Here is a 57,671-nt window from a genome sequence, read left to right on the forward strand (position 1 = left end):
CCGGTCGCCCCATGACTACCGGCCCAGGTCCAGACCCAGCTGGCGCTCGGCGGCGTCCACGGTCTGGGCGAGCAGGACGGCGATGGTCATCGGGCCGACGCCGCCCGGGACGGGAGTGATGAGGGAGGCGCGCTCGGCGGCGCTGTCGAAGTCGACGTCGCCGACGTTGCCCGGGTTGTAGCCGGCGTCGATGACGACGGCGCCGGGCTTGATGTCCTCGCCCTTGATGAACCGCGGCTTGCCGACGGCGGCGACGAGGATGTCGGCCTCGCGGACGGCGGCGGACAGGTCGGTGGTGCGGGAGTGGCAGTAGGTGACGGTGGCGTCGCGGCCCAGGAGGAGCAGGCCGGCCGGCTTGCCGAGGATGGCGCTGCGGCCGACGACCACGGCCCGCTTGCCGCTCGTTTCGACGTCGTAGGCGTCGAGCAGGCGCATGATGCCGCCGGGCGTGCAGGAGACGAAGCCGGGAAGGCCGAAGCCCATGGCGGCGAAGGACGCCATGGTGACGCCGTCGACGTCCTTCTCCGGGGCGATGGCCTCGAAGGCGGCGCGCTCGTCGATGTGCGGTCCGACCGGGTGCTGGAGCAGGATGCCGTGGACCTCGGGGTCCTCGGAGAGCGCGGTGATCGCCGCGACCAGCTCCTCGGTGGTCGTCTCGGCGGGCAGCTCGACGTGCCGGGACCGGATTCCGGCCTTCGCGCAGCGGTTCTGCTTCATCTTCACGTACGTGACGGAGGCCGGGTCGGCGCCGACGAGGACGGTCGCGAGACAGGGAGTGGTGCCGGTGCGGCGGGTGATGTCGGCGGCGCGGGCCGCGGTCTCCTCGACCGTGCGGCGGGCGAGCGCGGTGCCGTCCATGAGGCGTGCGGTGCTGGTGGACATGGGCCACTCCTGGGCGTCGAGGAGGAACGGTGGATCGCCCAGGCGCACGGCTGCGACACGGTCGCGCGCGGTACGCGCGTCCGCCGGGCCGCTCCCCGGTGGTGATCCACCTCAAGCGCCAGTCACGGCCCGGGCTCCACTCTACGTGACGGGTGCGGGCCGGACGCGGGGCGGGTACCGGCCAGGACGGGCGGGCGGGCGCGTCCGTGCGCTTGTCGGCGGGATCGGGGGCGCACCACGATGACGTCCTCGGGACGGACGACCTCGACGGGGAGGCCGAGTTGAGCGATGCCAGCCGTGCGCCGGGCACCGACACGGGCACCGGACCCAGGAGCGGGACCGGGCGTGGGACCGGCTCCGGGGCCGGGGCCGGGCGGCGCGGGGCCCGGCCGGACGGCCCGGCCGCGGTCCGTCCTCTGGTCGCCGACTCCTGGCGGCGTTCCGTACGGGCGCGGGTGAGTCCGGAGGGCGCGGCGCCGGTCGAGCTGGACGAGGAGGAGCTGGCCGGGCACCGGGAGGAGCACCCGCTGGCGGCGGCGATGCCGGTGATCCGGGAGCTGATGGGCGCCGACGCGCGGGACGGCGAGCATCTGCTCGCGGTCTGCGACGCCGCGGGCCGGATGCTGTGGGTGGAGGGGCATCCCGGGACGCTGCGGAAGGCCCGCGGGATGAACTTCGTGGCCGGCGCGCGCTGGTCGGAGGCGGCGGCCGGGACGAACGCGCCCGGCACGGCCCTCGCCGTCGACCGCCCGGTGCAGGTGTGCGCGGCGGAGCACTTCCGGCTGCCGGTGCGGTCCTGGACCTGTGCCGCGGCGCCCGTGCACGACCCGCACAGCGGGCGGCTGCTCGGGGCGGTGGACATCACCGGCGGGGACGGGCTCGCACATCCGCACAGCCTGGCGTTCGTGCAGGCGGTGGCGCGGGCCGCCGAGTCGCAGCTCGCCCTGGTGGCGCCCGCGCCGGCCGCCGGCCGGCCGCGGCTGACGGCGCTCGGCCGGGACGAGGCGTTGCTGCATCTGGGCGCGGGGCGGCGGCTGCGGCTGAGCCGCCGGCACAGCGAGATCCTGGTGATCCTCGCGCAGCGGCCGGACGGCGTCGGCGGCGACGAGCTGCTGACCCTGCTGTACGAGGACGAGTCGGTCACTCCGGTCACGCTGCGGGCGGAGCTGTCCCGGCTGCGGAGCCTGCTCGGGCCGACGCCGCTCGGACCGGACCTGCTCGCCTCCCGCCCGTACCGGCTGACCCTGGCCGTGGAGGCGGACTTCGCGAGGGTGGACCGGCGGGTCGGTTCGGGGGCGCTGGCGACGGCGCTCGGGGAGTACGCGGGTCCGCTGCTGCCCGGTTCGTGCGCGCCCGCGGTCGTACGGCTGCGGGAGCGGCTCGCCGGGCGGCTGCGGGCGGCGCTGGTGGAGCGGGGCGATCCGGGGCTGCTCGCCGACTGGGCGTACAGCGTGTGGGGCGAGGACGACGTGGTGGTGTGGCGGGCGCTGGCCTCGGCTGTTCCGGCGGCCGAGGCCCCGGCCGTACGGGCCCGGCTCGCCGCGCTCGACGCCGAACTGTCCGGCGGCGCAACGGGGTTGCAACGTCCTGGCGCGCACCATCGGCGGTGAGCGCGGGCCAGGGACGGCCGGCGCGGCCCGAGGGAGGACATGCCCATGACCCGTTACGCCGCACCCGGGACCGAGGGTTCGCTGATGTCGTACGCGGCCCGCTACGACCACTGGATCGGTGGTGAGTACGTCGCCCCGGCGCGCGGGCGGTACTTCGAGAACCCGAGCCCGGTCGACGGGCGGCCGTTCACGGAGGTGGCCCGCGGGACCGTCGAGGACGTGGAGCGCGCGCTGGACGCGGCGCACGCGGCGGCGCCCGCCTGGGGCCGCACGTCGCCGGCCGAGCGGTCGCAGGTCCTGCTGCGGATCGCGGACCGGATGGAGCAGCATCTGGAGGCGCTGGCGGTCGCCGAGAGCTGGGAGAACGGTAAGCCGGTCCGCGAGACGCTGGCGGCCGACATCCCGCTCGCGATCGACCACTTCCGCTACTTCGCGGGCGCGCTGCGGGCCCAGGAGGGCGCGCTCAGCCAGATCGACGACGACACCGTCGCGTACCACTTCCACGAGCCGCTGGGTGTGGTCGCCCAGATCATCCCGTGGAACTTCCCGATCCTGATGGCGGTCTGGAAGCTGGCGCCGGCGCTCGCCGCGGGCAACGCGGTCGTCCTCAAGCCGGCCGAGCAGACGCCGGTGTCCGTCCACTACTGGCTGAGCCTGGTCGCCGACCTGCTGCCGCCCGGTGTGGTCAACATCGTCAACGGCTTCGGCGAGGAGGCCGGCAAACCGCTCGCCTCCTCCCCGCGGATCGCGAAGATCGCGTTCACGGGCGAGACGTCGACGGGCCGGCTGATCATGGGTTACGCGGCGGAGAACCTCAAGCCGGTGACACTGGAACTGGGCGGCAAGTCCCCGAACATCTTCTTCGACGACGTGTCGGCGGCGGACGACGACTTCCTCGACAAGGCGCTGGAGGGCTTCACCATGTTCGCCCTCAACCAGGGCGAGGTCTGCACCTGCCCGTCCCGCGCCCTGGTCCAGCGCGGCCACTACCACGCGTTCCTGGAGGCGGCGATCGCTCGTACGGAACGCATCGTTCCCGGCCACCCGCTGGACACCGGCACGATGATCGGCGCCCAGGCCTCGGCGGAGCAGCTGAAGAAGATCGTGTCCTACCTGGAGATCGGCCAGCAGGAGGGCGCCAAGATCCTGACGGGCGGTCAGCGCATCGAGTACGACGGTGAGCTGGCGGGCGGTTACTACGTCCAGCCGACCGTCTTCGAGGGCGACAACCGCATGCGGGTCTTCCAGGAGGAGATCTTCGGCCCCGTCGTGGCCGTCACCTCCTTCGCCGGCTTCGACGACGCGATGCGCACGGCCAACGACACCCTCTACGGCCTGGGCGCGGGCGTCTGGACCCGCGACACCACCACCGCCTACCGCGCCGGCCGCGCCCTCCAGGCCGGCCGCGTCTGGACCAACTGCTACCACGCCTACCCGGCCCACGCGGCCTTCGGCGGCTACAAGCAGTCGGGCGTGGGCCGTGAGACCCACAAGATGATGCTGGACCACTACCAGCAGACGAAGAACCTTCTGGTCAGCTACTCGCCGAAGAAGCTCGGGTTCTTCTAGAGCAGTGAAGTCCATCGTCTGAGCTGGCCGTTACCAGCCGACGGTAGCCTTATCCATAGGCGCGCACAGTAGTGGCCGGGCCACCAAGAGCGATGCCCGGTGCATTCGGGCGCCTGATTGCGGACCGGTCACGGACCAGGACCGTGCTCTCGCCGGCCGGGCCTTGGCGGACCGCCCCACAGCCCGGCCGGCGCTCAGAGCAGGGCCTCCAGCCTGACGGGGAGGTCGGTCAGGCCCTCCTTCGTACTGTTCGTAGCGCGAGGTCTCCGTGCGCACGTCGTAGACGAGGCTTTCGATGCGTCCCTTCGCGCCGGCCCCGAGCGCGAGGCGCCGGCGGCTGGCGTCGCCCTGCTCGACGAGGGCTTCGACGACACGATCGGCGACTGCCCCCGCTTCGTGCGCGAGCACCCGTACGCCTCCCTCACCGACATGCCACTGCTCGAACAGGGGCTGCGCGGGCTTGAGGAGACGCCCCGCGCCAACGGCAACCTGGTCCCCCGCCACCTCGGCATCCCGACCGTGACCGTCCCCGTGGGCACCATGACGGACACCGGCATGCCCGTCGGCCTGACCTTCGCGGGCCGCTCCTACGACGACAACGCCCTGCTGTCGCTCGCCGCGGCCTTCGAGAAGACCGGCAGCCGGCGCACGGAGCCGCCGCGCACCCCGCGCCTGCCGGCCGAGTGACCTGACTGCGACGTCCCGCCCCGAAGCAGCCCGCAGCCCCGGGTCCGGGCTTGGAGGAAGCCCGTGAGGTGCGCATACGTCAGCCGCGGTCCTTGGGGCCGCCGTGGTGGCGGGTGTCCTTGCCTCGTTCAGGAGCCGGGCTGGGCGAGGGAAGTTCGGTGGGGTGGCCGTCGTCGCTGTGCGCACGGAGCGCTGCGACGGGCTGTCCGGTCCAGCGCTGGACAGCGCGGCGCAGCCCGCCGGGGTCTGCGTAGCCGGCGTGTCTGGCGACGGAGCCGAGGGTCATGTCGGTGGAGGTGAGCAGACGGAGGGCGCGTTCGCTGCGCATGGCCTGGAGTTCGTCCGACCACGTGGTGTGGTGTTCTCCCAGGCGGCGCTGGAGGGTGCGGGTGCTGAGGGACATGCGTTGGGCGGTGGCGCGCAGGGTGGGGATCTCCGTGTCCGGTGTGGCCCGGAGTGCGGTGCGGAAGATGTCGAGCCAGGTGTGAAGGGGGATGGCGTCGCTGAGGGTCTGATCGGCGTGTCTTCGCAGGAGTGCGGACAGGCCGGGGGCATGGGGCTGGGGTGTGGTGAGGTCGGCGGCTTTGAACGTGAGGGAGTTGACGGGGCTGGTGAAGTCGATGGCGCGGGTGCCGTACAGCTCTACCAGGGCTTGATGAGTCCGGGGAACTCGTGAGGCGAGGGTGACCCGGGTGGGGGTGATCGCGCGGCGAGCGGTCTCGCGGACCCGCTGCAGGAACAGGCCCAGAGCGTAGGCACGTATCGCGGAAGCGACTTCGTCGCTTAAGTCGGCCGCGTTGACGTGGCTGATGGTGACGTGCCGTTCGGTCTCCTCTATATGGAGGGTCTCGGTGCCGGAGTCTCCTAGAGCGGCAAGGTAGCGGGCGGCGTCGCGGAGTCCTTCCAGTGGTGTTGCCGCCTGGGTGGCGAGGTAGTCCCACAGCCCGAAACTGCCCAGGGCGCTCTCCTGGGCCATGCGCAGCGCGGCTTCATGCCACGGGGCCTGCAAGATCATGAGTTCCCAGAGGCGGATGTTGGTGGACGCCGGAGTGCGGTAGCGGTCACCCGCCAGAAGCGCGGGGGCCGTGCCGAGCAGGTCCGCGTACTTGGCGGGAGTGACTCCGATCCGTCGGGCTGCCGCGATGTTCACGCGGGTGAAGGCTGCCGGGGTGGTGCCGTGGTGCTGTGGGACGCCCCCGACGCGGAGGCTCGCCTGCTCTCGGGGGCGGGCCGGTGAGCTGTGGCGCGTCAGGCTCTGTTGGTGACGCGTGAGGCCCTTCGTGAGCTGAGGGATGCGATCTAACGTCATGTCCGTCCTCGTGGGCTTGGGCTGCGGTGCCGTTGCGCTGTGGTCCTCCGCATGAGGCGTTGCGGGGGCTTGGTGATTGCTGGTCCTCGGTACAGCACTTGTTAAGTCGATCCGTATCGACTGCACATGTTAACTAGGTTCACAGCGTTCCCGAGGGGACGTCTGGGTAGGCAAAGGACATGAATTGCGCCTGATGAGAAGAATCGCCACGCTGGGCGGGGTCGCGGCACTGGGGGCGGCGGCCCTCGTATCCGCCTTGTCCAATCCGGCCGCCGGGGCGCCGAACGCCCTTGCCGCGGAAGAGATTCCGGGGTTCGCGGTGGAGGATTTCCGCTACCCGAACGCGGACAGCGTCCTGCGGGACAAGGGAATTGTGCTGAAGCGGGGGGACGGGCACATCACCCTCGCCGACTGCGGGAGCGAGTCGGGACTCCTCCAGATCATGCGGCGCCCCGAGGACGCCGTGCCGGTCTGCTTCAAGGTGACCGGCGACTCCGGCTTCCTGACGATGGAGATTCCCTCCGTTTACGGGGTCAAGGGCAACGCCTACGACGCCACGGTCGACATGACCGTGGGCACCGAGAAGAAGTCGTTCGCCGTCACTCCGAACCAGTGGACGGCCGTGGGAGAGACGACGGATCCGGAGGCGCGCGAGTACATGCTCGTCGAGATCCGGACGCAGAAGTAGCACCTACCGCTCAGCGTGGGGCCGGACGGCCCGCTCGGCATCGCCTCGCCGGCTCGGTCGGCCCGGTGCGCCCCATCGGGCGGTTCCCTCGGCCCGGTTCGCCCTCGACGGGCAGCCGGCGGTAGCGAGGCCCTCGCCCTTCGGTGCGCGGCCTTCGCGCGCCCAGCCCCTCCGGCATCCCGACCATTCGACCGAACGAAGGTGCTTTCGTGCAGACAACCTTCTGGAGTCGTCGGCGTTTCGTCACCGTCGTGACAGCCACAGCGGCCGCCGCTTCCACTCCAGCCTTTCTCAGTTCAGCGGCTCATGCGGCCGCCGTTGCCGGCGACACCGGTGGCTTACTCGACCTCCCCGGCACTGCGCGCGCACGGGCCGTGCGGGCCTACATGCTCGGCGGCAAGGCCACCCGGGCCGCTGCGGGCCAGGCTCTGAGCGGCACGGACGACGACGTCGCCGTCTTCCTCGCCGAGACGCTTCCCAAGACGACGGCGGAGGACAATCGCGTTGCCGTGTTCTCCTACCTGGCCCGAGGTGGAAAGGCTGTCCGGCGCGATGCCTCGGCCGCACTCGACGGGGGCGACGGGACCATTGCCGCGTTCGTGCAGGCCGGCTACCGCTCCGCGATCACCGAAGACCTCCGTGTCGCGGCGCTCGCGGTGGTCGGCAACGGCGGAAAGGCTGTCAAGCGCGACGGCTCGGCCGCCCTCGACACCGGCACACAGAGCGCGCTGGAGACGTTCCTGGCGACCGGTCAGTACACCGCGCGTCTCGAGGACATGCGCATCGAGGTCACGGCGAGCCTCGTCAACGCGGGACCGGAAGTGACCAAGTACGCGAACCGCGCCCTCAGCGGCAGCGCGGACGACATCCAGTGGTACCTCGACACAGGCCAGCACATCGCCCGTGCCCGGGACCAGGAGGCCGCCTCCATCGAGCAGCTCGTCGCCGTCGTGCTGCGGGAGGCACAGCGCGCCCAGGCCAAGACCGATCTCGCCGTCGAGGCGTCGGAGCGGGCCGTCACAGCAGCGGCCAAGGCGAAGGCCGCGGCGGACACGGCTGCCGCCGAGGCCGCGCTCGCGAAGGACAACGTCACCAAGTCCGCCGCCGCGGCGACGAAGGCGGCCACGGCCGCCCAAGGTGCGGCCTCGGCCGCCAAGACGGCGATCCGCTCCTCGAACGCGGCGGTCGAGGCCTCGCGCCGTGCCTCCTCGGCGGCCACCGCAGCCTCCCAGGCGGCGGCCACCGCCGGAGCGGCCGCCTCCCGGGCCTACAACGCCGCCATCGCCGCCTCGAAGGACGCCTCCAAGAGCGGCGAAGCCAAGAACGCCGCGGTGGCGGCCCGCAACGCGGCCGCCCAGGCGCGCAACTCCGCCGCGGCCGCGGACCAGGCCGCCGTCGCCTCCCAGCAGTCGGCCAGCGCGGGTGCGGCGGCCGCCGCGGCCGCTCGCAACGCGGCCGCCGCCGCCTCCGCCTCCGCCCAGGCCGCCGCGGCGGCCGGCGCGGCTCAGGGGCAGGCAGCGGAGGCGAAGCAGCAGGCGCAGCTGGCCGGCACCGCCGCTCAGCAGGCGACCGACGCCGCAGTCGCGGCCCAGAGCCTGGCCACCACCGCCGCCGCGTCGGCGCGCGCCTCACGTGACGCCGCGAACGCGGCGGCCGATCACGCGGAGAACGCAGCAGCAGCAGCCGAGGACGCGGTCAGGTACGCGGGACAGGCCATCGACTTCGCCAACAAGTCCACCGCCTTCGCCGCTGAGGCGGTGAAGGCGGCGGACGCGGCCACCAAGGCCGTCATGGACGCCGAGAAGGTGGAGCAGAAGGCCCGCGAGGCCGAGTTCGCGAACCTGGAGGCGGACAAGAAGCAGGCCGTCGAGGAGGCTGCCGCGCTGGCCAGGGCGGACGCCGTTGACCGGGCTGCCGCCGCGGGCAGGCGAGCCCAGCAGCAGCAGATGGAGGCGGCCACCAGGGATCTGATCAGCCAGGCGGAGCAGGCACTGAACGGCAGCGACATGAGCCTCGCCGCCACGCTCGGCCGCAAGGCCGCCATCGCCCTGCTCGACTCGAAGGGCACCTGGACCCGTGAGGCGGCGCAGTTCGCGCTCTCGGGCAGCGACTGGGACGTCTGCTCCTGGATCGACCTCGACCGCTCGCTCGCCGAGGCACAGGACGACCGTGAGACCGCCCTGTACATCGCCCAGGTCTCCGACCCCACGGTCGCCGCCGCGGCCGCCGCGGCGCTGGCCAACGGCAGTGCGCAGGCGGTCGGCGACTTCAACACGTCCGGCGTGCTGAGGGCCCGGGCGACCGAGAACCGAATCAACATCTTCCGGATCCTGAACGCCAAGCCGGGAAAGGCCGTAGCCCGCGCAGGCAACGACGCCCTCAACTCCAACACCCCGCAGTCACTGCAGAAGTTCTTCGACACCGAGCTGGAAACTGCGGTGCGAGAGGACGACGCCGTCACTGCCACCAACCTGCTCACCACCGGCGGCCCCTACACCCGGTCCTACTCCGAGGTCGCACTGGAGGGGCCCGGCTGGATGAAGCGCGTGTTGGTCGACGTCCTTCAGCACAAGGCCGCTCAGCTCGACCACGACTCCCTGAGCCACCAGTCGGCCATGAAGGGCGCCATAGCCGCCGCCTACAAGGTCGCGCTTGAGGCCCAGCGGGACGCGGCCCTCGCCTCCGAGGTCGCCGCGGATGCCCGCAAGGCCGGGCAGGAGGCCCAGACATGGGCGGCGAAGGCCGTCACCGCGAGCCAGGATGCCTCCGCCTACGCCGGCCAGGCCAAGGCCAACGCCGACGCCGCGGACAAGTCGGCCGCCGACGCGCAGGCGTCCGCGGCCAAGGCCAAGACCGCCGCCACCACCGCACGAGGCGCCTCCCGCGCGGCGAACTACTCCGCCAACCGAGCCATCGACGCCGCGCGCAGCGCGGTGGCGTCGTCCGCGCAGGCCCGCGGTTCGGCGGCCGGCGCGCACAACGCTGCCGTGACGGCGGGCCAGAACGCCAACGAAGCCGCCAACGCGGCGAGTCAGGCCCGGCAGATCGCGCTGAACATGCGCGCCCAGGAGGTCGCGGAAGCGGCGGCGCGGGCCGCCGAACAGGCGAAGAGGGACCGGGACACCCAGACCAACCCGTCCGACGCTCCTCAGAACGACCAGGTCAATCCGAACGGATCGCAGACCGAGGAGGAGCAGTGGTGGGAGGACGCGAAGTGGTGGGCTGACACCGCCGGAAAGGTCGGCACGGCCACCGGGCTCCTCGCGGCCGGCTTCGGCGTCGCCTCCCTCTTCCTCCCGGCCGCGCCGATCACCCTCACCATCGGCGCCGTCCTCGCCGGCGTCTCCCTCGTGGCCGGCGGCATCAGCGTCGTCGCCACCGGCATCGAGTACGGCTTCACCAGCAGCGAGTTCCTGAACTCCGCCGGAGGATTCGCGCTCAACCTCCTCACCCGCGGAGGTGGCGGAGTCGTCGCCCCGGCGGTGAAGTCCGTCGCGAAGAAGGCCGGGGAGGTCTTCGAAGACGTCGTGTCCCCGGTCCTCACCGAGTTCGTCCGCCGATGACTCCGCGCGCCGGCCACTGAGCTCGCGCTCCCGGCTCCGCCTCGGTCGGGCCCCCCCGACCCTTGCTCGCGCCTGAACGCGGGCCTGGCTCAACCCTCCCAGCATCCTTTCGGAGAGAAAACATGTCACAGTTCACGAGACGCGCCCAGGTCTCCGCCGCCGTCGCCTTCGGCGCCATCGGCCTGAGCCTCATCGCGTCCCCTTCCCAGGCCTTGCAGGGTCCCGACGCCACGGCGGCCTACAACTTCACCACCCGCATCCTCGTAGGCGACTCCGAGCGCGCCTGCACCGGGACGCTCGTCTCCCAGCGCTGGGTCCTGACCGCGGCCTCCTGCTTCGCCGCCGACGGCAAGCCCGCAGCCGGCAAGCCGGCCGTCGCCACCACGGTCACCGTCGGACGCACCAACCTGGCCCAGACCACGACCGGCGCCGTGCGCAGCGCCGTGGAGCTCGTCCCGCACCCTGACCGCGACCTCGTCCTGGTCAAGCTGAACGCCGGCGTGGCAGGCGTGAAGCCCCTCGCCCTGGCCGCCGCCCCGGTCACGTCCGGCCAGGCCGTCACGGCGGCCGGCTTCGGCCAGACGAAGACCACCTGGGTCCCCGACACCCTGCACACCGGAGCGTTCACCGCCACTGGTGACAGCTCCGCGAACATCGCCCTTACGTCGGACGGCGACGCCGCGATCTGCAAGGGCGACGCCGGTGGCCCGATCGTGCGCACCAACGGCCAGACCCAGGAGCTCGTCGCGGTCGCCAGCAGGTCCTGGCAGGGCGGCTGCCTGGGCACCCCCGCCACCGAGACCCGTACCGGCGCCGTCGCCACGCGCGTCGACGACATACGCACCTGGATCACCCGCAACGTCACCCCCGTCGCCGGTGACATGAACGGCGACAACAAGCCCGATCTCGTCGCGGTCGAGGACACCGGGAAGCTCTTCCTCTACCCGGGCACCGGCACCGGCGCGCTGGGCGCCCGGATCCAGATCGGCTCCGGAGGGTGGGGCGGAGCCTCGGTGACCCACCGCGGCGACTGGACCGGTGACGGCATGGAGGACATCGTTGCCGTCGTCGGCGGCGAGCTGCGCGTCTACCCCAACCGTGGCGACGGCACGCTCGCGGCACCGATCAAGATCGGCTCGCTGCCCACCACCGCCCGCATCGTCGCCATCGGCGACACCACCCTCGACGGCCAGCCGGACCTCTTGGCCACCTACGACGACAAGCTGTACCGATACGCCGGCACCAGCGCGCCCACCCCGTCCGTGAGCGCACCGCTGCTCATCGGCACCGGCGGCTGGAACGTCATGACGCTGACCGCTCCCGGTGACGCCGACAAGGACGGCCGCGTCGATCTCCTCGCCCGTGACACCCGCGACGGCATCTTCTACAGCTACCTCGGTCAGGCCAACGGCACGTTCAGCGACCGCACCGAGTTCGGCCGCGGCTACACCGTCACCAACCGGCCGCTGGTCGCCGGAGCCGCCGACGCGGACCGCAACGGCGTCGCTGACCTGTGGGCGACCGCCGGCGACGGCACCCTGAAGTTCTACAAGGGCGGGGCCGACATCCACGGCCCGATCGACGGCCCCAGCATCGAGGTCGGCAGCGGCGGCTGGGGCACCATCCAGTCCATCAGCTAGCCCGTTCCCGCTCGGATCCGGATGACGTCTCGCGTCGTGCCGGACGACGACAGCTGAGGGAATTCCCCCGTACCAAAAGGCTGTTCAGCGCCACCTGATCGCGCGGCCGATCAGGTGGCGCTGGAGTGATCTCCCACCGAGAGAAGAAATGATGCCCTCGCGCATGAGACGAATATCTTTCAGCCTCCTCCTCGTTCTGAGTCTCACTGCCACAGCGACCGGGACCGCTGCTGCCGGCAGCGGCCACACCTTTCAGCCCCATTCCTCGACCTCCCCGGCCCGGAACAGTGCCGGCAAGGCGCCCTTGGACCAGCCAAAGGACTTACCCCTCCGCAAGACCGGCAGAATCGCCTCGAGCGATCGGCCTCCCCTTCCCGCTCCGGCCAAGACCCGCCCTGTCAAGGCGAGCTCCAAGGAGAACTGCGAGCCCACGCCGGCGGGATCCCGTGAGCGCAAGGCGGGCGCTGTACAGGCCTGCGTCACCACGAGCACCGCATCGGCGCCCCTGAGCGGGCCCCGGGCCTTCGCCGTGCAACCGTCCGCCGCCGACTCCGGCTCGTGCACGATCACGGACCCGGGCACGTGGTGGTACGGCCGCTTCGGATACTGCGTGTACGGCCTGACCGTGCTGTACACGCTGAAGGACAGCAACGGAAAGCCGATCGGCACCGGAACGCTCAACGTGTCGAGCAGCGCCGTCCTGTCGGCCACGGACACCAAGTGGAACGAACTGGTCACGGTCACGATGACGGAGGCGACCGGGGCGGTGACCACCTTGAACGTGAAGTTCAGGGCCCTGTGCACGGCCGGCTGCACGGTGACCAGAACCGCTCCGTGGGTCGGGGCGACCGGGACCCTGATCAAGGGCAAGGTCGCCAGCGGCAACGTGTCCTACGCCTCCAGCCCGGCCGCCGGAACGAAGGTCGACTTCACCACGTCGTACGAGATGTACGTGACCGCTCCCGGTACCCAGGTCACGGACCCGAACGCCTCGTGGAGCAACCCGGAGAAGATCCGCTGCGACGACGCCGTCCGGGACACCACCAGCCCCACGAGCACGCCCGCCGCCGGCTGTGTCGTGCCCGGCGTCATGCCGGTCGTCAGGATGAGCGATTCACCGAGCGCGCCGGGTGCGGGCGCCGCGGCGGCCGGCTACCTGTGGGCACAGAACGAGCTCGCCGACGGCTGGGGACGCGCCAAGCCGCTGACCCGGGCGAAGAACGACGCGGATGCCCGAGCCGCGCGAACCTGCGGGTCCTTCCAAGCCCGCACGGACATCGTCGCGACCGACACCTGTGACACCTTCCCTTTCGCGGCCACCCATGAGGGCGGAGCAGACGGCGCTCTCTGCGCCGAGATCATCCCCAACTACAGCACGGGCGGGTGGGATGTCTACCAGCTCAAGGGAGATGCGAACGCGCCTTGCATGCGTGCCCACGTCCCGGCCGCGGACAAGCAGGCTGCTGCGAGCCGGCTCGCCGAGGGTTACGCAAACCAGCGCGTGCTGGAAGCGGAGCAGTTCAAAGTCGACATCACGGGTTCGACTGCCGAGCCGCAGGCCGCCTGTCTGAACAATGCCCCGGCCGGAGCGCTGCCGTCGGGCAACGGATGGATCACAAACACGACACATTCGGTCCCGCAGGTCAACAAGACCACCACCCCGCCCGGTCCTCCCGGCACTCGGGCGGCCATGGCACAGGCCTGCCTGGGTGTGGTGACCGGCGACGGCTCTCCCGCAGCGGGGGACATCACCGGCTGGCAGGACGCACAGGAGTTCGCCCGGATCAACTCCCCGGGGACGCAGCTGGCTCGGTGCCACCTCATCGCCAACATTCTCGGCGGAAAGGGTGGAACCGGCGATGGCGGTCCGGACAATCTCGTCCCCTGCTGGCAATCGGGGATGAACACCGGAACACCCAGTATGCGAACGTACGAAGCCGTCACGCAAAAGGCCGTGAAGGAGCCGAAGGACGGCGGAATCCTCGGGCCGAACGACGCCGTCTTCTACCAGGTGACGCCCGACTATCGGGACAGCACAAGCACCATTCCCCAGGGGGTCACCATGACCGCCCGTGTCGAGCGCGCGGACGGATCCTCGCAGCCGCTGTTCCCTGACATCTACATCACCAACACCAAGGGCAACACCGGTCTGCTGGACCTCGGAAACTAGCCGGCCCCGCATCACCGCCATCGGGAGCACGAATGAGCCGTACCACCCCGCCGCGCACGGTCGACGTCGCCGCGGTCTTCCCCTCACTGGTCCCGCTGGCACGCACGGCGACCCGTCTGCACCCCCGCCCCGGGTCTCCGACACCGCACGACAGCTCGATCGGCGGGCCACTGCTGTGGCCCGCCGACGAACCGTGGCCGTACTGCCGCGAGGGGCACGAGTGGCACGACGGCCGGGTTGACGACTGGTTCGAAGGGTGGCACGAGGGACCGAACGCCATGCTGCCCCTGGTTCAGCTGTATGTGCGCGACGTGCCCCTGCTGCGACCGCCGGGGCAGGCCGATCTGCTCCAGGTGCTGTGGTGCCCCTGCGAGCACCCGCCGGAACACAAGCCGCCGACCGCGCTGTTCTGGCGCTCCTCCACCGAAGTCACCGACGCCCTCGTCACACCACCGAAGACATGCGCGGTGGAGTACGACGAGTACGTTCCAGAGCCGTGCGAGCTCGCTCCCGAACAGATCACCGAGTACCCCAACCTGCTGGAGCTGACCGAGGGTGTGCGGCAGCAGCTGGGGGACTGGAGCAGGTGGCAGGCAGCCGGAAGCGACGTGGACAGCACCTACGCCCCCTACCCCGAAGCCTTCTACACGCGCGAGTTGTCCGTGGCCCCCGGCTGGAAGGTCGGCGGCTGGCCCCCCTGGGGCCTGACCGATCCCGTCGCCCAGCTCTGCGCCGTGTGTGGCACGAAGATGGACCCGTTGCTCACCGTCGCCTCGAACGAATGGGACAGCAGCAATCGCGGTTGGATCCCGTACGAGGACCAGGCCCTTGCCGGCATTCCCCGGGCCGGCGTGGAGAACTCGCCCAGGGTCCAGGTTTCCAGGGGCAACCATCTGCAACTCTACGTCTGCCCGACCTCTCCGGCTCATCCGCACGCCGACCTGATCCAGTAACCCTCGACGTCAGGCCGTCGGACCCGCTGCCGGATGCGACGGAGGCGCGGTGACGTCCTCTTCGGTCATGTCGGCAATCTTCCGCGCCTGTGAGGGCGGCCGGGCTCTCGCGCCCGGCCGCAGCCGTCAGTGATCGTCAGCGCACACGCCAGGTCAGCGAGTTGCCCGTCGCCGCGCGGACCTGGGGGTCGCGGACGGCCTCCGTGGTGTCGGTGACCGTGGCGGTGACCCGCTGGCCGCTGCGGACCGCGCCGAGTTCGGCAGGGGTCACCGACAGGTCGCCGGTGGCCCAGGTGACCTGCTTCCCATCGACGTACCAGGTCAGGAGCGGACTCGCCAGGCCGGACACCGAGGCGAGCTGGACGCTGAGGGCCTGGGACGCGCGGACCCGAGTCCCGGTCGGAACGGTCGAGGTCAAGGCGTCCGCGTAGGTGTAGAAGCCCTTGATCATCGCCTCGCGTCCGACGTGGTTGAACTGCGCGGAGGCCAGGGTCCGCATGAGAGAGGTGCTGGTCGGGCGGTAGACGCCCGTCTCGTAGTAGTCGCCGCCCTCGTAGGTGCCGATCACGGAGCCGGTCGGGTCCTGCTCGCCCAGCCAGCGGTACCACTTGCTCGTGCCGAGGTTGGCGGTGACGGAGATGTTGGCACTGTCGGACGAGGGGTACGGGTAGGCGCCGTAGCCGGCGTACTGATACTCGTCTGCCAGCAGGCCTATCGAGTGGCCGAGTTCGTGGGCGCCTATGAGGTACGACTGCGGGTTGTCGGAGGACATGGTCGCGATGCCGTGGTACGACGCCCCGGCCGGCGGGGTGGAGAAGCTGTAGCCCGCGCCGCCGTACTTGGTCGAGTTGGCGATGACGAAGACGATGTCGGAGGCGGGCGCCTGGTCGGCGTAGGCGGTGACCTTCGACGTGTCGAGGCAGAGGAGCCGCTCCGTGTCCTCGCAGAAGAAGTAGGAGCTGAGGGCCGTGTTCTTCACGACCCCTGCGGTCGGGTCGCCGGAGACGCCGGTCTCGGCGGAGGCGGCGTCCACCAGCCAGATGTTGAACAGGCCACGGTAACTGGCGTACGGCTCGATGGCGAAGACCGCGTCGACCGTGGCCTGCGCGTCCGCGTGGAAGTCGGCCTGCTGCCCGGCGGTGTAGCCGTCGCCCATGACGACCAGGTCGAGCCGCCCGGAGACCGGTCCGGTCTCCTGAACGGGCGTGACCGCGGCAGCGGTCGGGGCGGGCGCGGTCGCCGACCGGTGACCGGTGATCCTCGCCGGGGCCTGGGCCGGAACCCTCTTGTGTCGGGGTTCGGCTCCGGGGCCGTCGAAGTACTCGACCTCGTGCGTCGCCACCGGGCCGGAGCCGGCGACGGAGACGGGCTCCGCGGCGGACGCGCTCGCGCCGGCCAGCAGGGCGGCGGCTGTGACAGCGGCGCCGACGGAGACGATCCAGCGGGTGCGGGTAGATCCGTGTCTGGGCACGACGACCTCTCTCAAGCCACGATGTAAATCCACTTAACTGGCCGCTTAAGCTAGGGGGTTGAGAGTCGGGGACACAAGGCCCCGGGCGGAACGAGCAAGGTGGGTGAGCGGCGTGGAACCGTCACGGCAGCGCTCTCACCGGCGATGACAGGGGGAGGCACTGGCATGATGGAGCACATGGCGAAGCGGGACGACCCCGAGATCATCGGCCGCAGAGTGCAACGGCTGAGGCGCGAACGGGGGCTGACACAGCGACAGCTGGCCGAGCCCTCCTACACGCCCGCCTACGTCTCCACCCTGGAGGCCGGCCGGGTACGCCCCTCCGACGAGGCGCTGCACCATCTTGCCGACCGGCTCGGCGTCGCCTTCGAGGAACTCGCCACCGGACGGTCCGCCCACCTCGCCACCGACCTGCGACTCCGGCTCACCGAGGCGCAACGCGTCCTCGCCGACGGCGAGGCCGAACAGGCCGCCCTCCAGTACGCCGAACTGCTCGCGGAGGCCGTGGCGCACGGACTCGTCGACGAACAGGCCACCGCGCTGCTCGGACTCGGCGAATGCCGTCTCGACACCGGCGACCTCACGGCCGCCCGCGAACACTTCGAGCACGCCGAACACGCCCTGGCCGAGGCCTCGCTGCCCGCCCGCGTCCCGGCCCGACGCGGCCGCGCCGTCACCCACTACCTGGCCGGCGAACTCCGCTATGCCGTCTACCTCCTGGAGTCCACGCTCGACGAGATCAACCTCGCCGGACTGCATGACCCCGACGCCCTGCTCCTGCTGCACACCGCCCTGATCAGCCCCTACATGGACATGGGCGCGCAGGCCCGCGCCGCCCAGGCCGCGGAACTGGCCCTCGCCCTCGCCCCCCAGGCCGGCGACCCGGCGCTGATCGCCCGGATGCACCGCTCGGTGGCCCGCACCCTGCTCGCCGAGGGCAGGATCGCCGAGGCAGACGCCTCACTCGCCAAGGCCGCCGAGATGTACCACCAGCTGAAGATCCGTACGGAGCTCGCCAACTGCCGCTGGATGCGCGGGTACGTGTACGCACAGAACGGCGAACTCGCGCGCGCCGAGGAGGAGTTGCGCGCCGCCCTGGCCATGCTCGACTCCCACCGCGCCACCCTCTACAGCAGTCAGGTCGCCGTCGAACTCGCCGACGTGCTGCACCGGCGCGGCGAGTCCGAGAAGGCGTCGGACCTCCTCCGAGGGGTGCTCGGGAGCCTCTCCCCGGAACGCGGCGCGGTCCACTCGGCCGCCGCCCACCGGCTGCTGGGCATCATCGCCGAGGACGCCCACGACACCGAGGCGGCCGAGCAGCACTACGTCCGCGCACTGGGCCTCCTGGAGCGGGCGGGCGCCGCGGGCGACCTCGCCGACCTGTGCCGGCTCCTCGGCGACTTGCTGCGCCGCACCGGCCGGGTGGAGGCGGCCCTCGACGCGTACCGCACGGGCCTCGGTCACCGCACCGCCGGCACCACCACCCTCGGCCCGGCACCCGCCCAGCCACTCCTGTAGAGCGGCACCGGGCGCATCCAGGTCACGGCTGATCGGGGTCTTGGGCCGGCCCGACGTCGGTCGGCGCGCGGGGCGGTGGCCGGCAACCCGGCCACCGCCCCTCACCCACCCGCGTTCAGCGCCGTACGGGTCAGGCCTTGACGTTCACCCCCGCCCAGGCGGCGTCCACGGCCCGGACCTCGGCGCTGCCCGCGCCGTAGAGGTCGGCGGCCGCCTTCAGGGTGCCCTCACGGGCACCGTGGTAGTCGGTGGTGGAGGTGAAGTACGCGGTCAGCGCCTTGTACCAGATCTGCACCGCCTTGTCGCGGCCGATGCCGGTGACCGTGGAGCCGTCCACGGTCGGGCTGTCGTAGTGCACGCCGTTGATGTCCTTGGCGCCGCTGCCCTCGGACAGCAGGTAGAAGAAGTGGTTGGCGACACCGGAGGAGTAGTGCACGTTGAGGTTGCCGACGCCGGCACTCCAGTAGTCGGCCGAGCCGCGGCCGTCCTTGCTGGGCTGGTCCTGGTAGCGCAGCGGCTTGCCGTTGCCGAAGATGTCGATCTTCTCGCCGAGCAGGTAGTCGCCCGGGTCCTGGGCGTTGTTCGCGTTCCACTCCACCGCGGTGCCGAAGATGTCCGAGGTGGCCTCGTTCAGGCCTCCGGACTCGCCGGAGTAGGTCAGGTTCGCGGTGGCGGAGGTGACGCCGTGGCTGAACTCGTGGCCGGCGACGTCGAGCTGCGTCAGCGGGTGCTGGTTGTTCGCGCCGTCGCCGTAGGTGATGGTGAAGGACTGGTCGTTCCAGAAGGCGTTCTGGTAGGCGTTGCCGTAGTGGACCCGGGAGACCGGGGCGCGGCCGTCGTTCTTGATGCCGTTGCGGTGCAGGACGTCCTTGTAGAAGTCCCAGGTCTTGGCGGCGCCGTAGGCGGCGTCGACGGCGGCGGTCTGGTTGTTGCCGGGGGTGCCGTCGCCCCACGCGTTGTCCGCGTCGGTGAACAGGACGCCCTTGCCGCCCGTACGGTGCTGGAGGTCGACGACACTGGCGCCGCCGCGCACGGTGTCGACGAGGTCGAAGCCCTTCGACGACGTGGTGGAGTTGAGCGCGACGGTGCCGCTGTACTGGCTGACTCCGGTGCCGGCCGCGCCGACCTGGGGGCTGCCCGGCTTGGCGGTCGCGGAGCCGGCCTTGGCGGTGATGCCGCCGGCTATGTCGTCGATCAGCTGCTGCTCGTACAGCTTCTTGCCGGTGTTCGCGTCGGTGACGACGCGCAGCAGGCTCGGCGTGACGCCGTCCTCCTGGATACCGCTGACGACGGTCTCGTAGGCGAGGACGGGCTTGCCGTCAGCGGCCCAGATGACCTTGCGGGGGGCGTCGTCGGTGGCGGCGTCCGTGGCTCGTGCGGCCTTGGCGGCCTTGACCGCGGCGGACTTGGCGGCGGTCGGAGTGAGCTTCGGGGTGAGGGAGGGGACCTTGACGGCCGCCTTGACGGCCTTGGTGACGTCCTTGACGGTGCCGTCGGGGGCGCGGTGGACGACGAGGTCGCCGCCGAGGACGGGAAGGCCGGCGTAGGTGCGCTCGTAGCGCGTGTGGACCGTGCCGTCGGCGTCCTTGACGACGTCCTTGACGACCAGCTCCTCCTTGGCTCCGAGACCGAGCGACGAGGCGGTGGCCGTGACGGAGGCCCCGTCGTGGGGCTCCGGAGCGGCACCCGCCGACGCGGTGGCGGCACCGGCCGCGATCAGGGTGCCGGTGAGGACGACGGCGCCGGAGGTGAGGGCGAGTCGCCGTGCCGTGCCACCGGCGGAGGAAAGCGAAGACATGTGGTTTCTCCAGGGGTTCATGGGGAGTTGGGCGGGATCGCCGCCCACCCGTTCAAGGCGGACTGCCGTGATGGGCAGGGACATTCGCAGCCCGTCGCGCACATGTCACGTGAGACATAAGGTGATTGGACCGGTCGTGACGGATTTGCCGCCCGTCTCTTCACGAGAAGGACGAGCCCACGACACACGGCGACACGCCGGCACGGAATTCCGAAACGCGGGCGAAAGAAGACCGGCGGGGCGCACCCGCCGCGCCAGGTGCACCGCGGAGCCCCCCGTAAGGGAATCGGACTGTGATGCCCGTCTCTCCCCTTCAGGTGATTCGCGGTAGTTGGTGGGCATTTTCATTGCGAAGACATGAACAGGGAAACACTCTAGACATCCAAGGAAATGGCCCTGATTAACCTTCGAATCTGACGCGTTGCGACCGTCTCGATCTTTCGATCTAATGCTCGATGTCCGGAGCGGTGACCCCGTCTCCGACGTGATCCAGGGCGCTCCTCCACAGTCGGCGCGCCCCGAACGAGCGGGAGTGCGGCAGCGTGGCAGTGGTATCGGTGGTGGACGCGTTCCGGCGTGATCGGGTCGGGATCGTCTCGTTCCACGTCGTCGGGTTCTTCGTGCTCCTCGCCCTCGCGGCGCCTCTGATCACCGCCCTCTACGGCAAGAACCCGACCGAGCACTACGGCCAGAACGGGGCCGGCCTGCTGAGTCCGGAGGGCCTGCCCCTGCTGCCCAACGGCGGCATCTCGGCGGAGTACTGGTTCGGCATCGAGCCCGGCCTCGGGCGTGACGTCCTCGCCCAACTTCTGTACGGCATCCGCACCTCGCTGCTGATCGCCTTCACATCGGCCACCGTCGTGGCCGTCATCGGCGTTGTCGTCGGAGTGGCCGTGGGTTATCTCAGCGGGCTCGCCGACCGGGTGTTCACCTTCGTGTGCAACGTCCTGCTCGCCTTCCCGAGCCTGCTGTTCCTGCTCACGCTGGGCCCGGTCATCCAGACCCGCTTCGTCGCGCCCGACGAGAACGAGCCCGCCTGGATGCAGTTCACCGTTCTCGTCCTGGTCTTCTCGGCCTTCGGCTGGGTGCCGCTCGCGATGGTGCTGCGCACCGTCGTACGGTCCCTGCGCGAGCGGGAGTTCGTCGAGGCGGCCCGTGCCCTCGGCGCGAGCCGACGGCACATCGTCTTCCGCGAGCTGCTGCCGAACGTCTGGGCGCCGGTCCTCGTGCACATCACTCTCACCGTGCCCGCGATCGTCACCACCGAGGCCGCGCTGTCCTTCCTCGGGGTCGGGATCAACGAGCCCATCCCCGACTGGGGCCGCATGATCTCCCGGGGCGCCGACGTCTTCTACGACGACCCCACCTACATGGTCTTCCCCGGCGCCTCGCTCCTCGTCTTCGTCCTCGCCTTCAACCTCCTCGGCGACGCCGTGCGGGACGCGCTCGACCCGCACACCATCCGCTGAGCCACGCACCTTCTCTCACCCTCATCTGCAACACCCGCACCACACACTGGAGTTCGTCATGCCCGCAATCACCCTGCGCGCCGCAGCCGTACCGGTTCTCGCCACCACCGCCGCCCTGCTGCTGTGCTCCTGCTCCGCGGGTGCGGGCACGGGCACAGGCGCCGGGCAGGGCAGAAACAGCACCGCCGCCAAGAGCGGCCAGCGGCTGACCACCACCCTCGGCACCGCCAAGGACAGCCAGGGCCCCGCCCCCGAGATCCCCGGCGCCCGCAAGGGCGGCACCGTCACCGTCGCCAACCAGGCGGACTTCCCGCACCTCGACCCGCAGAAGATCTACGCCGGCGAGCGGTACAGCACCTCCCTGCTGTGGGGCCGGCAGCTGACGCAGTACCAGATCGTCGACGGCAGGCCCCGGCTGGTCGGCGACCTCGCGACCGACACCGGCACCTCCTCCGACGGAGGCCGCACCTGGACGTACCACCTGAAGGACGGCATCGCCTGGGAGGACGGCAAGCCCGTCACCGCGCAGCAGGTCAAGTACGGCATCGAGCGCACCTTCGCGCCCGGCTTCGAGGTCGGCCCCTCCTACTGGCAGCCGTGGCTCACCGGCACCAAGGACCTCACCGAGGCGGTGAAGAAGTACGGCGGTCCCAAGAAGGACGGCGATCTCAAGGCGATCGAGACGCCCGACGACAAGACCGTCGTCTTCCACTTCCCCCAGCCGCAGTCCGACGTGCCGTACATGGCCGCCCAGTCCTCCTCCTCACCGGTCCGCGAGGACAAGGACACGGGCACCGGCTACGACGTGAAGCCCTTCGCCACCGGGCCGTACAAGATCGTCGAGCACAGGCAGAACCAGAGCCTCACCCTGGAGCGCAACCCGTACTGGAAGCCGGAGACGGACTCGATCCGACACGCCTACCCGGACCGCTTCGAGTTCACCTTCGGCAAGGAGGCCCTCAACACCGCCCAGGAGGTGTTCACCGGCCAGGGCGCCGGTGCGACCACGCTCACCACCAAGGACCAACTGCCGCCGGAGCTGATCTCGACGGTCGAACGCGACCCCGCCAAGCGCAAGCTGGTCGTCTCCGGCAGCAAGGGCGCCTACACCCAGGACCTGTACATCAGGAACGACCGGGTCAGCGATCCCGAGGTCCGCAAGGCCATCCACTACCTCTTCCCGCGCGAGCAGGCCCGCCAGGTCCTCGGCGGCCGTTACGCCGGCGACTTCGCGACCACCCTCTCCTCGCCGGCCGTCGTCGGCTGGAAGAAGTACGACCTCTACCCCGTCTCCCCCGCCGGCGACATCACGAAGGCCAAGGAACACCTGGCCAGGGCGAAGACGAAGGTCACCAAGCTGACGTACGCGTACCCCACCGAGAGCCCGGCGGACGACCAGGTCGCCCAGGTCCTCGCCGACGCCTTCGCCAAGGCCGGGATCACGCTCGTGCTGAAGGGCCTTCAGCCTGGCGCGTTCAACGACCAGATCTTCGGCGGCGAGGACAGCCCGTACGACCTGTTCCTGTCCACCAACTCCGTGGACTGGCCCACCCCGTCGACCCTGCTTCCCCTCGGCTACGAGAGCCACCTGGACGCGGTGTCCAACACCATCCGGTACGCGAACCCGCAGGTGGACGCGGAGCTGGCCCGCATCGCGCGGATCGGTGACGCCCAGAAGAAGGCCGAGGAGCTGATCGCCCTGGAGACGACGGTCATGAAGGACGTCCCCCTGGTGCCCTTCCTCTACAAGAGCGTCTCCCAGTTCCGCGGCGAGAAGATCGGAGGCGCCGCCATCCACCCGATCTACGGCGTCACGGCCCTGGCCAACGTGTACGTCAAGAACTCCTGACCTCCTGCGACCATGACCCGTTACCTCATCAAGAGGGTCGCGCAGGCCGTGGCGGTGCTCTTCGCGATCACCGCCACGGCCTTCGGGCTCTTCCACGCCGCCCCCTCCGACCCTGCCCTGATCGCCTGTGGCCCCAGGTGCACCTCCGCGCAGCTCGCGGCCGTCCGCACGAGCATGGGACTCGACCAGCCGATCGTCTCCCAGTTCACCGACTACGTCGGCGGCATCGTCACCGGCCGCACCATCACGGACGTCGACGGCACCCCGATCCCCTGCCCCGCCCCCTGCCTCGGCTACTCCTACACCCTCCACCAGCCCGTCCTCGCCGCCATCCAGGACCGTCTCCCGGTGACCGTCTCGATCGCCGTCGGGGCCCTCGCGGTGATCCTGGTCCTCGGCGTCGGCTCGGGCCTGGCCGCGGCGCTGCGCCGGGGCACGGCGACCGATCGTCTGCTGTCCGGCTTCAACCTGCTGGGCGCCAGCGTCCAGATCTACTTCCTCGGCTACGTGGTCCTGTTCGTGCTCGTCTACTCCACGGGCCTGTTCGCACCCCCGCGCTACGTCCCCTTCGCCGACGGACCCGGCCGGTGGGCCCTGGGCCTGGTCCTGCCGTGGCTGGTCCTCGGCTTCGTCAACGCCGCCGTCTACGCCCGGCTGACCCGCGCACAGATGCTGGAGACCATGCATCACGGGTACGTCCGCACGGCTCGCGCCAAGGGCCTGGGCACCCTGCGCACCCACCTCAGGTACACGGCGCGCGGAGCGGCCGGCCCGCTGGTGCAGCTGCTCGGCCTGGAGGTCGGGGCGTTGCTCGGAGGCGCGTTCATCACGGAGACCGTGTTCGGTCTCGGCGGCGTCGGAAAGCTGGCCGTGGACGCGGTGACCGGCAACGACCTGCCCACGGTCGTCGGCACCGTCCTCGTCGCCGCGTTCTTCGTCGTCGTGTTCGTGGCCGTGGCCGACCTGGTGGTGGCCTGGCTGGATCCCCGAGTGAGGCTCGCATGAGCGATCGACCCGCATTGAGCGTCCGCGACCTGGCGGTCACCTTCCGGACGCCGCACGGCCCGGTCGCGGCCGTCCGGGACGTCTCCTTCGACGTGGCACCGGGCGAAGTCCTGGGCCTCGTCGGGGAGTCGGGCTCGGGCAAGTCGACGATCGGCCTGGCCGCCCTGGCCCTCCACGACCCGGCGCGCACCCTCGTCCGGGGCAGCGTCCGACTCGGTGGCGACGGCTTCGAACTGGTCGGCGCACCCGAACCCGCCCTGAAGCGGATCAGGGGCTCCCGGGTCGCGATGGTCTTCCAGGACGCCCTGGACGCGCTGTCGCCTTACCACACGATCGGCGCACAGGTGGCGGAGGCGTACCGCGTCCACCACCCACAGGCCGGCCGCAAGGAGGCGTCGGAACGGGCGGCGGCGATGCTGGAACGGGTGGGCATCCCGGCCGCTCGCGCCTCGGACCGCCCCCACCAGCTCTCGGGCGGCATGCGCCAACGCGTCGTCATCGCCATGGCGCTCGTCAACGACCCGGGCGTCCTGATCGCCGACGAACCCACCACGGCACTGGACGCCCGAGTCCAGCACCAGGTGCTCGACCTGATCCGCGAACTCCAGTCGGAGGCCGGGACGGCCATGCTCCTCATCACGCACGACGTGGGCGTGGTGGCGAGGGCATGCGACCGCATGCTGGTGATGCGCGACGGCGAGGCACTCGAGGAAGGCCCCACCGGACGTCTCCTGGCCGCCCCCGCCCACTCCTACACCAAGGCCCTCATCGGAGCGGCTCCCACCCTGGACACCGTTCCCGGCACGCGTCTTCCCACGGTCGACGACCCGGAGCCGAAGCCACGCACCAAGGCCCGCCTCCGCGCCGCCCCCGATCCCGGAGTCCTGGCCGAGGTGCGCGAGCTGCGCGTGGACTACCCGGGCCGCCGTCGCGGTCGCCCCCACACCGCGGTGAAGGGCGTGAGCCTCCACGTGGCACGCGGGGAGACCCTGGGCCTGGTGGGCGAGTCCGGCTCGGGCAAGTCCACCCTCGCGCGAGCCCTGACCGGCCTGCGCCGTCCCACGAGCGGGGAGGTCCGCTTCGACGGCCGGGACGTCTCCGGGGCGGCGACGGACACGCGGCTGCGGCGGGAGCTGAGCCGGGACGTCCAACTGGTCTTCCAGGACCCGTACGCGTCGCTGAACCCGCGCCACACGGTGGAGCAGATCGTCACCACGCCCCTGCGCATCCACACGGTCCTGGACCGGGCGGAACGCCGGAAGCGGGCGGCGGAACTCCTGGAACAGGTGGGCCTGTCGCCGTCGCACCTCTCCCGCCACCCGCACGAGTTCTCCGGCGGTCAGCGTCAACGCATCGGCATCGCCCGTGCGCTGGCCGTCCGGCCGCGTCTGGTCATCGCCGACGAGCCGGTGTCGGCACTGGACGTGTCGGTCCAGGCGCAGGTCCTGAACCTCCTGATGGACCTGCGCGAGGAGCTCGACCTGTCGCTGCTCTTCATCTCCCACGATCTGGCGGTGGTGCGGCACTTCTGTGACCGCGTCGCGGTCCTGAAGCAGGGCGAGCTGGTGGAGGTGGGTCCGAGGGACACCGTCTTCGACTCACCGGCCGCCCCCTACACGAGGGAACTGCTGGCCGCGTTCCCGCACCACCTTCCGGCCGCCGCCGGCCGGCCCGCGCAGCTCGTCTGATCCCCGCGTCGCCCCGTCGCCCCGTCGCGGACGGGACGAACGCCTCTCATTCACCAGAAGGAACCCTCATGACGAACACCCCGACCGAGCCCGACTCCGTCCCCGAGCTTCCCGACAACCCGGCGGAGAGAAGGAACGGTCTGATCACCTGGCTCTCCATCGCCGCCGTGGCCGTGATCGCGGCGGTGGCCGTGCTGATCTCCCACTTCTCGGGTGGCTCCTCGCGGGCCGACGCCTCCGGGCGCGTCACCGTGAAGATCGGCACGACCGACCGGAGTTCGGACTTCTGGCCCGTACTGACCCGGCGCGCCGCCGAGGAGGGCATCGACATCGAGCTGGTCAACTTCACCGACTACACGCAGGCGAATCCGGCGCTGTCGCAGAAGCAGATCGACCTGAACCTCTTCCAGCACCTGCTGTTCCTCGCGAACCACAACGTCGCCGACAAGGACACCCTGACACCGATCGGGTCGACCGTCGTCGTGCCCCTGAGCCTCTACTCGAAGAAGCACACGACGCTGCAGGACATCCCGGCGCACGGCCGGGTGGCGATCCCCAACGACCCGACCAACCAGGCTCGGGCGCTCCTCGTGCTTCAGCAGGCCGGCCTGCTGAAGCTGAAGGGCGGCGGGTCGGTGCTCGCGACGCCCGCGGACGTGGACACCGCGACGTCGAAGGTCACGGTGACGCCCGTGGACGCCGCCCAGACCGTCGCCTCGCTGCCGTCCGTCGACGCGGCCGTGATCAACAACAACTTCGCCCTGGACGCCGAGCTGGATCCGTCGAAGGCCCTGTACGGCGACGATCCGTCGAAGCCCGAGGCCGAGCCGTACATCAACGTCTTCGTCGCCCGCGCGGCCGACAAGAACGACCCCACCTACCTGAAGATCGCCAAGCTCTACCACGAGGAAGCCGTGAAGAAGGCGGCGATCGACGCCTCGAAGGGAACGGCGGTGGCCGTGGAGCGTCCGCAGGCCGACCTCGAACGCATCCTCGCCTCTCTGGAGAAGACGGTGCGCGCGGCGCACTGACGGCAACGTGACGGGGGTGCCCCACGCGGGCGCCCCCGCCGTACCCAGGTCCGACTCGAAACAGGGACTCATGGCACCACTCATAGAACTTCGCGACGTCAGCAAGACCTTCACCTCACGATCGACGACCGTCTCCGCGCTCGACTCGATCGACCTGGAGATCGAAGCGGGGGAGATCTTCGCGATCATCGGACACTCCGGCGCGGGGAAGAGCACGCTGGTGCGGCTGATCAACGCACTCGAACAGGCCACCTCGGGCACGGTGAGCGTCGACGGCGTGGTGATCACCGAGCGGCGTGAGAAGGACCTCCGCCACGTCCGCTCGCGGATCGGCATGATCTTCCAGCAGTTCAACCTGTTCCGCTCCCGAACGGTGTTCGGGAACGTGGCCTACCCTCTGAAGCTCGCGGGCTGGCCCAAGGAGAGACAGCGGGCCCGAGTCGCCGAGCTCCTCGCCTTCGTGGGCCTGACCGACAAGGCATGGGCCTATCCCGACCAGCTCAGCGGTGGACAGAAACAGCGGGTCGGCATCGCACGGGCGCTGGCCAACAATCCCGCGGTCCTCCTGGCCGACGAGTCGACGAGCGCGCTGGATCCCGAGACCACCCAGGACGTCCTGAGGCTGCTCCGGCGCGTCAACTCCGAGCTGGGAGTGACCGTCGTGGTCGTCACCCACGAGATGGACGTGGTGCGGAGCATCGCCGACCGGGTCGCCGTACTGGACGCCGGCCGGCTCGTCGAGGTCGGCACGGTCCACGACGTCTTCTCCGCACCCCGGACCGACACCGGCCGCCGTTTCGTGGAGACGGTTCTGAGAAACCGACCCGACGCGGACGATGTGGCACGGCTCCGGAAGCGGTACGAAGGCTCCCTCGTGTCCGTCACGGTCGACGGCGACGCCGTGATGGGCCAGGTCCTGACCGACGCCGTACGGCGGCACGACCTCCGTTTCGAGATCGTGCACGGCGGGATCGACACCCTCCAGGGCCGCTCGTTCGGCACCGTCACGCTCGCACTGTCCGGAGTGGAGCGGGACATCGAAACGGCAGTGGCACGTCTCCGCACGGTGGCCACGGTGGAGGTGCTCACGTGAACACGGACTGGGACACGCTCTGGCCGGTCTTCACGACCTCCATGGGCCAGACCCTGTGGATGGTCGCCGTGACGATGGTCTTCGGCGGCTTCCTCGGCCTGCTCCTCGGCGTCCTGCTCTACACGACGCGCCGCGGAGGACTGCTGGAGAACAGGCCGCTCTACACGGCCCTGAACCTTCTGGTGAACTTCGTCAGACCCATTCCCTTCATCATCTTCATCACCGCCGTGGGCCCGCTGACCCTGAGGGTGGTGGGCACCACCATCGGCACCGCAGCCGCGACGTTCCCGCTGATCGTCGCCACCACCTTCGGCATCTCCCGCATCGTGGAACAGAACCTGGTCACCGTCGACGCCGGAGTGATCGAGGCGGCCCGGTCCATGGGCGCCGGCCCGGCACGCATCATCACCACCCTCCTCATCCCTGAGGCGCTGGGCCCCCTGATCCTCGGTTACACCTTCGTCTTCGTCTCCGTGGTCGACGCGACCGCGATCGCCGGCGCGGTCGGCGGCGGAGGCCTCGGCAACTTCGCCATCGCCTACGGCTACCAGCGCTTCAACTGGACGGTGACCTGGATCGCCGTGCTCACCATCGTGCTCCTCGTGCAACTGGCGCAGTTCCTGGGCAACTGGCTGGCAGGGAGGACACTGCGGCGGTGACGCCGGGACGGCCAGGGCTCAGGTCGCCGGCGTTGCCGTGCCCACCGTGGCGGACAACCGGTCATCGACGCAGGACACGATCGCGGGAGCGATGACTTCGGTCGCCTCCGGGCGCCAGCCCGGGACTGCGTTGACCTCGCAGATGGTGTAGGAGCCCTCGGCGGTGAACAGCAGATCGACCCCGGCGATGTCCAGGCCCAGGACACGCACCGCGGCCAGCGCCAACCGTTCTGCCTGTGGATGGCGGCCCACGCACCTCGTGGCGGTCCCACCCTTCGCGATGTTGGCGGCGAGAGAAGCGTTGTGAGACGTGTGAACCACGGCGTCCACCACCGTGTCGTCCACCACGACCACGCGCATGGAACGACCGTGGGAGTGGGCCACATGCTCTTGGAACAGGAACGGCGATGTCTGCGCGAGGCTGCCGGCCATCTCGTGCAGCAGGTGCGAGTCGGCGGCGAGGAACACCTGAGCGCCCTTGGTTCCGCGGACGGACTTCACGACCGACGGTGTGGGCAGGTGGGGACTGCGGACGACGCCTTCCAAGGGGGCGGTCGCGTAGGAGAGTGTGTCCGGCACCGGCAGCCCGGCCAGAGCGAGCTCCTGCACCTGCCACACCTTGTTCCGGCAGGTGAGCTGCGCGTCCAGAGGGTTGACCAGGCGACTGCCCAGGCGTTCGAGATGCCGCAGGAGTGTCACCTCGCGGTCGTCGCGCATGGTCCCCGGCAGGTGCCGCACGCAGACGACCGCCGGGGGCGGCAGGGCCGTGCCGCCCAGGGTACTGAGCATCAATCGCCCGCCCCGAACCCCGAACAGCAACTCATCCGTGTGCCATACGGCGAAACGGCGGCCGTACCGCTGTGCAAACGCCGTCGCCAGATCGCGGCTGCAGCGGCGGAGCGCGGTCGGCTGCTGCCGCACCAGCATCCACACATCGGCAGGCCCGGCACATGCCGACTCGGCACGACGGTACGTCACCAAGGGGAGCTCCTCACATGTCCGCGGCCGGCCGCCCACTCCGCGACGGCCCCTGGGCTTCCCCTCACCTTGGGCCACCTCTCCGACGCCCTCAAGGGGACCCGTGACGGGAACGGCTAAGCGGAGTGGTCCGCCCGCCCTCACCGTTGCCAGACGGTTCCGACGGGATCCTGCAGTCCGAGCAGACCACTGCACCGCCCCCACCCGCTTCCTGGTCCACGCCCGCATTCACGACGCCTTCCTGGACGCCCTCGCCGGCGCCGCCCGCACACTGTGCCCCGGCACCGACCTCGGTCCGCTCAACAACGCCGCCCAGCTCGCCTCGGTCCGCGCCCTGCTCGACCGACTGCCCGACCACGCCCGGATCGTGGCCGGCGCACCACGCCCGCCCGGCCCGGCTTCTTCCACGCCGCCACCGTCGTCGCCGGGGTCCGCCAGGACGACGAGATCGTCCAGGAGGAGATCTTCGGACCCGTCGCAACCGTGCAGCCCTTCACCGACGAGACCGAGGCCCTGCGCCTCGCCGACGACGTCCGCTTCGGACTGGCCGCGAGGGTGTGGACCAGGGACCACGACCGGGCGATGCGGGCGACCAGGGCCCTGCACACCGGGATCGTGTGGGTGAACACGCACGGCACCACGGTCTCCGAAATGCCGCACGGCGGAGTCAAACACTCCGGCTACGGCAGCGACCTCTCCCTCTCCGGGCCTCCTCGACTACACCCGTCCCAAGCACGTGATGGTCTGAGCGTCGGTCTCGCTCAGACGCGGACCGCCTTCGTCCGGCACGGCGGACGAATCGACAGGGCGGTCCGGGAGCGCACAGGAGAGGCCGTACGCCCCCTGGCCGGTAGATACCGTCGAACTGGGCCTCTCGAAAGGCGAGTTAGCGGGCTGCTGGGGGCGCGAAGATCTTGTGCACCCGATCGGATGGTCCGGTTGCGCCATCCGGGTGGCGCCCGGACGGGGCGCCACGTCGGTGCTCTTGGATGGCGTCCATGATCTTTTCAGCAGCGACGCGGGCGCCCGCCCATCCGGTCGGCGACACCGGTGTCCCTCTGCCCGTGCACCGTGCCGTCGCCGCGGCAGCACTCCGCGAACCGGACCGGACCGCGGTCGTCGAAGAGGGCGGCAGGAGTTGGTCCTACGGCGAACTCTGCGCGTGGGCAGGACAGTTGGCCGGTCACCTGCGTCAGGCCGGGGCCGCTCCTGGGGTGACGGTCGCGGTGCGGCTGCCGCGCTCGGCCCGGCTGATCGTCGCGTTGCTCGCGGTCTTCGAGACGGGCGCCGCCGCCGTGGTGCTGGACCCGCGGACGCCGGCCGAGCGGCTGGCGGCCGTCGAGGCCGACGCGGGATGCGTGGCGGTGCTCGTGCCGGCCGGGGAGACCCCACGCCCGGGCGGTCCGCGGCCCGTCACCGTGGCCGCTTCTCCCGGTGCGGCACGCGTCGCGGTGGAGGCGCTGTGTCCGGCGGCATGGGACGGCGAACTCGACCGTGCGGCCTGCGTGTTCTACACCTCCGGGTCCACCGGCCGCCCCAAGGGCGTCCAGATCACCCACCGCAACCTGGCGCGTTTCGCCGCGGATCCGCACTGGGACGGGCCCGGGCACCGGGTGACGGCGCTGGTCTCCGCGCTCGGTTTCGACGCGCTCAGCCATGACCTGTGGCTGCCGCTCACGCGGGGCGGCACGGTGGTCGTCCCGGGCGAGGACCGGGTGGACGCGCACCGGCTGGCCGCGCTGGTCGCCGCTCATGGCGTCACCGGCGTCTTCCTCACCACCGCCTGGTTCAACCAGATCGCCGCGGACGACCCGGGCGCGCTGCGAGGGCTGCACACGGTCCTCACCGGTGGCGAGGCCGCCGACCCGCGGGCGTTCGCGCAGGTCCGGGCCGCCTGTCCACAGCTGGCGCTCGGTCACGTCTACGGCCCGACGGAGTGCACCACCTTCACCACCCTGCACCCCTTGCCGCCCGGGCAGCCGGTACTGGAGGCACGGGTGCCGATCGGCACCGGCCTGCCCGGGGCCGCCGTGCGGCTGCTCGGTCCCGATCTGGCCGAGGTGCCGGCCGGCGAGGCCGGCGAGGTGTACGTGGCGGGGGAACAGGTCGCCCGGGGCTATCTGAACCGGCCCGGCCTGACCGCCGAACGCTTCGTCGCCGACCCGTACGGCCCGGCCGGTGCCCGCATGTACCGCACGGGCGACCTCGCCGTACGCGGCCCCGACGGCGCCCTCGCGTACCTGGCGCGCGACGACGACCAGGTCAAGATCCGCGGCCACCGGGTCGAACCGGGCGAGGCACGCGCCGCCCTGGCCGCCCTGCCCGAGGTCGCCCGGGCGGTCGTGGTCGCGCGGGACGGGCGGCTCGTCGGCTACGCGGTTCCCGAGCGGGACGCGACCGCCGTCACCGGGGAGCAACTCCGCGACCGGCTCAGCCGTGTGCTGCCCGAGTACCTGGTGCCGACGGCCGTGCTGCTGATCGACGACATCCCGCTGACCGTGAACGGCAAGGTGGACCGGGCGGCGCTGCCCGCGCCCGCCGCCGTGCGGGTGGGCGCCGGCACCGCCCGGACCTCCGCCGAGCGTGCGCTGTGCGCGGCCTTCGCGGAGGTGCTCGGCCTGCCCGGGGCGGGCACCGACGACGACTTCTTCGCGCTCGGCGGCGACAGCATCACCGCGATGCGCCTGGTCAGCCGGGTACGCCGGGAGAACGTGGCCATCAGCTCGCAGGACGTCTTCCGGCTGCGCACCCCTGGCGCCCTGGCCGCCGCCGCGCAGGCGGCCGCTCCGGCCGCCGACCTGCTGCACCAGTCGGCCACCGGCAAACTCGGCCTGCCACCGATCGCGCTGTGGCTGCGCGAACAGGGCGACGGCGTAGCCGAGTTCGTCCAGTCGGTGCTGGTCGAGACGCCTGCCGGTCTGCAGCAGGGGACGCTCGTGACGGCCCTGCAGGCGGTGCTCGACCGGCACGACGCCCTGCGCACCAGGCTCCCCGACCCGTCCGGCGAGGCCGTGTGGCAGCCCGAGGTGCTGCCGCCGGGCGAGGTGGCGGCGAGCACGCTCCTGGAGGTGGTGGACGTGCGGGAGCTGCCCGGCGCTCCCTCCGCCCGCACGGTCCGGAAGGCGGTGGGGCGTGCGATGCGGTCGCTGGACCTGCCCGCGGGGCGGACGCTTCGCGCGGTGTGGTGGGACGCCGGCCCCGCACGGCCGGGCCGGCTGCTGCTGGCCGCACACCACCTCGTGGTGGACGGAGTCTCCTGGCAGGTGCTCGCCCAGGACCTGGCCCGGGCCGCCGAGGACCCGCACGGTCTGGGCGCCTGGGGCACGGCCACGCCGTACCGGCGCTGGGTGGAGACGCACAACGCCCGGGCGGACAGCGCAGAGGTGCTGGCGACGCTGCCGCACTGGCGGGCGGCGAGCGTCCCGGCGGCCACGCCGTGGCCCGCGCGCGGGCCGCTCGACCCGTGTCTGGACACCATCGCCACCTCCCGCACCCTGGAATCGGTGCTCCCGCCCGAGGTCGGCCGGGCCCTGCTCACCACGGCCCCGGCCCGCTACGGCGTCACCACCCAGGAGCTCCTGCTGGCCGCGCTGACGGTGGCGGCGGCCCGCCGCGGCGGACCCCGGACGCTGGTGCTGGACACCGAGGGGCACGGCCGGGACGCGGTGGCGGGCGCTGCGGACACCGAAGTCTCCGCCACCGTCGGCTGGTTCACCTGCATGTTCCCCGTCCGTCTCGAGTGCCCCGCGCGGGCCGCCCGCCCGGCGGCGGACCCAGGGGCCGAGGAGTCGGCCCTCGCCGAGGCGGTGCGCTCCGTCCAGGAGCAGTGGCGGCGGTTGCCGCAGGACCGTGCGTCGTACGGCCTGCTGCGCCACCTGCACCCCCAGGCGGCCGGACTCCTGGCCGCCGCACCGGGCCGGCCGGTGCTCTTCAACTACCTGGGCCGTTACGCCGTTCCGGGCCGCGACCCGTGGCCGTACGCCGCCGAGGCGCCCGTCCTCGGCATCCACCGGGCCGCCCGGCAGCCCTTGTCCCACCCGCTGGAGGTCAACGCCGTCGTCGACGAGCGCACCGGGGAGCCGTTGCTGACCGCCGTCTGGCGCTGGTCGACCCGGCTCGTCGACCACGACGACGCGGCGGGCCTGGCGGCGGAATGGGCCGGGGTGCTCGCCGCACTCGCCCGCGCGGCGGACGCCGGCACGCGGGAGCGGGAGCGGGCCGGTGCACCGGCCGTGCCCGCGCAGCGCACGGAGGAGCGCTGGCCGTGCTCCCCGCTCCAGGAAGGGCTGCTCTATCACGCCCACCAGAGCGGCGGGACCGCGGACCCGTACCACGTCCAGACCGTGCTGGACCTGGAAGGGCCGGTGGACTCGGCCGCGCTGCGCGGGGCGCTGGCCGCGCTCACCGACCGGCATCCGGCTCTGCGGGCCGGGTTCCGCTGGGACTGCCAGGGGCGGGCCGCGCAGTTCGTGCCGGGGACGGTCGAGGTGCCGCTGAGGGAGGCCGACCTGACCCGGCTGCCCGTGCCCGACCGGGAGCGGGCCGCCGACGAGGAGACGCGCCGGGACCGGGACGAACCGTTCGACCTGGCCGCGCCGCCGCTGCTGCGGGCCGTGCTGCTGCGTCTGGGCGAGGGGCGGTCCCGGCTGCTGCTGAGCTATCACCACATCCTCATGGACGGCTGGTCGATGCAGGTGGCCCTGGCCGACCTGGCGGACCTGTACGGCCAGGCCGCCTCGGGCGGCGTGCCGAGGCTGACGGCCCGGCCTTCGGCGCTTGCCTATCTGCGCCATGTCGCCGATCAGGACGTGGAGCTGGCCGGCAAACACTGGCAGGCCCTGCTCGGTGACGCGACCGAACCGACGCTGCTGACCTCGCCCGGCGGCGAGGGCCGGACGCGCCCGCACACGGTGCTGCTCGAACTGCCGGCCGAGCGCACGGCCGCCCTGCGGGCGAAGGCCCGCGAGCGGGCGCTGTCCTTGAACACCTTGGTCCTGGGCGCCTGGGCTCTGGTCCTCGCCCAGCTGACCGGCCGCACCGACGTGGTGTTCGGCACCGTCGTCGCCGACCGCCCGCCCCACCTGCCCGGCGTCGAGTCCATGGTCGGCCTGATGAACAACGCCGTGCCGGTACGGGTGGACACGGCGACGGCCGGCGACCGGGGCGGCCTGCTGGCGGCCCTCCAGGAGCAGCGGACCGAGATGATGCCCTTCCAGCACCTGGGCCTGGCGGAGATCATCCGGGCGGCCGGGCTGCGCGAGCTCTTCGACACCGTCGTGGTGCTGGAGACCTACACCGACTCCTTCGCCACGCGGTGGGGAACGGATCTGCGGGTGACGTCCAGCCGGGTGGAGAACGGCACGCACTACCCGCTGTGCGTGCTCGTCTCGCCCGGCGAGCGGATGAGCATCCGGGTCCAGTACCGGCCGGACAGGCTCGGCGAGGACGGAGCACGGGAGATCGGCGCGCGGTTCGTCGAAGCTCTGGACGCGCTGGCCGACGATCTGTCCGTGCCCGCCACCCACCCGGTCGCGCCCGCGGTCGCCGCGGTCCGGCCGCCGGCGGCCGAACGGCTGCCCGAGGCGGTGCCGGTGCTGGAGCGGTTCGCGGCGCACGTGCGCACGGCGCCCGGGCGGGCGGCCGTGGTGGACGGGGACGGGGTCCTGGACTACCGCGGTCTGGACGCGGCCTCGGACCGGCTGGCGGAAGAGCTCGCCGCCCGGGGCGTGGGGGCCGAGGACGTGGTGGCCCTGTGCCTGCGGCGGGGCCGGTACGCGGTGACCGCGATGCTCGCGGTGCTCAAGGCCGGTGCCGCCTACCTCTGGTTGGACCCGCGCCATCCCGCTCCCCGGGTGGCGGCCCTGGCATCGGAAGGGCGCCCCGCGCTCCTCGTCCGGCAGCCCGAGTTCGACGAGGCCCTCGCGCTGGTCGACGCCGCCGTGCCGCGGATGTCCCTGGAGCCCCGCCATCTGTCGCCCGAGCCCCTCGCCGGCAAACGCTCGATGCGACCGGCGCGGCTGCCCGGTCACCCGGCCTACGTGGTGCACACCTCCGGGACGCAGGGCACGCCGAAGGCGGTGGTGATGCCGGGCACGGCCATGGACCGGCTGGTGGACTGGCACGAGCGTCGCTTCCCGGCCGAACCGGGCGCGGTGACGGCCCAGTTCACCTCGATGGCCTTCGACGTCGCGACCCAGGAAGTCCTCACCGCGCTGTGCACGGGGCGGACGCTGGCCGTGCCGGACGCGGACACCCGGGCTGACGCCGCCGCGTGGACCGCCTGGCTCCGGGCCCACCGGGTGACCGAGTTGTTCGCCCCGACGCCCGTGCTGGCCGCCCTGTGCGAGTTCGCCGACGGTGACCGGGAGGTGCTGCCCGACCTGCGGCATCTGGTGCAGGCCGGTGAGGCGCTGGTGGTCGGACCGCAACTGCGCGCCCTGTGTGCCCGCGGGGACAAGCGCCTGCACAACCACTACGGCCCGGCCGAGACGCACGTGGTGACCGCCGGCGAGGTCACCGGGCAGCCGGCCGACTGGCCGGCGCGTCCCGGCATCGGCGTTCCGGTGCCCGGCTCCCGGGTGATGCTCCTGGACGCGGGGTTGCGGCCGGTCCCCGACGGACTGGCGGGCGAACTGTATCTGGCGGGCGACCAGGTGGCCCGCGGCTATCTGGGCCGGCCGGGGCTGACCGCCGCGCGGTTCGTCGCCGATCCCTGGGGGCCGCCCGGATCCCGGATGTACCGCACGGGCGACCTGGCCCGCAGGCTGCCGGACGGCACGCTGGAATTCACCGGCCGCAACGACGACCAGGTCAAGATCCGTGGGCACCGGATCGAGCCGGACGAGGTGCGGGCCGCCCTGGCCGCGCTCCCCGGCGTGGTGCAGGCCGCCGTGGTGGCCCGGCCCGACGGACGCGGCGGCAAGGAGCTCACCGGCTACGCGGTGGGCGCGTCCGGGACCGGTGCGCCTCTGGAAGGCGGGGCTCTGCGCGACGCGCTGGCCCAGGTGCTGCCGGACTTCATGCTGCCCGCCCGGGTGATCGTCCTGGACGGCATGCCGCTGACCGTCAACGGCAAGGTGGACCGCCGGGCCCTGCCCGAGCCACAGCGCACCCCGGCCCTGGTCCGGGAGCCGCGCACACCGGCCGAGAGGGTGGTGACCGAGGCGTACGCCGACGTCCTCGGCCTGGAGCGGGTCGGCGTCGACGACAACTTCTTCGACCTGGGCGGGCATTCGCTGCTCGCGGCCCGCCTGCTCCAGCGCGTGCGGGAACACCTGGGCCCCGCGGTCACCTTGGACCAGGTGATGCGTCGGGCCACACCGGCCGCCCTGGCCGCCGCCCTCACCGCACCACCCTCGCCTTCGGGGAAGCCGGGCATCGCGCCGGCCGCGTCCACCACGCGCACCGTGCCGCCCGCTCCCGGCGGAGTCCCCGCGTCCCCACGCCACTGACCGGGAGCCGGTCCCTGCCCGCGACGGCGGGGACCGGCCGTGCCCGCCGGCACCATGACGCTCCTCCCTTGACCAGTCCCCGCACCCACCGATGGCGGAACGAGCCGCCCCCGACCAAGGAGACCCATGAACCCCTTCGACGACCCCGACGGCACGTTCCTCGTGCTCGCCAACGACGAGGACCAGCACAGCCTCTGGCCTGCCCACATCGCCGTCCCGGACGGCTGGCGCGAGGTGCACCCCCGCGCCGACCGGACCACCTGCCTCGCCTGGATCGAGACGTCGTGGACCGACCTGCGGCCGCGTTCCCTGCGGACCGCCGAGGCCGCTCGATGACCGCCCCGCATCCACGACAGGCGGCGACGCGGCCCGCTCAGGACGCCCCCGCACTGGACGTCGCCGTCGTGGCGGCGCTGCCACAGACGGCGCCTGCGCTGGTCGACGCGCTGCGCACCCTGGGACACCGGGTCCCGGTCGTGATCGGCTACCGGCGCCCCGCCGACTGGCCCGGGCACGTCCTGGGCGAGCAGGACCTGCCACCAGGGGTGGACCTGGCCGTGCCCTCCCGCACGGAATCCGTTGCCGGGCTGCTGCGCGCCTACGGAGTGGACGTGGCCGTCAGCTACGGCTATCCCAGGAAGCTGCCCGCCTCGGCCGTGGCCGCCCCACGCCTCGGAACGATCAACTGCCACCCGTCCGACCTGCCCTCCTACCGGGGCCCGAACCCGGTCGGATGGGCCGTGCGCAACGGCGAGCGCCGGATCGGCGTGACCTGGCACCGCATGGACGCGGAACTGGACACCGGCTCCGTCCTGGCCCGTACGACGATCGCCCTGGACGAACAGCTCTGGTCGTTCACCGGAGTCAACTCCCGGGTGCTGGAAGCGGCTTCGCAGATGCTGCCGCAGGTGCTGCGGCGCCTGGTGCGCGGCGACGCGGGCGAACCGCAGCCGCGGCGCGAGGCCACCTGGGCCGGATTCTTCTCCGAGGACTACGCCACGGTGGACTGGTCCGCTCACGCGGCGCACATCCACACCCAGGTGCGCGCGTGGAACATCGCGGGCCATCACCCCCGCGTGCAGGGACCGGTGGCGGTGATCGACGGAACACGCTGGCGGCTGCGCCGTACGACGCTGGAACAGCCACCGGCCGGCACCGGACGCCGCATCACGTGCGGCACCGGTGACCTTTGGGTCCTGGCCGCTGACCCGCTGGACTAGGACCCATCCGGGCTCGACGGCGGCGAGCCGTACGAGATGCGGGCGTCGTGCCCTCCGGGCAGAGTGGGGAAGGACCTGTTCGTACCGAGGTGGTCCCCTTGGTTCCGCGTGCTGGAGACGGGACGGACTGATGCGAGGATTGTCGTGACGTCGGAGTGATCGATGTTCCGCAGACGGCCGGCCGACGACAGCGAGGACCTTCTGGTCCGGCTCGGGTCGCTGATCGCCAGGGCTCGGGAGCTGGCCGAGACGCAGCGTTCCCGCGTCGAGCTCGCCGTGGCCCTGCAGCGCGGCATGCTGCCCTCGGACCTGCCCAGTTTCCCGGGCGCCCGGCTGGCCGTCCGCTACGAGCCCGCCAACCACGGGCTCAACGTCGGCGGTGACTGGTACGACGCCTTCGCCCTGCCCGACGGGCGGATCGGCATGTCCATCGGTGACGTGCAGGGGCACAACATCGAGGCCGCCGCCTTCATGGGACAGGTCCGCGTGGCACTGCGCGCGCTGGCCTCCGTCACCGGAGACCCGGGAGAGCTGCTCGGTCGCACCAACGACCTGCTGATCTCTCTGGGCGCCGACCTCTTCGCCACCTGCACCTTCCTGCGGCTCGACCCCGCTGCCGGCACCTTGGAGTGCGCCCGGGCCGGTCACATCCCCTACATCTGGGCCACCACCGACGGCCGCTCCGGCATCGACGACAGCGAGGGCGGGCCTCCGCTCGGTGTGGTCCGCGACGTCGACTACCCGTCCACGCGCCACCGGCTCTCGGCCGACGGTGTCGTCGTCCTCCTGACCGACGGGGTGGTGGAGGGGCCCTCGCTCCACGTCGACGAGGGTCTGGACCGGGTGACGCGGCTCGCCGGGATCACCGCCGTCGCCGGGCTGGACGTCGACGCGCTCGCCACCGCCGTCATGAAGCTGGCGGCCACGGTGGGGCACGAGGACGACGCGGCCGTCCTGGTCGTCGGCCATGACGGCGGTCCGGTCCGGTCGACGGTCGAGGGGTGAAGGGCGGCCCGCCCCGGATCGGCCCACCCCGGTTCCGACGCGGCGGCCGACACGCAGGGGGTCCTTGCCCGGTCGTGGCGGCCCGGCCGGTGTCTGATGGCTGGCGTGTTGGTTATTCGGCAGTTCCGGCCCTTTACCGAGGCGGCACTGATCTCGCTGGCCGTGGCGGTCTGCTACTACGCGGCCGGACGGCTCGGCCTGCTGGGCCGCCTCGTCGTCGAAGGCGTCGTGGCCACCCCCATCTGGCCGCCCACCGGCGTCGCGGTCGCCGCCCTGCTGCTGTTCGGCGCGCGGGTCTGGCCCGGGATCGCCCTCGGCTCCTTCCTCGTCATCGCCTCCCTCACTACCCCTGGGCCCATGACGGTGGTCACCGTGGTGAGCAACACCGTCGCGCCGCTCTGCGCCTTCCTGCTGCTGCGACGGGTCGGCTTCCGGCTCGACATGGCGCGGCTGCGGGACGGTCTCGCGCTGGTCTTCCTCGGCGGATTCGGCGCCATGCTGATCAGCGCGACCGCGGGAGTCGGACTGCAGGTGGTGACAGGCTCCCTGGACAGCAGCGAGTTCTGGGCCGTGTGGCTGGCCTGGTGGGCGGGCGACACGATGGGGGTTCTGCTCGTCGCTCCGCTCCTGCTCGTCCTCGCGGGGCCGGCCGCACGGTTCCGGGTACGGCGCTGGAAGGAGGCGGCCCTTCTGGGGCTGACGACCCTGGTTCTCGTCCCCCTGGCCGTGCTCAGCCCGATGAGCCTGCTCTTCCTCGTCTTCCCCCTGCTGGTCTGGGCAGCGCTCCGCTTCCAGCTCGCCGGCAGCGTGCTGTGCGCGCTCTTCGCGTCCGTGTGCGCCACCTTCGCGGCGACCTCCCACCGGGGCGCGTTCTTCCGCCTGTCGGACGTCGAGATCATGGTCAAGCTCCAGGCGTTCAACGGTTCCGCCGCCCTGACCGCTCTGCTCCTCGCCTCCGTCATCACCGAGCAGCGTGCGACCCGCCGTTCGGTACGCCGCGCCTGCGAGGAACTGGTCGAGGTCCTGGAGCACCTCGCGGCGGGCGAGCCCGCGCCGGGTCCACCCGCCGAGATCCCGCCCGAGCCCACCGAGAGCCGGACGGCCCCGCCCGGCGGACCCCGGGATCCGTGACCCTCCGGATCGGTCCACCGCCTCTGGCGAGACGGCGGTCTCACCGTCAGGTGCGGACGAGCTCCGCGGCGCCGAACGAGACGTCGAAGCGGTCGCACCAGATGCTCACGCTCGTGTAGGCCGACAGGTCGAGGTCCGCCGGCAGCGGATAGTTCTGGTCGCCCTTGTTCCCCTTGAGCGGGGCGAGGTTGACGTACTTCCCGTCGTCGAAGACGCCCCAGCCGGCCTTCCCCTCCTTCACCGGCGCATCGCTCAACCACACCCGGACGTCGGGGCCGCTGCTCGTGTCCAGCCCTTCGAGGCGGAGCGTGAGGGTGCCGTCCGCGAGCCGGACGATCTTCACCGCGCCCGTCGTGGTGTGTTCGTGGCTGATGAACGAGCCCTGGGCCACGGTGGTGGGACCGGCGGGCACCGTCCCCTTCGCCGCCGGCGCGGCCGCGGCGGGCAGCGCCTCGTGGACGGTCTCGTCCGCCCACAGCGCCCACGGCTCGAACCACAGCAGGCCCGCTCCCACGATCACCGCGGTGAGGACCGCCGCACCCGTCCGCCGTTGCTTCTTCGTGACGCGCCCCACGGCGCACCTCCTTCACCCTTCGTGTCTTCTCCGGACCATCCCACGCGACCGCGACGGCAGGCGGAAGGTCCTGCCTGATGACGAAAGGCTTACGGCCCCGCGTGGCCGGTTCCGGGAATCCGGCGGCGGTCCGTAGCGTCGCGCCCATGCGCGTACTCGTCACTGGAGGAGCCGGTTTCATCGGCTCGCACATCGTCACCTCGCTCCGCCGGGCAGGCCACGAGCCGGTCGTGCTGGACGCCCTGCTGCCCAGCGCGCACCCCGTCGTCCCGGACCCGCCGGAGGAGGAGTTCCTGCACGCGGACGTCCGTGACGCGGCACGCGTGCGGGCGGCGCTGCGCGGCGTCGACGCGGTCTGCCACCAGGCCGCCATGGTCGGCCTCGGCAAGGACTTCGCCGACGCTCCCGCCTATGTGAGCTGCAACGATCTCGGCACGGCCGCCCTGCTGGCGGCCATGGCGGAGAGCGGCGTGCGGCGGCTCGTCCTCGCCGGGTCGATGGTGGTGTACGGGGAAGGGCGGTACGAGTGCTCCCGCCACGGCGTCGTACGGCCGGGCCCCCGCCTCCCCGAGGACCTGGAGGCGGGGCGTTTCGAACCTCGTTGCCCGGCGTGCGGCCGCGCGCTCGCGCCCGGTCTGGTCGGTGAGGACGCGCCCGCCGACCCGCGCAACGTGTACGCCTCGACGAAGCTCGCCCAGGAGCACCTGGCCGCGGCCTGGGCGCGGGCGACGGGTGGATCGGCGGTCTCGCTGCGCTATCACAACGTCTACGGGCCGGGGATGCCACGCGACACCCCGTACGCCGGCGTGGCCTCCCTGTTCCGCTCGGCCCTCGCCCGGGGCGAGGCTCCCCGTGTCTTCGAGGACGGTGGTCAGCGCCGGGACTTCGTCCACGTCCGTGACGTGGCGGCGGCCAACGTCGTCGCGCTGGAAGCCGTGGGCGGGCTGCCGGCCGGCACCCTCACCACGTACAACGCCGGCAGCGGGCAGCCGCACACGGTGGGGCAGATGGCGGCGGCGCTGGCCCGTGCGCACGGCGGCCCGCGTCCGGTGGTGACCGGGGAGTTCCGGCTCGGGGACGTCCGGCACGTCACCGCGGACTCGTCCCGGCTGCGGCGCGACCTCGGCTGGCGTGCGGAGGTCGGCTTCGACGAGGGGATGGTGGAGTTCGCCCGGGCCGGGCTGCGGGCCTCGGCGGCCGCGGGCAGCGGATAGCGCGGTCAGCCGGCGGCCGCGGGCAGCGGATGGCGCGGTCAGCCGGCGGCCGCGCGGCGGACAGCGCGGTCAGCCGGCGGCCGCGGGCAGGGTGACCTCGAAGCGGCAGCCGCCGGGCACGTTGCGCACCTCCACCCGGCCCGCGTGCGCCTCGACGATGCCGCGCACGATGGCGAGGCCGAGGCCGGCCCCGGCCGGCGGGGTGCGGGCCTCGGTGCCGCGCCAGCCGGTGTCGAAGACGCGGTCGAGATCCTCGTTCGGGATGCCGCCGCAGCTGTCCGTGACGGAAAGGACGACGGCGCCGTCCCGGTGTTCGGCGGCCACCGCGACCGTGCCGTCGGCGGGAGTGTGGCGGATGGCGTTGACGAGGAGGTTGGCGAGGACGCGGGTCATCTCCTTGCCGTCCACCTCGACCGGGACCGCCGCGACCTCCTCGCCCAGCAGCCGGACGCCCTGTTCGCGGGCGAGCGGGTCGGCGCCGCTCAGGGCGTCGCCGACCAGGTCGTACGCGGACATCCGGCTGGGGCTGACGGTCAGCGCGCCGGCGTGGATGCGGGAGAGTTCGAAGAGGTCGGTGACCATGGCGGCGAGGCGCACGACCTCGGTGCGGATCTGGCGGTGGTAGCGGGCGGGGTCGGCGGCGATGCCGTCCTCCAGCGCCTCCGCCATGGCCCGCAGCCCGGCGAGCGGGGTGCGCAGATCGTGCGAGATCCAGGCGACGAGTTCTCGGCGGGAGGTCTCCAGGGCGCGTTCACGGGCTCGGGAGGCGTCGAGTTTGGCGCTGGTGGCGGCCAGTTCGCGGGTGAGGGCGGCGAGTTCGGCGGTGGCGGCTCCGTCGGGCGCGGCGAAGGTGCCCCCGTCGCCGAAGTCGCGGGCGGCGCGGGCGAGGGCCCGGCTGCGGCCCACGACCCACCGGCCGAGGACGAGAGCGGCGCACAGGGACACCAGGGCCGCCATGGCGGCCACGACGGTCACCACCCACAGGTCGTGCGCGGACAGGAACATCGCCTGGGCCACGGCGAGCGTGCCGGCGAGCATCGCCGACACCGTCACGGCGGCCACCACGGCCAGGGAGACCGCGACGGAGCGGTGGCGTACGAGACGGAGCACGACCGCCCCGGCCAGCCCGGCGCAGACGGCACCTCCGAGGGCGAACGCGGCGATGAGCAGTACGTCCTTCATGCCGTGGTCTCCTCCGTCCGCCCGGGCTCGAACCGGTAGCCGACACCCCAGACCGTCTGGATCAGGGACGGCCGGGCCGGGTCGTCCTCGATCTTGGCGCGCAGGCGGCGGACGTGCACGGTGACGGTGGACAGGTCACCGAAGTCCCAGCCCCACACCCGGCGCATCAGGTCCTCCCGGCTGTGCGCCGTGCCGGGGCACTCCAGGAAGTACGCGAGAAGGTCGAACTCCCGTAGGGTGAGCGCGAGTTCCGCGCCGGCACGGCTGGCCCTGCGGGTCGCGAGGTCGACGGCCAGGTCGCCGGCGCGCAGCACGCTCCGGGCCGCGGGCGGTGCCGCCGCGCGGCCGCGGCGCAGCACGGATTCGACGCGCAGGACGAGTTCGCGCGGGCTGAACGGCTTCGTGACGTAGTCGTCCGCTCCCACCTCCAGTCCCGTGATCCGTTCCTCCTCGTCGCCACGTGCCGTCAGCATGATCACCGGAACGGGTCCGGCGGCCCGCAGTCGACGGCACACCTCGAGGCCGTCCAGGCCGGGCAGCATCAGGTCGAGCACGACGAGGTCGGGCCGGCGCTCGGTGGCCCGGCGCACGGCGTCGAGGCCGTCGGCCGCGTGTTCGACGGAGAAACCGGCCCGTTCCAGGTAGCCGGAAACGACCTCGGCGACCGTCGGGTCGTCGTCCACTACCAGGATCCGGCCCCCGTTTCCCGGGAAGCTGCGCTCGCTCATGCCGCACAGCCTCGCATCCGCCTCCGTACGGCGGCCACGTCCACCCGGGCAGACGTCGCACGGCGTCCGCGTTTCGTAAGGACTTCCACGGCCCTGAGCGGCTCGCGGATTCCTACGGTGAGAGGCGTGACCTCCATGACCGCAGATGTCGTCCTTCCCTGTCTCGACGAGGCCGAGGCCCTGCCGTGGGTGCTGGCCCGCGTCCCCGCCCGGTGGCGGCCGATCGTCGTCGACAACGGCTCCACCGACGGTTCCGCGGCGATCGCGGCCGGCCTCGGCGCCACCGTCGTGCGGGAGCCCCGACGCGGCTTCGGCGCCGCCTGCCACGCCGGGCTGCTCGCGGCCGAGGCCGAGTTCGTCTGCTTCTGCGACTGCGACGCCTCTCTCGACCCCGGCCTGCTGCCCGGCCTCCTGCGTTCCGTCGCCGACGGCTCCGCCGACCTCGTCCTCGGCCGCCGCCGCCCGACCGCGCGCGGCGCGTGGCCGGCCCACGCCCGGGCCGGGAACCTCGCGCTGTCCCGACTGCTGCGCCGCCGGACCGGACTGCGGCTGCACGACCTGGGGCCCATGCGGGTCGCCCGGCGCGAGGCGCTCCTCGGCCTCGGCCTGACCGACCGGCGCAGCGGCTACCCGCTCCAGATGGTCGTCCGGGCCGCGGACGCCGGCTGGCGGGTACGGGAGGTGGACGTGCCCTACCTTCCCCGTTCCGGCCACTCCAAGGTCACCGGCACCTGGAAGGGGACCTGGCAGGCCGTGCACGACATGCGTCGCGTGCTCGACGAGCCGACGCCGGCCGGTGGTGAGCGCCGGTGACCACGCTCCTCGTCATCGCCAAGCAGCCCCTGCCGGGCCGGGTCAAGACCCGCCTCACTCCGCCGTTCCCGCCCGAGGAGGCCGCCGCCCTGGCCGAGGCCGCCCTCGCCGACACGCTCGCCACGGCTCTCGCGGTCCCCGCCGACCGGCACGTCCTCGTGCTCGACGGGCAGCCCGGCGGCTGGCTGCCCCCCGGATTCCAGCTGGTCCCGCAGGCGTCGGGCGGCCTCGACGTACGCCTCGCCGCCGCGTTCGCCGCCTGCGACGGTCCGGCGCTGCTGATCGGCATGGACACCCCGCAGGTCACTCCCGACCTGCTGGCCCCGGCCCTGTGTTGGGACGCGTACGACGCCTGGTTCGGCCCCGCGGCCGACGGCGGCTTCTGGGCCCTCGGCCTCGCCTCCCCCGACCCCGCCCTCCTGCGCGGTGTCCCGATGTCACGCCCCGACACCGGCGCCGTCCAGCGCGAGCGGCTGCGCGCGGCCGGCCTGCGCATCGGCGGCCTGCCGGTGCTGCGGGACGTGGACACCGCCGAGGACGCGCGCCTCGTGGCGGCCGGGGCGCCCGGCACCCGCTTCGCCGCCCTGCACCGCGCGTTGACCGTGACGGCGGCGGGAGCGGGCTCGTGACGGCGACGACGGCCTGGCGTGCCGACCCGTACAGCGACGCCCTGCGTACCGGGCGGGGCCCGCTGTTCCTGCGCCGCGACGACGGCTGGCTCCTGCCCCTGGAGGTCGAGCGCTGGTGCGAGGCGCCCGACCGCGCGGACCGGTCCGTACTGGACCGCTGCCACGGCACGGTCCTCGACGTCGGCTGCGGTCCGGGGCGGCTCGTCGCCGCCCTCGCCGCCGAAGGGCGTCGCGCGCTGGGCGTCGACGTCAGTCCGGAGGCGGTCGCCCGTGCCGTACGGCTCGGGGCGACGGCCCTGTGCCGCTCGGTCTTCGACTCCCTGCCCGGGGAAGGACGCTGGGACACGGCCCTGCTCATCGACGGCAACATCGGGATCGGCGGGGACCCGGCCGCCCTGCTACGCCGGATGCGACACGTCGTCTCCCGGTCGGGGCGGGTCATCGCGGAGTGCGTGCCGGTGGACGTCGACGAGCGCTGCGAGGTGCGGATGGACGACGGGCGGGGCGGGCGCGGCACGCCGTTCCCGTGGGCCCGCGTCGGGATACCCGCGCTGACCGCTCACGCGGCCGCCACCGGCTGGACGGTGTCCGAACGGTGGGAGCTATGGGGCCGTCACTTCGTGACCCTGGTCTGCCGGTCGTCGTCCGTGCCCCGCTGAGGACGCCCCCGCCACCGCCGTACGAGGATCACCGTCACCGCGACCACGACCACCGCCGCTTCGACGATCACGAGGTTGCGCCCGTACGGCAGCGGCAGGGCGGAGGGGTTCGGCGGCTCTCCCGGCCGGACCAGCAGGGGCAGCGTGACCAGCAGCAGGCTTCCCGCCACGACCAGCGCGCAGCGCAGGACACCCCGTTCGGGGCGGCCGACGACCAGCAGCCCGACGGCGAGGACCAGCGGGGCGATGATCCCGTCGTGCAGGACGACCGCCCCGGCCAGCCACACCAGCACGGCCGGCGGGTCCGGCTGCTCGGCCACGCACCACGCGCCGATGCCGATCAGGACGAGACCCAGGCCGCCGGCCCCGTAGCGGAACACGCTCGCCGTCCTCACAGCACCTCCAGGCGGTGCACCCACTTGGTCTGCAGCACCCCGGGCCGGCCGGGGGCGATGATCCGCGCGGGAAAGCCGTGGTCGAGAGAGAGGGGCTGTCCGTTCAGGGTCAGGGCGAGGAGCGTGAGCGGATCGTCCGCGTAGCCGGCGCCCATCTCCATCACCCGGTAGGCACCGCTCACCTCCAGCGAGGTCACCCGCACGGCGACGGCGCCGGGCCGCGCGCCGGCCCGCTCCACGAGGTCCCGTACCCGCACTCCTCCCCAGTGCGCCTCGACGCTCCAGCCCTCGACGCAGGCGATCGGCAACCGGACCCGTGCCTGAGGAAGGGCCCGCAGCGCGTCGAGTGACAGCGTGTACGGGCGGGGCCCGGCGACCTCCAACCGCCACTCCCCCAGGCCGCGAGCCGAGACGCCGGCCGCGGCGGCGGTCCGGTTGACGGGCAGGCCCTGCGGGCCGTGGCCGGGGTGGCGCGGGGCGAGCAGGTCGAACGTCCGCAGCGGCGTGAAGGACTGCCCCACCGTCGTCAGCGTCACCACACCGACGGCAGCGCCCGCGCCCAGCAGCAGAGAGCGGCGGTCGCGCGCGTCCTCGGCGGGCAGCGCGAGCGTCCCGGCCGATCTCCGGCCCCAATGGGCGCCGATCTGCCGAGCCTTGACGGCGATGTGGAGCAGGATCGAACCCGTCGCGATCCAGGCGACGGCGAAGTGCACGGGCACGAACGAGAAGGGCCAGGGATACCACTCGACGATGTTGAGCAGCCCGGTGAACACCTGGAACACGGCCGAGGCGACCAGGACCGCGACGGACAGCCGTTCCAGCGCGTGCCGCACGGACCGCACCGGCGGCCAGACGAACAGCCGTGGATACACCGCCCAGAGCTTGACCAGGAGCAGCACGATCGCCGCGAGCCCGGTGGCGACGTGCAGGCCCTGGGTGAGCCGGTAGCCCCACACCGGCCGGGTGGGCAGATCGTCGGCGAGCCAGTCCGGCGGGTGCTGGAGGTAGTGGCTGACGAGTCCGGTCGCGAAGCAGACGGCGAAGGCCGCGCCGAGCCACCGGCCGACGGCGGTCGCCGTTCGCGCGTCGTGGAGACGGCCGGTGAGGGCGGGCGGCCGGAGTGCGGGCAGGGCGGGCCGCCGCGGCCGTGGCGTGCGGGAGGTCATGCGTCCATGACACCGCCGCTCGCCGCCGTGCGGGCGGTTCGACACCTTACGAAACCCAAACGCCCCGACGGGACTCCCGCCGGGTGGCGGTGGGTGCTGCCAGGCTACGGCCATGCTTCGTGCCCGTCCGCTCGTCGTGACCGCCCTCCTGCTCGCGGCCCTGACCGCCGCCCTGGCCGTCCTGCTCCGCTCGGACGCCCGCGGGGTCTCCTTCCTGACGGGCGACGCGGCGTGCTGGGCGCTGTTCGTGGCCGGCGTGGTCGCCCTGCGCGCGGTCCCCGCCCGCGCGGTCGTCCCGCTCGTGCTCGCCGGGGCGGTCGCGGTCACGGCCACCGGGCTGCTGGCGGCGCCGCGTACGAGCACCGACTCCTACCGTTACGCGTGGGACGGCAGGGTGCAGGCCGCCGGCCTCTCGCCGTACGACCACGCGCCCGCCGACCGAGCACTGGTCCCGCTGCGGGACGCCTGGCTCTTCCCGGACCGTGCCGACTGCGTCCACGGCGGCGACCTCGCCCCGCTGGCCGACGGCGGCTGCACGCGCATCAACCGGCCGGCCGTCCACACGATCTACCCGCCCGTCGCCGAGGGCTGGTTCCTGCTGGTCGACGTCCTCTCGCCGTCCGACGTCCGTCACAAGGCGCTCCAGACCGGCGCCGCCGTCCTCTCCCTCGCGGTGACCGGTCTGCTGGTCGCCGTCCTGCGCCGGCGGGGCGACCCTCGGCAGGCCGCCTTGTGGGCCTGGTGTCCGGCCGTCCCCGTCGAGGCGGTCAACAACGCCCATGTCGACGTCCTCGCCGTGCTGTTCGCGGTCGCCGCTCTGAGCGTCGTCGCCCGCCGCCGGGTCACCGCCGGCGTCCTGCTGGGCCTCGCGATCGCCGCGAAACTGCTGCCCGCCGTCCTGCTGCCGGGCGCCGTGTCCGGACTCCGCCGGCCACGGACGTTCCTGGCGGTCGTGGTGCCGGCGGTGACGGCCGTCGGGGTGGCGTACCTCCCGTACGTCCTGCTCTCCGACGGGTCCGTCCTCGGCTACCTGGGCGGCTACGCGCAGGAGGAGGGATACGACCGTGCGGGAGCCGGCGGCCGGTACGCCCTGCTGCGCCTCGTCCTGCCCGACACGTGGGCGCCGCCGGCCGTCCTCCTGGTCATGACAGCGGTGGCGCTCACCGCCTGGTGGCGCGGCGACCCCGAACGCTCTTGGCGCGGCGCACTGCTCACCACCGGAACGGCCTTCCTTCTCCTGACCCCGGGATACTCCTGGTACGCGCTCCTGCTCGTCGCCCTCGTCGCGCTGGACGGCCGAGGGGAATGGCTGGGCATCGCGTTCGCCGGCGCCGTCGCCTACCTCGCGGGACCCGCCATCGGCGCCGGCTGGGTGACCGGGGCGTACGGAGCGGCGGCGCTGCTGGTGGCCGCGGGCTGGTGGGCGCGACGGAAAGTGCCGACACCGGTCCGGCTCCGCAGCGGAGCCGGACCGGTGTCGCGTCGTCAGCGCTGCAGCGTCAGCAGACCCGGCCGGTAGGGCCACTGGCCGTAGTCGCCTCCGGAGCGGGGATCGCGCCCCTGGTAGAGGAAGCGCAGGTGGCACGGATCGACCGTGAAGGTCTGGTCGGCGCCGGTGCGGATCAGTTCGCCATGGCTGATGTCGTTGGTCCAGGCGGCGCCGCTGTTGGCCTTGCCGGCGAAGGGGTTGCTCTCGGTCGCGGCCTGGGGCGTCCAGGAACCGTTCAGGCTGGTGGCCGTGAACGAGCGGAAGTAGCGGCCCTGCGAGCCGACCGCCTCGACGATCATGAGGTAGCGGTCCTGGCCCTGGAGCTTGTAGACCTGTGGGGCTTCGAAGAGGTTGTCGGCCGTGTCGCTCATGACCACGGTCGAGGCCGTGCCGAAACTGCCCGGGAAGTTCCCGATCGGCATGCCGGCCCGGTAGATCTTGCCGTTGTCACCGGCGAAGAACAGGTACATGGTCGTGCCGTCACCGATGAGCGTCTGGTCGATGGGGCCCGTTCCGGAGCCGGCGATGCCGCCGGAGAAGAGCTCCCGCTCCGCCGACCAGCCGTTCGGGTCGGCGGGGTCGGTCGACGTCCGGTAGGAGAAGGCGGTCCGGCCCCACTGGTAGGCGAGCACCCAGATGTTCTTCGGCGCGAAGTGGAAGAGCGTGGGGGCGACGGCGGAGTTCGCCATGGTGTTCTGGCCGGCCGAGGCCATCTCCGGCCAGTCGGTGAACGGCGCGAAGTTCATCGAACCCCAGCCCGCTCCGGTTCCGGCGGCGCCGTGCGTCGTCGCGTAGACGAGGTGCTTGCCGTTGTAGGGGGCGACGGTGAAGTCCTTCAGCGAGGCCCACCCCGCCTTGGGCTGCGCCAGCGCGCCCGTCGACGACCAGCGGTACGTCGACGGAAGGGCGCAGGTGCCGGAGGTGCCGGTGACCTTGACGAGCTGCCACTGCTGGTTGGCGCCGCCCCAGTCGTCGTACTGGACGACGTTCGCGCCGTCGGCGGTGGAGGCGCCCTGTACTTCGAGGGCCTTGTCGCTGTGGCGGGCGACGAACCGCACGTAGCCGTCCGCGCTGTCGGCCAGCCGCCACTGCTGGTTGGTGCCGTTCAGGTCGGTCCACTGGACGACCGGGGCGCCGTTGGCGGTGGAGAGGTCGCGGACGTCCAGGACCTTGCCGGAGTGGCGGGACTTGACGCGGTAGTAGCCGTCACCGGAGGCGACGAACTGCCACTGCTGCTGGTTCTGGTCGTTCCTGGTCCACTGGGTGATGCGGGCGCCGTCGCCCGTTGCCAGGTTGTAGACGTCCAGGGCCTTTCCGCTGGTGCGGTTGACCAGCACGTACCAGGCGTTGGTGTCGACGGTGGCCGCTGCGGCGGGCGGGGCACCGAGGACGGTGGCCCCGAGCAGCAAGGACGACAGGACCGCGAGCACGAGACCGAGGACCAGGGGTGGTGGACGACGTGTCATCAGAAGGCTCCTTCGGGGGAGGGAGGTGGACGACTCCGACGGACCGCGCGGCGGGAGCCGGGACGATCCCGGCTCCCCTCGGTGCGGTCAGCGGTGTCGTCAGGCGGAGGAAGGGTTGCCGTAGTAGGCGTCGGGGCCGTGCTTACGGGTGAAGTGGCGGTCCAGGACGTGCCGCGGGGGTTCGACCGCGCCCAGCGCGATGGTGTGAAGGGCCATCTCGGCCACCGCCTCGCAGATGACGGCGTGCTCCAGGGACGCGGTGGCGTCGGCGCCCCAGGTGAAAGGACCGTGGTGGGCGACCAGGGCGCCGGGCACCTCCCGGGCCCGGGTGTCGTCACGGCCCAGCAGGTCCACGATGACCTGACCGGTGTGGAACTCGTAGTCCTGGGCGCACTGCTGAGGGGTGAGGGCCGCGGTGACGGGGACGGGGCCGTTGAACGTGTCCGCGTGGGTCGTGCCGAGCACCGGTATGGGACGCCGGGCCTGGGCGAAGGCGACGGCGTGGGTGGAGTGCGTGTGGGTCACGCCTCCGATGGAGGGGAAGGCCAGGTAGAGGCTGCGGTGCGTCTCCGTGTCGGTGGACGGCCGCAAGTGGCCTTCCACGACGCTTCCGTCGGACAGGGAGACGACGACCAGGTCCTCCTCGCCGAGGACGTCGTAGGGCACGCCCGAGGGCTTGATGACGAAGACGCCGGCTCGTCGGTCCACACCGCTCACGTTGCCCCAGGTGAGGGTGGCGAGGCCGGCGCGCGGGATGCGGAGATTGGCCTCCAGTACCTCGCGGCGCAGTTTCTTGGAGACGGCGGTGCTCACGGAGGGCTCCGTCCTCGTGGTGGTGGACGTCGTGGTGGTGGACGTGGTGGCGGGGCTGTTCACAGGCTCTGGGCCAGACGGTGGTACGCCTGGTTCCAGCGCAGCTCGCGCGTGAAGCGGCGTACGGTGGTGTCCTCGTCGATGACGGCGAGTTCGGTCCGCAGCATCTCGGCGAGGTCTTCGAGCTCCTCGCCGCCGAGGGCCGTGGTCAGGACGGTGTGGTGCGGGGCCCCGGCCGTCAGCCAGGCCTCGGTGGAGGTGCGCAGGTCGGGGCGGGGGCGCCAGACGGCCCGGGCGACGGGGAGCCGGGGCAGCGGCTCGGGCGGGGCGACGACGTCGATGCGGTTGGCGACGAGACGGAACCGGTCGCCCATGTCGGCGAGGCCGACGACGACGGCCTCGCCGGGATCCGCGTCGAAGACGAGGCGGACCGGGTCCTCGCGTCCGCCGATGCCGAGCGGATGGATCTCGCAGGTGGGCGTCGCCGTCGTGAGCGAGGGGCAGACCTCGAGCATGTGGGCGCCGAGGACGAGTTCCCGGCCGGGCGTGAGGTCGTAGGTGTAGTCCTCCATGAAGGAGGTGCCGCCGGGCAGGCCGTGGGCCATCGCCTTCACGGTGCGCAGCAGGGTGGAGGTCTTCCAGTCTCCTTCGCCGCCGAAGCCGTAACCGTCCGCCATCAGGCGCTGCACGGCGAGGCCGGGCAGCTGGCGCAGGCCGCCGAGGTCCTCGAAGTTGGTGGTGAAGGCCCGAAACCCGCCTTCGGTGAGGAAGGTGCGCAGGCCGGCTTCGACGCGGGCGGCGTAGCGCAGGGACGCGTGGCGCTCACCGCCGGGCCTCAGCTCGGGCGCGAGGGCGTAGAGCTCCTGGTACTCCTTGACGAGGGCGGTGACGGTGTCGTCGGGAGCGGCGTCGACCGCGGCGACGAGATCGTTGACGCCGTACGTGTTGACCGAGACCCCGAACCGCAGCTGGGCCTCGACCTTGTCGCCCTCGGTGACGGCGACGTCGCGCATGTTGTCCCCGAACCGGGCGAGTCTGAGGGTGGTGAGTTCGGCGCGGCCGACGGCCGCGCGGGCCCATCCGGCGATGCGGTCGACGACGTCGGGGGCGGAGACGTGGCCGGCCACGGTCTTGCGCGGGACACCGAGGCGGGTCTGGACGAAGCCGAACTCGCGGTCGCCGTGGGCGGCCTGGTTCAGGTTCATGAAGTCCATGTCGATGGTGGACCAGGGCAGTTCGCGGTTGGCCTGGGTGTGCAGGTGCAGCAAGGGCTTGCGCAGGGCGTCGAGGCCGGCGATCCACATCTTGGCCGGGGAGAAGGTGTGCATCCAGGCGATCAGGCCGATGCATCGGTCGTCGGCGTTGGCCTCCAGACAGACCGCGCGGATGGCGGCCGCGTCGGTCAGGACCGGCTTCCACACGAGACGGACGGTCATCCGGGACCGGCAGGCGAGGGTGTCGCAGATGGCGCGGGACTGGTCGGCGACCTGGGCCAGGGTCTCCTCGCCGTAGAGGGCCTGGCTGCCGGTGAGAAACCAGATCTCGCGGTCGGGCTGGTCGGGCGTCATGTCGGGTGTGCTCCTCGGAGGTGCGGGGGCGGAGAGGTCGGGCCGGTGAGGCCGGGGCGGCGAGGTGGCCCGAGTCAGTCGCTGACGGCGGCCCGCGCGGCGTTGCGGATCCGTCGCAGGCGGTGCAGGAGGAGGTCCGCGCCGGTGCCGAAGTACTCGTGCAGGGCGCGGTACTCGCCGAACAGCGCGTCGTAGGCGTCCGCGCGTGCGGCGTCGGGCAGGTACGCGTGGCGCCGGACGCTTCCCATGACGGCGGCGGCGGACCGGACGTCGGGGTAGGCGCCCGCGGCGACGGCGGCGTGGATGGCCGAGCCGAGCGCCGGCCCCTGGTCGGAGGTGCCGACGGAGACCGGGCGGCGCAGGACATCGGCGTAGATCTGCATGAGCAGGGCGTTCTTCTTCAGTCCACCGGTGACGATGAACTCCTCGACGGGGATTCCGCCGTCCTCGAAGGCCTCGATGATCATCCGGGTGCCGTAGGCGGTGGATTCGAGCAGGGCCCGGTAGACGTCTTCGGGCCGGGTGTCGAGGGTGAGGCCGACGACGACTCCGGAGAGGTGGTGGTCGACCAGGAGGGAACGGTTTCCGTTCATCCAGTCCAGGGCGACCAGCCCGTGCGCGCCGACCGGCCGGCCGGCGGCCTTGCGGGTCAGGAACCCGTGCAGGTCCTCGCCCGACGCCTCCGCCTCGGTGCGGTAGTGGTCCGGTACGCCCTGCCGGAGCCACCAGGCGAAGAGGTCGCCGACCGCGCTCTGGCCGGCCTCGTAGCCGTAGGCGCCCTCGACGATGCCGCCGTCGACGACCCCGCAGATTCCGGGGATCTCGACGAGGGCGGCGCCGTTGAGGACGTGGCAGGTCGAGGTGCCCATGATGGCGAGCATCCGCCCGTTCTCGACGGCGCCCGCGGCGGGAGCGGCCACGTGGGCGTCGACGTTGCCGACGGCGACGGCGATGCCTTCGGGGAGGCCGGTCCAGTGGGCGGCCAGGGAGCTCAGCCCACCGGCCCGGGAGCCCAGAGGAGAGAGCGGGTGCTCCAGACGCGTGGCGGGGAAGTCGGCGAAGTCCGGGTGGAGCCCGGCGAGGAAGCCCGGCGAGGGGTACGCGCCGTCCTGGTGGATGCCCTTGTAGCCGGCGGTGCAGGTGTTGCGGGACTCGCTGCCGGTGAGCTGCCAGACGATCCAGTCGGCGGCCTCGATCCAGCGGGCGCAGGCGGCGTAGACGGCGGGGTCCTCCTCCAGGACCTGCAGGGCCTTCGCGTACTGCCACTCGGAGGAGATCTTGCCGCCGTACCGTGCGATCCACTTCTCGCCGTGGGCGTGGGCGAGGGCGTTGATGCGGTCGGCCTGCTCCTGGGCCGCGTGGTGCTTCCACAGTTTGGGCCAGGCGTGCGGGCGGTCGGCCCACTCGGGCAGCAGGGCGAGCGGGGTGCCGAGCGCGGTCGTCGGCAGGACCGTGCAGGCGGTGAAGTCGGTGGCGATGCCGATGACGCGGGCAGGGTCGACCCCGGCGTCGGCGACCGCCGCCGGAACGGCGGTGCGCAGGACGTCGCGCCAGTCCTCGGGGTGCTGCAGGGCCCAGTCGGGGGGCAGGGGGGCGCCGGTGGTGGGGAGGCGGTCCTCGATGACGGCGTGGCCGTACGCGTGGACCGCCGAGCCGAGTTCGGCGCCGTCCCGGACCCTGACCACGACGGCGCGCCCGGAGAGGGTGCCGAAGTCGACTCCGATCGTGCAGGCCTCGGGATGGGGAGGGGCTGCGGGGCCCGGAAGGGCGTGTGTGGTCACCATGCGGTCTCTCTCGTCATGAGCAGGGGTCGGAGGAGCACCCGCATTGTTAACGCTCACAATTGAGAAGGACAAGAGTGATGTGCAGTTCTGTCGAACATTCGGCCAGGGGTGACGCCTCTGAGGTGAGCGCTCACCTGCACGCTGCGCACGGCCGCGCACGGCCCTCGGAGCCGGGACCGGGCCGGGAGGAGGCGGCCTGTCGCGGAAGGGCGCGCCGAGCGGCGGGGCGACCGCCGGCCTCGCGGTCGGCTCGCGGCTGGCGGCTGGCGGCTGGCGGCTGGCGGGTGTCGGCCGGTGGCTGTCGGTCGACCGGTGGCTGTCGGCGGTCGGTCGGCGACCGGCGCCTGCCGACTGGCGGTCGGCAGCGGCCCGCCAGCCGGGACCGTAAGGCGACGGCGGGAGCCGCCCGGCGCGTCAGGCCTCGCCCGGAGGGCGGGTGCTCGCCCGCATGATGAGTTGCGGCTCCACGAGGAGGTGCTCGGCCTTCCGGGCGCGGCCTTCGATGTGGTCCACCAGCAGCCCGATGCTCCGGCGCCCGATCGCGGCGAAGTCCTGGCGGACCGTCGTCAGCGGCGGAGGGAAGAACTCGGCCTCGGGAATGTCGTCGAAGCCGGCGACGGCCACCTGTGCGGGCGTGCGGATCCCGCCCTCGCGCAGCGCCCGCAGGACGCCGAGCGCCATCTGGTCGTTGGCGACGAAGACGGCCGTGACCGGTGTCGCCCCACGACGGGCCAGGGCGAGTCCGGCGAGTTCCTGCCCTGCCCGGTACCCGGACAGCGGGCTCCAGTCCCCCGTCAGTACGCGCGGAGGCCGGATGCCGCTCTCCTCCAGGACGGCGCGCCACCCGGCGGTGCGGGCCTCGCTCTCCAGCCAGTCGTCGGGCCCCGCGACGTGCCAGACGTTGCCGTGCCCGGCGGCGAGCAGGTGCTCGGTGACCATGCGGGCCCCGAGTTCCTGGTCGAGGGAGACGCCGGGCAGGTCGAGCTGGTGACCGCCCTCGACGGTGACCACGGGGAAGGGTGCGTCCAGTTCGGCGAGCGCCTGGACGTGCGAGCGCTGCGGGGTGATGGCGACGACGCCCTCCACGCCCCAGGCCGCGAGGTGGTCGATGGCGTCCTTGAGCCCCTGGCCCGCCCCGGTGCGCAGACTGACGGTCGAGACGAGGTAACCCTCCTCCCGGGCCGCTTCCTCCAGGCCGGTCAGCGTGCTGGCTGGGCCGTACAGGGCGGTGTTGACGGCGATGACGCCCAGCGTCCTCGTTCGGCGCGTCACGAGGGCGCGCGCGGCGGAGTTGCGGCGGTAGCCGAGCCGTTCGATGGCCAGGGTGACCTGCTCGCGGGTGGCCGCGCGCACGTTGGGGTGACCGCTCAGCACCCGGGAGACGGTCTGGTGGGAGACCCCCGCCTCCCGTGCGACGTCGGCCATCGTCGGCGGGCGGACGTCTTCCGCGGGCTGCGCCACGTTCGCCTCCCTTCTCCCTTACGGCTGCGTATCGATGCGAGAAAAACCTTAGCGCCTCTTGTTTCCCGCTGTTGTGAGCGCTAACAATCTAGCTCGACCGAGGCGCCGACGTCCCGGTCACCCAGCCGGAACGGTGCCGTCCCGGTGGTGCGAGGACACGCGCTGCCGTCGAACCCGTCCCCGGTCGGAGCCGCCCTCGACGACGGGATGGGTATCCCCATGAAAAAGTTCCGGTCCGTATCCGCCCTCCTGGCCGTGACCACCGGCTGCGCCCTGCTCCTGACCGCCTGCGGGCAGAACAGCGAGGGCGGTGGCAAGGAGTCGAAGGACAAGAAGGACGTCACCATCGGCATCGCCATGCCCACCAAGTCCTCCGAGCGGTGGATCGCCGACGGCCGCAACATGACCGCGAGCCTGCAGAAGGCCGGCTTCTCCACGACCCTGCAGTACGGCGAGGACGACCCCGACCAGCAGGTCGCTCAGATCGAGAACATGATCACCCAGGGCGTCGACGCCCTGGTCGTGGCCGCCATCAACGGCGAGGCGCTGTCCAACGTCCTGCAGCAGGCGGCGGACGCCCACATCCCGGTGATCTCCTACGACCGGCTGATCCTGGGCTCCCCGCACGTCGACTACTACGCCTCCTTCGACAACGAGAAGGTCGGCGAGCTCCAGGCCACGTACATCGTCCAGAAGCTGGGACTGAAGGCCGGCGCGAAGAAGGGCCCCTTCAACATCGAGCTGTTCGCCGGGTCGAACGACGACAACAACACGAAGTACTTCTTCGACGGCGCCATGAAGGTGCTCAAGCCCTACCTGGACAACAAGCAGCTGGTCGTACGCTCCGGCCAGACCCGGCTCAACCAGGTCACCACGCTGCGCTGGGACGGCGGGACGGCGCAGAAGCGCATGGACGACCTGCTGACCTCCTCGTACGCCACGACCCGGGTCGACGCCGTGCTGTCCCCCTACGACGGCATCTCCATCGGCATCCTCTCCGCCCTGAAGTCCGACGACTACGGCAGCGCGGCCAAGCCGCTGCCGGTCGTCACCGGCCAGGACGCGGAGGTCGCCTCCGTGAAGTCGATCATCGCGGGCCAGCAGGCGCAGACCGTCTACAAGGACACCCGCGCCCTCGCGCAGGTCGCCGCCGACATGGTGACGGCCGTCCTCGCCGGCAAGAAGCCCCGGATCAACGACGACACCACCTACGACAACGGCAAGAAGGTGGTTCCGGCCTTCCTGCTCCCGCCGGTGAGCGTCGACAAGTCGAACTACCAGAAGGTCCTGGTC

42 protein-coding genes, 1 pseudogene and 1 riboswitch (1 of these 44 cut by a window edge) are annotated in these 57,671 nt (G+C 72.2%); of the genes and pseudogenes, 28 read left to right on the plus strand and 15 right to left on the minus strand.

Going from position 1 to position 57,671, the window contains the following annotated elements; genetic code table 11:
- Positions 1 to 15: 15 nt before the first annotated feature.
- The gene (locus tag ACIGO8_RS28945) at positions 16 to 882 is read right to left on the minus strand and encodes a bifunctional 5,10-methylenetetrahydrofolate dehydrogenase/5,10-methenyltetrahydrofolate cyclohydrolase (protein ID WP_399736758.1); all 867 of its coding nucleotides are present in this window, start codon (positions 880 to 882) and stop codon (positions 16 to 18) included.
- A 29-nt stretch (positions 883 to 911) separates the two neighbouring features.
- A riboswitch (ZMP/ZTP riboswitch) is annotated at positions 912 to 1,018 on the minus strand.
- 145 nt (positions 1,019 to 1,163) lie between these two features.
- On the opposite strand from ACIGO8_RS28945, the gene ACIGO8_RS28950 reads away from it, so the two are divergent.
- The 3 genes from ACIGO8_RS28950 (at position 1,164) to ACIGO8_RS28960 (ending at position 4,748) form a co-directional block, all read left to right on the plus strand.
- Entirely contained in the window at positions 1,164 to 2,492 is a 1,329-nt protein-coding gene (locus tag ACIGO8_RS28950) for a GAF domain-containing protein (RefSeq protein ID WP_399736760.1), read from the plus strand.
- A 45-nt stretch (positions 2,493 to 2,537) separates the two neighbouring features.
- Positions 2,538 to 4,061: an aldehyde dehydrogenase family protein gene (locus tag ACIGO8_RS28955; protein ID WP_399736761.1), complete on the plus strand. Its 1,524-nt coding sequence runs from the start codon at positions 2,538 to 2,540 to the stop codon at positions 4,059 to 4,061.
- Between the two features lie 396 nt (positions 4,062 to 4,457).
- Complete coding sequence (locus ACIGO8_RS28960; RefSeq protein WP_399736762.1) at positions 4,458 to 4,748, plus strand: hypothetical protein; 291 nt, start codon at positions 4,458 to 4,460, stop codon at positions 4,746 to 4,748.
- 79 nt (positions 4,749 to 4,827) lie between these two features.
- On the opposite strand, the gene ACIGO8_RS28965 is transcribed toward ACIGO8_RS28960, so the two are convergent.
- Complete coding sequence (locus tag ACIGO8_RS28965; RefSeq protein WP_399736764.1) at positions 4,828 to 5,898, minus strand: AraC family transcriptional regulator ligand-binding domain-containing protein; 1,071 nt, start codon at positions 5,896 to 5,898, stop codon at positions 4,828 to 4,830.
- A gap of 478 nt (positions 5,899 to 6,376) precedes the next feature.
- Between ACIGO8_RS28965 and ACIGO8_RS28970 the strand changes: the two genes are divergently transcribed.
- From ACIGO8_RS28970 to ACIGO8_RS28990, 5 genes are all read left to right on the plus strand, one after another.
- Entirely contained in the window at positions 6,377 to 6,745 is a 369-nt protein-coding gene (locus tag ACIGO8_RS28970) for a hypothetical protein (RefSeq protein ID WP_399736766.1), read from the plus strand.
- A 374-nt stretch (positions 6,746 to 7,119) separates the two neighbouring features.
- Positions 7,120 to 10,308, plus strand: a complete 3,189-nt coding sequence (locus ACIGO8_RS28975; RefSeq protein WP_399736768.1) for an ALF repeat-containing protein — start codon at positions 7,120 to 7,122, stop codon at positions 10,306 to 10,308.
- A 122-nt stretch (positions 10,309 to 10,430) separates the two neighbouring features.
- The gene (locus tag ACIGO8_RS28980; RefSeq protein ID WP_399736770.1) at positions 10,431 to 11,948 is read left to right on the plus strand and encodes a trypsin-like serine protease; all 1,518 of its coding nucleotides are present in this window, start codon (positions 10,431 to 10,433) and stop codon (positions 11,946 to 11,948) included.
- Between the two features lie 625 nt (positions 11,949 to 12,573).
- Positions 12,574 to 14,118, plus strand: coding sequence for a DNA/RNA non-specific endonuclease (locus ACIGO8_RS28985; protein WP_399736772.1), 1,545 nt, complete (start codon positions 12,574 to 12,576; stop codon positions 14,116 to 14,118).
- Between the two features lie 32 nt (positions 14,119 to 14,150).
- The gene (locus tag ACIGO8_RS28990; protein ID WP_399736774.1) at positions 14,151 to 15,071 is read left to right on the plus strand and encodes a hypothetical protein; all 921 of its coding nucleotides are present in this window, start codon (positions 14,151 to 14,153) and stop codon (positions 15,069 to 15,071) included.
- 136 nt (positions 15,072 to 15,207) lie between these two features.
- Here ACIGO8_RS28990 and ACIGO8_RS28995 read toward each other — a convergent pair whose 3' ends face one another.
- Complete coding sequence (locus ACIGO8_RS28995; RefSeq protein ID WP_399736776.1) at positions 15,208 to 16,542, minus strand: M64 family metallopeptidase; 1,335 nt, start codon at positions 16,540 to 16,542, stop codon at positions 15,208 to 15,210.
- 177 nt (positions 16,543 to 16,719) lie between these two features.
- On the opposite strand from ACIGO8_RS28995, the gene ACIGO8_RS29000 reads away from it, so the two are divergent.
- Positions 16,720 to 18,060, plus strand: coding sequence for a helix-turn-helix domain-containing protein (locus ACIGO8_RS29000; protein WP_399736778.1), 1,341 nt, complete (start codon positions 16,720 to 16,722; stop codon positions 18,058 to 18,060).
- A gap of 130 nt (positions 18,061 to 18,190) precedes the next feature.
- On the opposite strand, the gene ACIGO8_RS29005 is transcribed toward ACIGO8_RS29000, so the two are convergent.
- On the minus strand, positions 18,191 to 19,858 hold the full coding sequence (locus tag ACIGO8_RS29005; protein ID WP_399736780.1) for a M4 family metallopeptidase: 1,668 nt from the start codon (positions 19,856 to 19,858) through the stop codon (positions 18,191 to 18,193).
- Positions 19,859 to 20,400: 542 nt separating this feature from the next.
- On the opposite strand from ACIGO8_RS29005, the gene ACIGO8_RS29010 reads away from it, so the two are divergent.
- From ACIGO8_RS29010 to ACIGO8_RS29040, 7 genes are all read left to right on the plus strand, one after another.
- Positions 20,401 to 21,327 (plus strand): ABC transporter permease, encoded by a 927-nt coding sequence (locus tag ACIGO8_RS29010; protein WP_399736783.1) that lies wholly within the window; start codon positions 20,401 to 20,403, stop codon positions 21,325 to 21,327.
- 58 nt (positions 21,328 to 21,385) lie between these two features.
- Positions 21,386 to 23,176, plus strand: coding sequence for an ABC transporter substrate-binding protein (locus tag ACIGO8_RS29015; RefSeq protein ID WP_399736785.1), 1,791 nt, complete (start codon positions 21,386 to 21,388; stop codon positions 23,174 to 23,176).
- Positions 23,177 to 23,188: 12 nt separating this feature from the next.
- Positions 23,189 to 24,181, plus strand: a complete 993-nt coding sequence (locus ACIGO8_RS29020; RefSeq protein WP_399736787.1) for an ABC transporter permease — start codon at positions 23,189 to 23,191, stop codon at positions 24,179 to 24,181.
- Positions 24,178 to 25,869, plus strand: a complete 1,692-nt coding sequence (locus ACIGO8_RS29025; RefSeq protein WP_399736789.1) for a dipeptide ABC transporter ATP-binding protein — start codon at positions 24,178 to 24,180, stop codon at positions 25,867 to 25,869. The genes ACIGO8_RS29020 and ACIGO8_RS29025 overlap by 4 nt, the downstream gene beginning before the upstream one ends.
- Positions 25,870 to 25,937: 68 nt before the next feature.
- Complete coding sequence (locus ACIGO8_RS29030) at positions 25,938 to 26,900, plus strand: MetQ/NlpA family ABC transporter substrate-binding protein (RefSeq protein WP_399736791.1); 963 nt, start codon at positions 25,938 to 25,940, stop codon at positions 26,898 to 26,900.
- 70 nt (positions 26,901 to 26,970) lie between these two features.
- A complete protein-coding gene (locus ACIGO8_RS29035) occupies positions 26,971 to 27,993 on the plus strand; it encodes a methionine ABC transporter ATP-binding protein (protein ID WP_399736794.1) in 1,023 nt (340 codons plus the stop codon).
- Positions 27,990 to 28,652 (plus strand): methionine ABC transporter permease, encoded by a 663-nt coding sequence (locus tag ACIGO8_RS29040; protein ID WP_399736796.1) that lies wholly within the window; start codon positions 27,990 to 27,992, stop codon positions 28,650 to 28,652. Before ACIGO8_RS29035 ends, ACIGO8_RS29040 begins: the two co-directional genes overlap by 4 nt.
- An 18-nt stretch (positions 28,653 to 28,670) precedes the next feature.
- Here ACIGO8_RS29040 and ACIGO8_RS29045 read toward each other — a convergent pair whose 3' ends face one another.
- Entirely contained in the window at positions 28,671 to 29,630 is a 960-nt protein-coding gene (locus tag ACIGO8_RS29045) for a RimK family alpha-L-glutamate ligase (protein ID WP_399736859.1), read from the minus strand.
- Positions 29,631 to 29,820: 190 nt separating this feature from the next.
- Between ACIGO8_RS29045 and ACIGO8_RS29050 the strand changes: the two are divergent.
- The 6 genes and pseudogenes from ACIGO8_RS29050 to ACIGO8_RS29075 form a co-directional block, all read left to right on the plus strand.
- Positions 29,821 to 30,378, plus strand: a pseudogene (locus ACIGO8_RS29050) (aldehyde dehydrogenase family protein); the annotation flags it as partial.
- 250 nt (positions 30,379 to 30,628) lie between these two features.
- A complete protein-coding gene (locus ACIGO8_RS29055) occupies positions 30,629 to 37,081 on the plus strand; it encodes an amino acid adenylation domain-containing protein (RefSeq protein ID WP_399736798.1) in 6,453 nt (2,150 codons plus the stop codon).
- Positions 37,082 to 37,207: 126 nt separating this feature from the next.
- Positions 37,208 to 37,417, plus strand: a complete 210-nt coding sequence (locus tag ACIGO8_RS29060) for an MbtH family protein (RefSeq protein WP_399736800.1) — start codon at positions 37,208 to 37,210, stop codon at positions 37,415 to 37,417.
- Entirely contained in the window at positions 37,414 to 38,301 is an 888-nt protein-coding gene (locus ACIGO8_RS29065; RefSeq protein WP_399736802.1) for a methionyl-tRNA formyltransferase, read from the plus strand. The genes ACIGO8_RS29060 and ACIGO8_RS29065 overlap by 4 nt, the downstream gene beginning before the upstream one ends.
- A 162-nt stretch (positions 38,302 to 38,463) precedes the next feature.
- Complete coding sequence (locus ACIGO8_RS29070) at positions 38,464 to 39,306, plus strand: PP2C family protein-serine/threonine phosphatase (protein WP_399736804.1); 843 nt, start codon at positions 38,464 to 38,466, stop codon at positions 39,304 to 39,306.
- Between the two features lie 96 nt (positions 39,307 to 39,402).
- Entirely contained in the window at positions 39,403 to 40,437 is a 1,035-nt protein-coding gene (locus ACIGO8_RS29075) for an MASE1 domain-containing protein (RefSeq protein WP_399736806.1), read from the plus strand.
- A 46-nt stretch (positions 40,438 to 40,483) separates the two neighbouring features.
- Here the strand turns inward: ACIGO8_RS29075 and ACIGO8_RS29080 are convergent, their stop codons facing one another.
- Positions 40,484 to 41,011: a DM13 domain-containing protein gene (locus ACIGO8_RS29080; protein WP_399736809.1), complete on the minus strand. Its 528-nt coding sequence runs from the start codon at positions 41,009 to 41,011 to the stop codon at positions 40,484 to 40,486.
- Between the two features lie 146 nt (positions 41,012 to 41,157).
- On the opposite strand from ACIGO8_RS29080, the gene ACIGO8_RS29085 reads away from it, so the two are divergent.
- Positions 41,158 to 42,225: an NAD-dependent epimerase/dehydratase family protein gene (locus ACIGO8_RS29085; RefSeq protein ID WP_399736811.1), complete on the plus strand. Its 1,068-nt coding sequence runs from the start codon at positions 41,158 to 41,160 to the stop codon at positions 42,223 to 42,225.
- Between the two features lie 69 nt (positions 42,226 to 42,294).
- On the opposite strand, the gene ACIGO8_RS29090 is transcribed toward ACIGO8_RS29085, so the two are convergent.
- Both ACIGO8_RS29090 and ACIGO8_RS29095 read right to left on the minus strand, forming a co-directional pair.
- Positions 42,295 to 43,407 (minus strand): sensor histidine kinase, encoded by a 1,113-nt coding sequence (locus ACIGO8_RS29090; protein WP_399736813.1) that lies wholly within the window; start codon positions 43,405 to 43,407, stop codon positions 42,295 to 42,297.
- Positions 43,404 to 44,135 (minus strand): response regulator transcription factor, encoded by a 732-nt coding sequence (locus tag ACIGO8_RS29095; protein WP_399736815.1) that lies wholly within the window; start codon positions 44,133 to 44,135, stop codon positions 43,404 to 43,406. Before ACIGO8_RS29095 ends, ACIGO8_RS29090 begins: the two co-directional genes overlap by 4 nt.
- A 135-nt stretch (positions 44,136 to 44,270) precedes the next feature.
- Here ACIGO8_RS29095 and ACIGO8_RS29100 point away from each other — a divergent pair, with 135 nt between their 5' ends.
- Genes ACIGO8_RS29100 through ACIGO8_RS29110 form a run of 3 tightly spaced genes read left to right on the plus strand, consistent with a single transcriptional unit; the run spans position 44,271 to position 46,236 of the window.
- Entirely contained in the window at positions 44,271 to 44,948 is a 678-nt protein-coding gene (locus ACIGO8_RS29100; RefSeq protein ID WP_399736861.1) for a glycosyltransferase family 2 protein, read from the plus strand.
- A complete protein-coding gene (locus ACIGO8_RS29105; protein WP_399736817.1) occupies positions 44,945 to 45,577 on the plus strand; it encodes a DUF2064 domain-containing protein in 633 nt (210 codons plus the stop codon). Before ACIGO8_RS29100 ends, ACIGO8_RS29105 begins: the two co-directional genes overlap by 4 nt.
- Positions 45,574 to 46,236, plus strand: coding sequence for a class I SAM-dependent methyltransferase (locus ACIGO8_RS29110; protein ID WP_399736819.1), 663 nt, complete (start codon positions 45,574 to 45,576; stop codon positions 46,234 to 46,236). Before ACIGO8_RS29105 ends, ACIGO8_RS29110 begins: the two co-directional genes overlap by 4 nt.
- Here the strand turns inward: ACIGO8_RS29110 and ACIGO8_RS29115 are convergent.
- Together ACIGO8_RS29115 and ACIGO8_RS29120 are read right to left on the minus strand one after the other, a co-directional pair.
- Positions 46,191 to 46,616: a hypothetical protein gene (locus ACIGO8_RS29115; protein WP_399736821.1), complete on the minus strand. Its 426-nt coding sequence runs from the start codon at positions 46,614 to 46,616 to the stop codon at positions 46,191 to 46,193. The two genes, ACIGO8_RS29110 and ACIGO8_RS29115, sit on opposite strands and share 46 nt — an antisense overlap.
- Before the next feature lie 11 nt (positions 46,617 to 46,627).
- Positions 46,628 to 47,797: a molybdopterin-dependent oxidoreductase gene (locus tag ACIGO8_RS29120; RefSeq protein WP_399736823.1), complete on the minus strand. Its 1,170-nt coding sequence runs from the start codon at positions 47,795 to 47,797 to the stop codon at positions 46,628 to 46,630.
- A gap of 112 nt (positions 47,798 to 47,909) precedes the next feature.
- Here ACIGO8_RS29120 and ACIGO8_RS29125 point away from each other — a divergent pair, with 112 nt between their 5' ends.
- Positions 47,910 to 49,316, plus strand: coding sequence for a glycosyltransferase 87 family protein (locus ACIGO8_RS29125; RefSeq protein ID WP_399736825.1), 1,407 nt, complete (start codon positions 47,910 to 47,912; stop codon positions 49,314 to 49,316).
- Here the strand turns inward: ACIGO8_RS29125 and ACIGO8_RS29130 are convergent.
- The 5 genes from ACIGO8_RS29130 to ACIGO8_RS29150 all read right to left on the minus strand — a co-directional run bounded on the left by ACIGO8_RS29130 (position 49,283) and on the right by ACIGO8_RS29150 (position 56,378).
- Entirely contained in the window at positions 49,283 to 50,752 is a 1,470-nt protein-coding gene (locus tag ACIGO8_RS29130; RefSeq protein WP_399736827.1) for a non-reducing end alpha-L-arabinofuranosidase family hydrolase, read from the minus strand. The genes ACIGO8_RS29125 and ACIGO8_RS29130 overlap by 34 nt on opposite strands.
- A gap of 99 nt (positions 50,753 to 50,851) precedes the next feature.
- Positions 50,852 to 51,565, minus strand: coding sequence for an L-ribulose-5-phosphate 4-epimerase AraD (gene araD, locus ACIGO8_RS29135; RefSeq protein ID WP_399736829.1), 714 nt, complete (start codon positions 51,563 to 51,565; stop codon positions 50,852 to 50,854).
- Positions 51,566 to 51,624: 59 nt separating this feature from the next.
- A complete protein-coding gene (gene araA / locus ACIGO8_RS29140) occupies positions 51,625 to 53,133 on the minus strand; it encodes an L-arabinose isomerase (RefSeq protein ID WP_399736831.1) in 1,509 nt (502 codons plus the stop codon).
- Positions 53,134 to 53,207: 74 nt separating this feature from the next.
- Positions 53,208 to 54,914: a ribulokinase gene (gene araB, locus ACIGO8_RS29145; protein ID WP_399736863.1), complete on the minus strand. Its 1,707-nt coding sequence runs from the start codon at positions 54,912 to 54,914 to the stop codon at positions 53,208 to 53,210.
- A 417-nt stretch (positions 54,915 to 55,331) separates the two neighbouring features.
- Positions 55,332 to 56,378 (minus strand): LacI family DNA-binding transcriptional regulator, encoded by a 1,047-nt coding sequence (locus ACIGO8_RS29150; protein ID WP_399736833.1) that lies wholly within the window; start codon positions 56,376 to 56,378, stop codon positions 55,332 to 55,334.
- A gap of 219 nt (positions 56,379 to 56,597) precedes the next feature.
- Between ACIGO8_RS29150 and chvE the strand changes: the two genes are divergently transcribed.
- A protein-coding gene (gene chvE / locus ACIGO8_RS29155) for a multiple monosaccharide ABC transporter substrate-binding protein (protein WP_399736835.1) crosses the window boundary here: on the plus strand, positions 56,598 to 57,671 show its 5' portion. Its footprint extends 36 nt past the window's final position; only the first 1,074 of its 1,110 coding nucleotides appear in the window; the start codon lies at positions 56,598 to 56,600; its stop codon lies beyond the right edge, outside the window.

The organism is Streptomyces sp. NPDC053493, assembly GCF_044544825.1.
GTDB lineage: Bacteria > Actinomycetota > Actinomycetes > Streptomycetales > Streptomycetaceae > Streptomyces.

Bases quoted from the DNA above. Each gene is read 5' to 3' on its own strand.
- ACIGO8_RS28945 (WP_399736758.1), bottom strand. From the start codon at position 882: ATGTCCACCAGCACCGCACGCCTCATGGACGGCACCGCGCTCGCCCGC.
- ACIGO8_RS28955 (WP_399736761.1), top strand. From the start codon at position 2,538: ATGACCCGTTACGCCGCACCCGGGACCGAGGGTTCGCTGATGTCGTAC.
- ACIGO8_RS28980 (WP_399736770.1), top strand. From the start codon at position 10,431: ATGTCACAGTTCACGAGACGCGCCCAGGTCTCCGCCGCCGTCGCCTTC.
- ACIGO8_RS28990 (WP_399736774.1), top strand. From the start codon at position 14,151: ATGAGCCGTACCACCCCGCCGCGCACGGTCGACGTCGCCGCGGTCTTC.
- ACIGO8_RS29000 (WP_399736778.1), top strand. From the start codon at position 16,720: ATGGCGAAGCGGGACGACCCCGAGATCATCGGCCGCAGAGTGCAACGG.
- ACIGO8_RS29005 (WP_399736780.1), bottom strand. From the start codon at position 19,858: ATGTCTTCGCTTTCCTCCGCCGGTGGCACGGCACGGCGACTCGCCCTC.
- ACIGO8_RS29015 (WP_399736785.1), top strand. From the start codon at position 21,386: ATGCCCGCAATCACCCTGCGCGCCGCAGCCGTACCGGTTCTCGCCACC.
- ACIGO8_RS29020 (WP_399736787.1), top strand. From the start codon at position 23,189: ATGACCCGTTACCTCATCAAGAGGGTCGCGCAGGCCGTGGCGGTGCTC.
- ACIGO8_RS29025 (WP_399736789.1), top strand. From the start codon at position 24,178: ATGAGCGATCGACCCGCATTGAGCGTCCGCGACCTGGCGGTCACCTTC.
- ACIGO8_RS29030 (WP_399736791.1), top strand. From the start codon at position 25,938: ATGACGAACACCCCGACCGAGCCCGACTCCGTCCCCGAGCTTCCCGAC.
- ACIGO8_RS29035 (WP_399736794.1), top strand. From the start codon at position 26,971: ATGGCACCACTCATAGAACTTCGCGACGTCAGCAAGACCTTCACCTCA.
- ACIGO8_RS29055 (WP_399736798.1), top strand. From the start codon at position 30,629: ATGATCTTTTCAGCAGCGACGCGGGCGCCCGCCCATCCGGTCGGCGAC.
- ACIGO8_RS29060 (WP_399736800.1), top strand. From the start codon at position 37,208: ATGAACCCCTTCGACGACCCCGACGGCACGTTCCTCGTGCTCGCCAAC.
- ACIGO8_RS29065 (WP_399736802.1), top strand. From the start codon at position 37,414: ATGACCGCCCCGCATCCACGACAGGCGGCGACGCGGCCCGCTCAGGAC.
- ACIGO8_RS29070 (WP_399736804.1), top strand. From the start codon at position 38,464: ATGTTCCGCAGACGGCCGGCCGACGACAGCGAGGACCTTCTGGTCCGG.
- ACIGO8_RS29075 (WP_399736806.1), top strand. From the start codon at position 39,403: ATGGCTGGCGTGTTGGTTATTCGGCAGTTCCGGCCCTTTACCGAGGCG.
- ACIGO8_RS29085 (WP_399736811.1), top strand. From the start codon at position 41,158: ATGCGCGTACTCGTCACTGGAGGAGCCGGTTTCATCGGCTCGCACATC.
- ACIGO8_RS29090 (WP_399736813.1), bottom strand. From the start codon at position 43,407: ATGAAGGACGTACTGCTCATCGCCGCGTTCGCCCTCGGAGGTGCCGTC.
- ACIGO8_RS29095 (WP_399736815.1), bottom strand. From the start codon at position 44,135: ATGAGCGAGCGCAGCTTCCCGGGAAACGGGGGCCGGATCCTGGTAGTG.
- ACIGO8_RS29100 (WP_399736861.1), top strand. From the start codon at position 44,271: ATGACCGCAGATGTCGTCCTTCCCTGTCTCGACGAGGCCGAGGCCCTG.
- ACIGO8_RS29120 (WP_399736823.1), bottom strand. From the start codon at position 47,797: ATGACCTCCCGCACGCCACGGCCGCGGCGGCCCGCCCTGCCCGCACTC.
- ACIGO8_RS29125 (WP_399736825.1), top strand. From the start codon at position 47,910: ATGCTTCGTGCCCGTCCGCTCGTCGTGACCGCCCTCCTGCTCGCGGCC.
- ACIGO8_RS29130 (WP_399736827.1), bottom strand. From the start codon at position 50,752: ATGACACGTCGTCCACCACCCCTGGTCCTCGGTCTCGTGCTCGCGGTC.
- araA (WP_399736831.1), bottom strand. From the start codon at position 53,133: ATGACGCCCGACCAGCCCGACCGCGAGATCTGGTTTCTCACCGGCAGC.